The organism is Rahnella inusitata, from assembly GCF_003263515.1.
GTDB lineage: Bacteria > Pseudomonadota > Gammaproteobacteria > Enterobacterales > Enterobacteriaceae > Rahnella > Rahnella inusitata.
On the sequence record NZ_JYDE01000024.1, the window covers coordinates 57,417 to 115,087 of the forward strand.

General features: G+C 51.8%; 54 protein-coding genes and 2 pseudogenes (2 of these 56 cut by a window edge). 32 read left to right on the forward strand and 24 right to left on the reverse strand.

The window, feature by feature from the left end:
• From fliH to fliR, 11 genes are all read left to right on the forward strand, one after another.
• Positions 1 to 434, forward strand: partial view of a flagellar assembly protein FliH gene (fliH, locus tag TU92_RS15380; RefSeq protein WP_112168094.1) — the 3' portion only. Its footprint begins 322 nt before the window's first position; only the last 434 of its 756 coding nucleotides appear in the window; its start codon lies off the left edge, out of view; its stop codon occupies positions 432 to 434.
• The gene (gene fliI / locus TU92_RS15385; protein WP_112168095.1) at positions 434 to 1,798 is read left to right on the forward strand and encodes a flagellar protein export ATPase FliI; all 1,365 of its coding nucleotides are present in this window, start codon (positions 434 to 436) and stop codon (positions 1,796 to 1,798) included. Before fliH ends, fliI begins: the two co-directional genes overlap by 1 nt.
• A gap of 26 nt (positions 1,799 to 1,824) precedes the next feature.
• Complete coding sequence (fliJ, locus tag TU92_RS15390) at positions 1,825 to 2,271, forward strand: flagellar export protein FliJ (protein ID WP_112168096.1); 447 nt, start codon at positions 1,825 to 1,827, stop codon at positions 2,269 to 2,271.
• The gene (locus TU92_RS15395; RefSeq protein WP_112168097.1) at positions 2,268 to 3,626 is read left to right on the forward strand and encodes a flagellar hook-length control protein FliK; all 1,359 of its coding nucleotides are present in this window, start codon (positions 2,268 to 2,270) and stop codon (positions 3,624 to 3,626) included. Before fliJ ends, TU92_RS15395 begins: the two co-directional genes overlap by 4 nt.
• A 196-nt stretch (positions 3,627 to 3,822) precedes the next feature.
• Complete coding sequence (gene fliL, locus TU92_RS15400; protein WP_112168098.1) at positions 3,823 to 4,323, forward strand: flagellar basal body-associated protein FliL; 501 nt, start codon at positions 3,823 to 3,825, stop codon at positions 4,321 to 4,323.
• A 7-nt stretch (positions 4,324 to 4,330) separates the two neighbouring features.
• Positions 4,331 to 5,347: a flagellar motor switch protein FliM gene (gene fliM / locus TU92_RS15405; RefSeq protein WP_112168099.1), complete on the forward strand. Its 1,017-nt coding sequence runs from the start codon at positions 4,331 to 4,333 to the stop codon at positions 5,345 to 5,347.
• Entirely contained in the window at positions 5,340 to 5,756 is a 417-nt protein-coding gene (fliN, locus tag TU92_RS15410; RefSeq protein WP_112168100.1) for a flagellar motor switch protein FliN, read from the forward strand. Before fliM ends, fliN begins: the two co-directional genes overlap by 8 nt.
• Positions 5,756 to 6,187: a flagellar biosynthetic protein FliO gene (gene fliO, locus TU92_RS15415; RefSeq protein ID WP_112168101.1), complete on the forward strand. Its 432-nt coding sequence runs from the start codon at positions 5,756 to 5,758 to the stop codon at positions 6,185 to 6,187. Before fliN ends, fliO begins: the two co-directional genes overlap by 1 nt.
• Positions 6,184 to 6,936 (forward strand): flagellar type III secretion system pore protein FliP, encoded by a 753-nt coding sequence (gene fliP / locus TU92_RS15420; protein ID WP_112168102.1) that lies wholly within the window; start codon positions 6,184 to 6,186, stop codon positions 6,934 to 6,936. Before fliO ends, fliP begins: the two co-directional genes overlap by 4 nt.
• Before the next feature lie 161 nt (positions 6,937 to 7,097).
• A complete protein-coding gene (gene fliQ, locus TU92_RS15425) occupies positions 7,098 to 7,367 on the forward strand; it encodes a flagellar biosynthesis protein FliQ (protein ID WP_056769862.1) in 270 nt (89 codons plus the stop codon).
• 3 nt (positions 7,368 to 7,370) lie between these two features.
• Positions 7,371 to 8,159, forward strand: coding sequence for a flagellar biosynthetic protein FliR (fliR, locus tag TU92_RS15430; protein ID WP_112168103.1), 789 nt, complete (start codon positions 7,371 to 7,373; stop codon positions 8,157 to 8,159).
• A 145-nt stretch (positions 8,160 to 8,304) separates the two neighbouring features.
• Here the strand turns inward: fliR and rlmC are convergent, their stop codons facing one another.
• The 9 genes from rlmC to nfsA form a co-directional block, all read right to left on the reverse strand.
• Positions 8,305 to 9,447: a 23S rRNA (uracil(747)-C(5))-methyltransferase RlmC gene (rlmC, locus tag TU92_RS15435; RefSeq protein WP_112168104.1), complete on the reverse strand. Its 1,143-nt coding sequence runs from the start codon at positions 9,445 to 9,447 to the stop codon at positions 8,305 to 8,307.
• An 84-nt stretch (positions 9,448 to 9,531) separates the two neighbouring features.
• Complete coding sequence (locus TU92_RS15440) at positions 9,532 to 9,978, reverse strand: YbjO family protein (RefSeq protein WP_112168105.1); 447 nt, start codon at positions 9,976 to 9,978, stop codon at positions 9,532 to 9,534.
• A 52-nt stretch (positions 9,979 to 10,030) separates the two neighbouring features.
• Positions 10,031 to 10,876 carry a putrescine ABC transporter permease PotI gene (gene potI / locus TU92_RS15445; RefSeq protein WP_112168106.1) on the reverse strand — a complete coding sequence of 282 codons (846 nt, stop codon included), beginning with the start codon at positions 10,874 to 10,876 and terminating at the stop codon, positions 10,031 to 10,033.
• Positions 10,873 to 11,826, reverse strand: coding sequence for a putrescine ABC transporter permease PotH (potH, locus tag TU92_RS15450; RefSeq protein ID WP_112168107.1), 954 nt, complete (start codon positions 11,824 to 11,826; stop codon positions 10,873 to 10,875). Before potH ends, potI begins: the two co-directional genes overlap by 4 nt.
• 12 nt (positions 11,827 to 11,838) lie before the next feature.
• Positions 11,839 to 12,972, reverse strand: a complete 1,134-nt coding sequence (gene potG, locus TU92_RS15455; RefSeq protein ID WP_112168108.1) for a putrescine ABC transporter ATP-binding subunit PotG — start codon at positions 12,970 to 12,972, stop codon at positions 11,839 to 11,841.
• Between the two features lie 168 nt (positions 12,973 to 13,140).
• Positions 13,141 to 14,250 (reverse strand): spermidine/putrescine ABC transporter substrate-binding protein PotF, encoded by a 1,110-nt coding sequence (gene potF, locus TU92_RS15460; RefSeq protein WP_112168109.1) that lies wholly within the window; start codon positions 14,248 to 14,250, stop codon positions 13,141 to 13,143.
• A gap of 426 nt (positions 14,251 to 14,676) precedes the next feature.
• Positions 14,677 to 15,162, reverse strand: a complete 486-nt coding sequence (locus TU92_RS15465) for a YbjN domain-containing protein (protein WP_112168110.1) — start codon at positions 15,160 to 15,162, stop codon at positions 14,677 to 14,679.
• A gap of 144 nt (positions 15,163 to 15,306) precedes the next feature.
• Positions 15,307 to 16,209 carry a 30S ribosomal protein S6--L-glutamate ligase gene (rimK, locus tag TU92_RS15470; protein WP_112168111.1) on the reverse strand — a complete coding sequence of 301 codons (903 nt, stop codon included), beginning with the start codon at positions 16,207 to 16,209 and terminating at the stop codon, positions 15,307 to 15,309.
• An 18-nt stretch (positions 16,210 to 16,227) separates the two neighbouring features.
• Positions 16,228 to 16,950 carry an oxygen-insensitive NADPH nitroreductase gene (gene nfsA / locus TU92_RS15475; protein WP_112168112.1) on the reverse strand — a complete coding sequence of 241 codons (723 nt, stop codon included), beginning with the start codon at positions 16,948 to 16,950 and terminating at the stop codon, positions 16,228 to 16,230.
• 279 nt (positions 16,951 to 17,229) lie between these two features.
• On the opposite strand from nfsA, the gene TU92_RS15480 reads away from it, so the two are divergent.
• Entirely contained in the window at positions 17,230 to 17,496 is a 267-nt protein-coding gene (locus TU92_RS15480; RefSeq protein ID WP_056769821.1) for a GrxA family glutaredoxin, read from the forward strand.
• Positions 17,497 to 17,632: 136 nt separating this feature from the next.
• On the opposite strand, the gene ybjM is transcribed toward TU92_RS15480, so the two are convergent.
• Positions 17,633 to 18,007, reverse strand: coding sequence for an inner membrane protein YbjM (gene ybjM / locus TU92_RS15485; RefSeq protein WP_112168113.1), 375 nt, complete (start codon positions 18,005 to 18,007; stop codon positions 17,633 to 17,635).
• A 327-nt stretch (positions 18,008 to 18,334) separates the two neighbouring features.
• On the opposite strand from ybjM, the gene TU92_RS15490 reads away from it, so the two are divergent.
• From TU92_RS15490 to TU92_RS15500, 3 genes are all read left to right on the forward strand, one after another.
• The gene (locus TU92_RS15490) at positions 18,335 to 20,017 is read left to right on the forward strand and encodes an aspartate:alanine antiporter (protein WP_112168114.1); all 1,683 of its coding nucleotides are present in this window, start codon (positions 18,335 to 18,337) and stop codon (positions 20,015 to 20,017) included.
• Positions 20,018 to 20,356: 339 nt separating this feature from the next.
• Positions 20,357 to 21,391 (forward strand): hypothetical protein, encoded by a 1,035-nt coding sequence (locus TU92_RS15495; RefSeq protein WP_112168115.1) that lies wholly within the window; start codon positions 20,357 to 20,359, stop codon positions 21,389 to 21,391.
• 165 nt (positions 21,392 to 21,556) lie between these two features.
• Positions 21,557 to 21,742, forward strand: coding sequence for a hypothetical protein (locus TU92_RS15500; RefSeq protein WP_112168116.1), 186 nt, complete (start codon positions 21,557 to 21,559; stop codon positions 21,740 to 21,742).
• Between the two features lie 1,054 nt (positions 21,743 to 22,796).
• Here TU92_RS15500 and TU92_RS15515 read toward each other — a convergent pair.
• The 3 genes and pseudogenes from TU92_RS15515 to TU92_RS15525 form a co-directional block, all read right to left on the reverse strand.
• A pseudogene (locus tag TU92_RS15515) lies at positions 22,797 to 24,038 on the reverse strand (hypothetical protein); the annotation flags it as partial.
• A pseudogene (locus TU92_RS15520) lies at positions 24,037 to 24,348 on the reverse strand (phage regulatory CII family protein); the annotation flags it as partial. The pseudogenes TU92_RS15520 and TU92_RS15515, both read right to left, overlap by 2 nt.
• Positions 24,349 to 24,380: 32 nt before the next feature.
• Positions 24,381 to 24,602: a regulator gene (locus TU92_RS15525; protein WP_112168118.1), complete on the reverse strand. Its 222-nt coding sequence runs from the start codon at positions 24,600 to 24,602 to the stop codon at positions 24,381 to 24,383.
• A 127-nt stretch (positions 24,603 to 24,729) separates the two neighbouring features.
• Here TU92_RS15525 and TU92_RS15530 point away from each other — a divergent pair, with 127 nt between their 5' ends.
• From TU92_RS15530 to TU92_RS15545, 4 genes are all read left to right on the forward strand, one after another.
• Positions 24,730 to 25,293 (forward strand): phage repressor protein CI, encoded by a 564-nt coding sequence (locus tag TU92_RS15530; RefSeq protein WP_112168119.1) that lies wholly within the window; start codon positions 24,730 to 24,732, stop codon positions 25,291 to 25,293.
• 31 nt (positions 25,294 to 25,324) lie between these two features.
• Entirely contained in the window at positions 25,325 to 26,254 is a 930-nt protein-coding gene (locus TU92_RS15535) for a hypothetical protein (protein WP_112168120.1), read from the forward strand.
• Positions 26,251 to 27,591 carry a KAP family P-loop NTPase fold protein gene (locus TU92_RS15540; RefSeq protein WP_112168121.1) on the forward strand — a complete coding sequence of 447 codons (1,341 nt, stop codon included), beginning with the start codon at positions 26,251 to 26,253 and terminating at the stop codon, positions 27,589 to 27,591. The genes TU92_RS15535 and TU92_RS15540 overlap by 4 nt, the downstream gene beginning before the upstream one ends.
• An 87-nt stretch (positions 27,592 to 27,678) precedes the next feature.
• Positions 27,679 to 28,713 (forward strand): phage integrase, encoded by a 1,035-nt coding sequence (locus TU92_RS15545; RefSeq protein ID WP_112168122.1) that lies wholly within the window; start codon positions 27,679 to 27,681, stop codon positions 28,711 to 28,713.
• Positions 28,714 to 28,844: 131 nt separating this feature from the next.
• Here TU92_RS15545 and TU92_RS15550 read toward each other — a convergent pair whose 3' ends face one another.
• The 4 genes from TU92_RS15550 to TU92_RS15565 all read right to left on the reverse strand — a co-directional run bounded on the left by TU92_RS15550 (position 28,845) and on the right by TU92_RS15565 (position 31,875).
• Entirely contained in the window at positions 28,845 to 29,204 is a 360-nt protein-coding gene (locus TU92_RS15550; protein ID WP_112168123.1) for a bleomycin resistance protein, read from the reverse strand.
• Positions 29,205 to 29,369: 165 nt separating this feature from the next.
• Positions 29,370 to 30,479 (reverse strand): porin OmpC, encoded by a 1,110-nt coding sequence (gene ompC, locus TU92_RS15555; RefSeq protein WP_112168124.1) that lies wholly within the window; start codon positions 30,477 to 30,479, stop codon positions 29,370 to 29,372.
• Positions 30,480 to 31,079: 600 nt separating this feature from the next.
• Positions 31,080 to 31,367, reverse strand: a complete 288-nt coding sequence (locus TU92_RS15560) for a hypothetical protein (RefSeq protein ID WP_112168125.1) — start codon at positions 31,365 to 31,367, stop codon at positions 31,080 to 31,082.
• On the reverse strand, positions 31,360 to 31,875 hold the full coding sequence (locus TU92_RS15565; protein ID WP_112168126.1) for a GNAT family N-acetyltransferase: 516 nt from the start codon (positions 31,873 to 31,875) through the stop codon (positions 31,360 to 31,362). Before TU92_RS15565 ends, TU92_RS15560 begins: the two co-directional genes overlap by 8 nt.
• A gap of 87 nt (positions 31,876 to 31,962) precedes the next feature.
• On the opposite strand from TU92_RS15565, the gene TU92_RS15570 reads away from it, so the two are divergent.
• Together TU92_RS15570 and ybjG are read left to right on the forward strand one after the other, a co-directional pair.
• Positions 31,963 to 32,697 carry a class I SAM-dependent methyltransferase gene (locus TU92_RS15570; protein WP_112168127.1) on the forward strand — a complete coding sequence of 245 codons (735 nt, stop codon included), beginning with the start codon at positions 31,963 to 31,965 and terminating at the stop codon, positions 32,695 to 32,697.
• Positions 32,698 to 32,987: 290 nt separating this feature from the next.
• Positions 32,988 to 33,593 carry an undecaprenyl-diphosphate phosphatase gene (ybjG, locus tag TU92_RS15575; protein WP_112168128.1) on the forward strand — a complete coding sequence of 202 codons (606 nt, stop codon included), beginning with the start codon at positions 32,988 to 32,990 and terminating at the stop codon, positions 33,591 to 33,593.
• A gap of 73 nt (positions 33,594 to 33,666) precedes the next feature.
• Here the strand turns inward: ybjG and TU92_RS15580 are convergent, their stop codons facing one another.
• Positions 33,667 to 34,878, reverse strand: a complete 1,212-nt coding sequence (locus tag TU92_RS15580) for a serine hydrolase (RefSeq protein ID WP_112168129.1) — start codon at positions 34,876 to 34,878, stop codon at positions 33,667 to 33,669.
• A gap of 305 nt (positions 34,879 to 35,183) precedes the next feature.
• A complete protein-coding gene (locus TU92_RS15585) occupies positions 35,184 to 36,107 on the reverse strand; it encodes a LysR family transcriptional regulator (RefSeq protein ID WP_112168130.1) in 924 nt (307 codons plus the stop codon).
• Between the two features lie 156 nt (positions 36,108 to 36,263).
• Here TU92_RS15585 and TU92_RS15590 point away from each other — a divergent pair, with 156 nt between their 5' ends.
• The 3 genes from TU92_RS15590 to TU92_RS15600 all read left to right on the forward strand — a co-directional run bounded on the left by TU92_RS15590 (position 36,264) and on the right by TU92_RS15600 (position 39,745).
• Positions 36,264 to 37,697: a M20 family metallopeptidase gene (locus TU92_RS15590; protein WP_112168131.1), complete on the forward strand. Its 1,434-nt coding sequence runs from the start codon at positions 36,264 to 36,266 to the stop codon at positions 37,695 to 37,697.
• Positions 37,694 to 38,977, forward strand: coding sequence for an MFS transporter (locus TU92_RS15595; RefSeq protein WP_112168132.1), 1,284 nt, complete (start codon positions 37,694 to 37,696; stop codon positions 38,975 to 38,977). Before TU92_RS15590 ends, TU92_RS15595 begins: the two co-directional genes overlap by 4 nt.
• Before the next feature lie 147 nt (positions 38,978 to 39,124).
• Positions 39,125 to 39,745 carry a glutathione S-transferase family protein gene (locus TU92_RS15600; protein ID WP_112168133.1) on the forward strand — a complete coding sequence of 207 codons (621 nt, stop codon included), beginning with the start codon at positions 39,125 to 39,127 and terminating at the stop codon, positions 39,743 to 39,745.
• An 87-nt stretch (positions 39,746 to 39,832) separates the two neighbouring features.
• On the opposite strand, the gene TU92_RS15605 is transcribed toward TU92_RS15600, so the two are convergent.
• Positions 39,833 to 40,984 carry a PQQ-dependent sugar dehydrogenase gene (locus tag TU92_RS15605; RefSeq protein WP_112168134.1) on the reverse strand — a complete coding sequence of 384 codons (1,152 nt, stop codon included), beginning with the start codon at positions 40,982 to 40,984 and terminating at the stop codon, positions 39,833 to 39,835.
• A 297-nt stretch (positions 40,985 to 41,281) separates the two neighbouring features.
• Here TU92_RS15605 and TU92_RS15610 point away from each other — a divergent pair, with 297 nt between their 5' ends.
• The 4 genes from TU92_RS15610 to TU92_RS15625 all read left to right on the forward strand — a co-directional run bounded on the left by TU92_RS15610 (position 41,282) and on the right by TU92_RS15625 (position 48,114).
• Positions 41,282 to 42,355: a sugar ABC transporter substrate-binding protein gene (locus tag TU92_RS15610; protein WP_112168135.1), complete on the forward strand. Its 1,074-nt coding sequence runs from the start codon at positions 41,282 to 41,284 to the stop codon at positions 42,353 to 42,355.
• A gap of 181 nt (positions 42,356 to 42,536) precedes the next feature.
• Positions 42,537 to 43,904: a glycoside-pentoside-hexuronide family transporter gene (locus TU92_RS15615; protein ID WP_112168136.1), complete on the forward strand. Its 1,368-nt coding sequence runs from the start codon at positions 42,537 to 42,539 to the stop codon at positions 43,902 to 43,904.
• Positions 43,905 to 44,007: 103 nt separating this feature from the next.
• Positions 44,008 to 46,332 (forward strand): alpha-xylosidase, encoded by a 2,325-nt coding sequence (gene yicI, locus TU92_RS15620; protein WP_112168137.1) that lies wholly within the window; start codon positions 44,008 to 44,010, stop codon positions 46,330 to 46,332.
• 357 nt (positions 46,333 to 46,689) lie between these two features.
• Entirely contained in the window at positions 46,690 to 48,114 is a 1,425-nt protein-coding gene (locus TU92_RS15625; protein WP_112168138.1) for a CBM96 family carbohydrate-binding protein, read from the forward strand.
• Positions 48,115 to 48,170: 56 nt separating this feature from the next.
• Here the strand turns inward: TU92_RS15625 and xylR are convergent, their stop codons facing one another.
• The 4 genes from xylR to xylF all read right to left on the reverse strand — a co-directional run bounded on the left by xylR (position 48,171) and on the right by xylF (position 53,332).
• The gene (xylR, locus tag TU92_RS15630) at positions 48,171 to 49,358 is read right to left on the reverse strand and encodes a D-xylose utilization transcriptional activator XylR (RefSeq protein ID WP_112168139.1); all 1,188 of its coding nucleotides are present in this window, start codon (positions 49,356 to 49,358) and stop codon (positions 48,171 to 48,173) included.
• 181 nt (positions 49,359 to 49,539) lie between these two features.
• Positions 49,540 to 50,739, reverse strand: coding sequence for a xylose ABC transporter permease XylH (gene xylH / locus TU92_RS15635; RefSeq protein WP_112168140.1), 1,200 nt, complete (start codon positions 50,737 to 50,739; stop codon positions 49,540 to 49,542).
• Positions 50,732 to 52,273, reverse strand: a complete 1,542-nt coding sequence (locus TU92_RS15640; RefSeq protein WP_112168141.1) for a xylose ABC transporter ATP-binding protein — start codon at positions 52,271 to 52,273, stop codon at positions 50,732 to 50,734. The genes xylH and TU92_RS15640 overlap by 8 nt, the downstream gene beginning before the upstream one ends.
• A gap of 66 nt (positions 52,274 to 52,339) precedes the next feature.
• On the reverse strand, positions 52,340 to 53,332 hold the full coding sequence (gene xylF / locus TU92_RS15645; RefSeq protein WP_112168142.1) for a D-xylose ABC transporter substrate-binding protein: 993 nt from the start codon (positions 53,330 to 53,332) through the stop codon (positions 52,340 to 52,342).
• Between the two features lie 380 nt (positions 53,333 to 53,712).
• On the opposite strand from xylF, the gene xylA reads away from it, so the two are divergent.
• The 4 genes from xylA to TU92_RS15665 form a co-directional block, all read left to right on the forward strand.
• A complete protein-coding gene (gene xylA, locus TU92_RS15650; protein ID WP_112168143.1) occupies positions 53,713 to 55,032 on the forward strand; it encodes a xylose isomerase in 1,320 nt (439 codons plus the stop codon).
• Positions 55,033 to 55,135: 103 nt separating this feature from the next.
• Entirely contained in the window at positions 55,136 to 56,587 is a 1,452-nt protein-coding gene (xylB, locus tag TU92_RS15655) for a xylulokinase (protein WP_112168144.1), read from the forward strand.
• A 350-nt stretch (positions 56,588 to 56,937) separates the two neighbouring features.
• Positions 56,938 to 57,342 (forward strand): CidA/LrgA family protein, encoded by a 405-nt coding sequence (locus tag TU92_RS15660; protein ID WP_112168145.1) that lies wholly within the window; start codon positions 56,938 to 56,940, stop codon positions 57,340 to 57,342.
• A protein-coding gene (locus tag TU92_RS15665) for a CidB/LrgB family autolysis modulator (RefSeq protein WP_112168146.1) crosses the window boundary here: on the forward strand, positions 57,335 to 57,671 show its start. 359 nt of this gene lie beyond the right edge of the window; 337 of the gene's 696 nt are visible here — the first part of the coding sequence; its start codon is at positions 57,335 to 57,337; the stop codon falls past the right edge of the window. Before TU92_RS15660 ends, TU92_RS15665 begins: the two co-directional genes overlap by 8 nt.

The following is a 57,671-nucleotide window of genomic DNA, read 5'->3' on the forward strand; positions in this document are numbered from 1 at the left end:
TGGAAGGCCAGCAACAGCAGGCCGTGCTCACTGAACACTGGCAGGTGCTGGTAGCCGATTTCCAGCAAACGCTGGATGCGCTCGATAGCGTTATCGCCTCACGCCTGATGCAAATGGCGCTGACGGCGGCCAAACAGATTTTGGGTCAGGCACCGATTTGTGACGGTTCCGCCCTGCTCAACCAGATCCAACAGCTCATTCAGCAGGAGCCGATGTTTAAAGGCAAACCGCAACTGCGCGTCAATCCGGCTGATTTTGAGCGTGTTGAAACGCAAATGGGTGCGAGCCTGAGCATGCACGGCTGGCGTTTGCTGGCCGATAACCAAATCCACAGCGGCGGCTGTAAAGTCAGTGCGGAAGACGGCGATATGGATGCGTCCATCGCCACGCGCTGGCATGAACTGTGCCGTCTCGCGGCACCGGGAGATCTCTGATGACCGCCCGCCTGAGCCGCCTGCTGAAAACGCTCGACGATGCCGAAAAGCGCATGGGCCGTACGCCCTCGGTGCGCCGCTATGGCCGACTGACCCGCGCTACGGGGCTCATCCTCGAAGCTACCGGTTTGCAGATGCCGCTCGGCGCGACCTGTCTGATCGAACGTCATGACGGCCCGACCGTGCAGGAAGTGGAAAGCGAAGTGGTTGGCTTCAACGGCCAGAGCCTGTTCCTCATGCCGCTTGAAGAAGTCGAAGGTATTTTGCCGGGTGCTCGCGTGTATGCGCGGATCTCGCCCGACGGCCACACCGCGGGCAAACAACTTCCGCTCGGCCCGCAATTGCTGGGCCGCGTGCTCGATGGCAGTGCCAAACCGCTTGACGGTCTGCCGCCGCCGGATACCGGTTATCGCGCTGCGCTGATCACCCCGCCGTTTAACCCGCTGCAACGAACGCCTATCACCGATGTGCTGGACGTTGGCGTGCGCGCCATTAACTCCCTGCTCACCGTCGGTCGCGGCCAGCGTATGGGGCTGTTCGCCGGTTCCGGCGTCGGTAAATCCGTTCTGCTCGGCATGATGGCGCGCTATACCAAGGCCGATGTGATCGTGGTCGGGCTTATCGGTGAGCGTGGCCGTGAAGTAAAAGATTTTATCGAGAACATTTTAGGTGACGAAGGCCGCGCACGTTCGGTGGTTATCGCCGCACCGGCGGATGTTTCGCCCCTGTTACGCCTGCAGGGTGCCGCCTACGCCACCCGTATCGCCGAAGATTTTCGCGATCGCGGTCAGCATGTTCTGCTGATCATGGATTCCCTGACCCGCTACGCCATGGCCCAGCGTGAAATCGCCCTCGCCATTGGTGAACCTCCGGCGACCAAAGGCTATCCGCCTTCCGTCTTCGCCAAACTGCCTGCGCTGGTCGAACGCGCGGGGAACGGCATCAGCGGCGGCGGTTCTATCACTGCATTTTATACCGTGCTGACCGAGGGTGATGATCAGCAGGATCCGATTGCCGACTCCGCCCGCGCCATTCTCGATGGTCACGTGGTGTTGTCACGCCGTCTGGCGGAATCCGGCCACTATCCGGCCATTGATATTGAAGCGTCGATCAGCCGTGCAATGACGTCTCTGATTGACGATGCACAGTACGCCCGCGTGCGTAATTTCAAACAACTGTTGTCCAGCTACCAGCGTAACCGTGATTTGGTCAGCGTCGGGGCGTACGCGGCAGGCAGCGATCCGATGCTCGATCGCGCCATCCGGTTGTACCCGCAGATGGAGAACTTTCTCCAGCAGGACATCATGGAACGCAGTACCTATGAAGACGCCTGTCTGGAACTGAACATGTTGTTCCCAGGCTAAATTTTTAACCGATAAAGGTAAATCAGATGGAAAACTCATCACCATTGATCACCCTTTGTTCTCTGGCGCAAAAAGCGCTGGATCAGGCGACCAATCATTTAGGGCAAATCAGGCAGTCGCATACTCAGGCTGAAGAGCAGCTCACCATGCTGCTCAACTATCAGCGCGAGTATCGTGACAAACTCAATAACACCATGACCGGCGGGATTGCGGCGAATACCTGGCAAAACTACCAGCAGTTTATCGGCACGCTGGAAGTGGCCATTGATCAGCACCGCAGACAGTTGCAGCAGTGGGACCAGCGGCTGAATGCTGCCGTAAACCAGTGGCAGGATAAGCAACAGCGGCTGAACGCCTATCAGACCCTGCAAACCCGGGCCAGTGAACAGCAGCGTTCGCATGAGAACAAAATGGATCAAAAGCAGAATGATGAATTTGCCCAACGCAGCGCTTACAGGAAAAAAATGCTATGAATCTGAATATATTGCCTGCGGCCGTTACCACGGCAAAAACCACCGTCTCTGCTGCGTCCGGCAGTGCGGCCTCTTCTTCTGCCACGGCCTCTGATGGCACCTCCGCCGGGGGTACCTCCACGACGGGTGTGACGACAGATTTTGCCACTCAGTTGCAGGCGCAGCTCGGCGAAAAGCTCGACCCTAAACTTGCCAGCCAGCTCTCGCAGCTCGGCCAGAAGATCAGCGCTAAAGGCCAGACGGTGGATAAAGCCACGCTCACTCAGGCGGTGACCACCGGTGAAGAAGATGGCAGCCTGACCCTTGATGACAATGATCTGAGCAAAATGATTGCGGCGATCCAGCTGTTGCCCAACGGCAGCCTGAAAGGCACGGATCCCTCGTCGGTGAAAACCGCTGCGCTGACGGATAAAGATAAAGACAGCAAAGCAGATGACGCGACCAACCTGCCAGTGCAGGCGCTGTTCGCCCAGCTGGCGGCGCAACAGCAACCGGCTCAGCAGGTGCAGACCGCGACCGCAGCGCTCACGCAAACGGCAACGTCCGGTGACGCCACCGATGCCGATAAAAAGAGCGCGTTGCTCGCCGGGCTGACCTCCGCATCGTCCTTACTGACCGATGACGGCAAAACAGCCGTGACTGACAGCGCCGCAGCGACCCCTGCTGCGACGCATACTGCCAGCAAGAGCTCTTCCGCGGCGACCCCGGATTTCAGCAGCGCGCTGGCCTCCATGACGGCCGCGACCGGTAATGCAGCGCTAACGCCGCAAACCGAAAGTCGCACAACCGATGGCATCCAAAATCTGGTGAATAACGCCGCCGTGGCCGTCTCTTCGGCGCCGGTGTCCACCACGCCGACCACCACCAGCGTGGTCACCAGCCCGAGCACGCCATTGCTTAACGCCCAGCTGGGTACGCCGGAATGGCAGCAGCAGCTCGGTCAGCAAGTGATGATGTTCAATCGTCAGGGGTTACAGAGCGCCGAACTGCGTCTGCATCCGCAGGATCTGGGCTCCATTCAGGTCAGCATGAAGATCGAAAACAATCAGGCGCAGCTGCACTTTGTTTCCGGCCACAGCGCAGTGCGTTCTGCCATTGAAGCCGCGATGCCGGATCTGAAAACGGCGCTGGCGGATAACGGCATCAGCCTCGGCCAGAGCAGCGTCGGCAGCGACAGCTCGCAATGGCAACAGGCGCAGCAGCAAAATTCACAATCCGGTTCTCAGCAGGGGAACGCCTCCAGCTGGGCGGCCTTTAATGCGGGCGGTGTGAACTCAGCGGCGGACGCTTTACCGGTTCCAGCCTCCCTCGCGCAACGTATCAGCGGTAACAACAGCGTCGATATCTTTGCGTAATTGTTCGCAAAATTGTTTCAGGTAATTACTGACGGTCAGTGTTCACTTAATTCAAACGGCAGAGCTGACCTTATTTTTCCCGCCTATTCTGACTATTGAACAACAGGATAAGCGGGATAATCATTCTCAGAATTGACTCAGCAGGTTGAGCCTTCCTCAGCTGACCTGCTCATACTTACAGGAAATCGCCTCATCCATGTCTGACTCTGCTCTCTCGGCCTCGCGCAAAAAAAAGCGACCGCTTTTGATGATTCTGCTTTTACTGGTGGCCATTGGTGCTTGTGGTGCGGCGGGTTACGCCTGGTGGATGTTGCACAAACAGCAGTCGGCTCCGGGTTCACAGACTGCCGAAGTGAAGAAAAACGAACCGCCGGTGCCGCCTATTTTCCTGGCACTGGATACCTTCACCGTCAACCTGCAAACGCCGGATAACGATCCTGACCGTGTGCTTTACATCGGCCTGACCCTGCGTCTGCCGGATGAAAAGAACCGCGCGGTTCTTAATGAGTACCTGCCCGAAGTGCGCAGCCGCTTGCTGTTGCTACTTTCTCGTCAGAAAACGTCGGATTTAGTCAGTGAAACCGGCAAGCAACAACTGGTGCAGGAAATCAAACAAGTTCTGGACGTGCCCCTGGTCAAAGGTCAGCCCCCACAGGTGATCAACGACGTGCTTTTCACTGCTTTCATACTGCGATAATCAAATTATGGGCGACAGCATTCTTTCACAGGCCGAGATCGACGCACTGCTCAACGGTGACAGCGGCGACAGCGCGCCTGAAACCACCAACGCCAAAAATCAGGCGGCCGATGACGGCGTAAAACCTTTTGACCCGACGACGCAACGCCGTGTTGTGCGTGAACGTCTGCAGGCGCTGGAAATTATTAACGAGCGTTTTGCCCGTCATTTCCGTATGGGGTTATTTAACCTGTTGCGCCGCAGCCCGGACATCACCGTCGGGCCGATCAAAATTCAGCCTTATCACGATTTTGCCCGCAACCTGCCTGTGCCGACCAACCTCAACCTGATCCACCTTAAGCCTCTGCGCGGCACGGCACTGTTTGTGTTCGCGCCAAGCCTGGTGTTTATCGCGGTGGATAACCTGTTCGGCGGCGATGGTCGTTTTCCGACCAAGGTGGAAGGGCGTGAATTCACCCACACCGAGCAGCGCGTGATTAAACGCATGCTGACGCTGGCGCTTGACGCCTATGAAGATGCCTGGAGCGGCGTCTACAAACTGAGCGTCGAATACGTGCGTGCAGAATTACAGATCAAATTCACCAACATCACCTCTTCCCCGAACGATATCGTGATCACGACGCCGTTCCATGTGGAAATCGGTGCCCTGAGCGGTGATTTCAACATCTGTATTCCGTTCAGCATGATTGAACCTATTCGTGAGTTGCTGACCAATCCACCGGTTGAAAACTCCCGTCATGAAGAAAGCCAGTGGCGCGAAAATCTGGTCACGCAGGTTCAGCAATCCGAGCTGGAACTGGTGGCGAATTTCGTCGAAATCCCGCTGCGTTTGTCCCAGATCCTGAAACTGCAACCGGGCGACGTGCTGCCGATTGAAAAACCGGATCGCCTGATCGCCCACGTCGACGGCGTGCCGGTGCTGACCAGCAAATACGGCACCTTAAACGAACAATACGCTCTGCGCGTTGAACATTTGATCAACCCAATTTTAAATTCTCTAGATGAGGAACAGCCCCATGAGTGACACCAATAAACCGTCTGACGCGGGATCGGAAAACGTTGACGATTTATGGGCTGATGCGTTTAACGAACAACAATCTGCGGGCAGCGCCAAAGCGTCAACCGAGGGTGTTTTCGCCGCGCTGGGCGCCCAGGAAGGAGCCGGTGGTTTGCAGGATATCGACATGATCCTCGACATTCCGGTGAAACTGACCGTGGAATTAGGCCGCACCAAGATGACCATCAAAGAGTTGCTGCGTCTGTCGCAGGGTTCCGTGGTCTCCCTTGACGGCCTGGCCGGTGAGCCGCTGGATATTTTGATCAACGGTTACCTGATTGCTCAGGGTGAAGTCGTGGTCGTGGCCGATAAATACGGCGTGCGCATCACCGATATCATCACGCCGTCAGAACGTATGCGTCGTCTGAGCCGCTGATGAACCAGAACGCCGCGACGGATTCTCCGTACATTTCCGGCCCGGCAAACCATGCCACAACGCAGGCCTCAGCGCCGGTGGTTCCCGCCAGTTCCGTGCTGACTCAGGTCAGTTCGGTGCTCGGCGGCATTCTGCTGCTGATCCTGTTTATCGGTTGGGTGGCTAAACGCACCGGTCTGGCGCCACAGGCAAAAAATAACAAGCTGCTGAAAATCACGTCCAGCTGTCAGGTCGGGCGCAGTGAAAAAGTGGTGATTGTGGAAGTGGACAATACCTGGCTGGTTCTGGGTGTGACCGCCCACAGCATCACGCCGCTGCACACCCTCAGCGCGCCGCCGGTGGACACCCCTGCGGTGAGTGCCGCAGAACTGCCCGCCGATTTTCGTCAGCTGATGCAAAAAATGTTAAAACGTCCGGGAAAGCAGGCATGACCTTTTTGAAATCCCCCTTGATCACCCGCCTGTGTCTGCCGCTGTTATTGTTCATCAGCCCGTCAGCCTTCGCGCAATTACCGGGCATCATCAGCCAGCAAATGGCCAACGGCGCACAGAACTGGTCTTTGCCGATTCAGACGCTGGTGTTCATCACTACGCTGACGCTGCTCCCTGCGATGCTGCTGATGTGTACCAGCTTTACCCGCATTATTATCGTTCTGGGTTTGCTGCGAAATGCGCTGGGTACGCCGTCCGCACCGCCAAATCAGGTGCTGCTCGGCCTGGGACTGTTTCTGACCTTCTTCGTCATGGCACCGGTCTTCGACAAAATCTATACCGACGCCTATCAGCCGTTTACCGAAAACAAAATCAGCATGCAGGATGCGATGGACAAAGGTGCTCAGCCGCTGCGTGAATTCATGCTGCGCCAGACCCGTGAAACCGATCTCGCACTCTACGCCCGTCTCGCCAACCTGCCGCCGCTGGCCGGTCCCGAAGCGGTGCCGATGCGGATCCTGTTACCCGCTTACGTCACCAGCGAACTGAAAACGGCTTTCCAGATCGGCTTCACCGTATTTATCCCGTTCATGATTATCGATTTGGTGGTCGCCAGCGTCCTGATGGCGCTGGGGATGATGATGGTGCCACCCGCGACCATCTCACTGCCCTTCAAACTGATGTTATTCGTGCTGGTTGATGGCTGGCAGCTGCTGCTCGGATCGCTGGCGCAGAGTTTCTACAGTTAGCGGCGCCTCTTCGGATGAGAGCTATTTTGCGCCTCCCCCTGCGAAGGGGGAAGTTGGGAGGGGGTATAGCAGGCGGCATCTGAGTTGCCTTTAATACCCCACCCCAACCCTCCCCTTCGCAGGGGAGGGAGCTGAACAACGTCTTTTATGAGATAAAAGAAATGACTCCTGAATCAGTTATGGCGATAGGCAATGAAGCGATGAAAGTCGCGCTGGCTGTCGCTGCCCCGCTGCTGCTGGCGGCGCTGGTGACCGGTCTTATCGTCAGCCTGCTGCAGGCTGCGACGCAAATCAACGAACAAACCCTCTCCTTCATCCCGAAGATTCTGGCGGTGGTTGCCACTATCGTTATCGCCGGTCCGTGGATGCTCAACCTGCTGCTTGATTATATGCGCACGCTGTTTTCCAGCCTGCCCTACATCATCGGTTAACGCATGGTTTCCTTCGACAGCACCCAGTTAGCCGGTTGGCTGAGTATGTATTTCTGGCCGATGCTGCGCATTCTGGCGCTGATCAGTACTGCGCCTATCACCAGTGAAAAGCAGGTGCCCAAAAAGGTGAAAATTGGCCTCGCGGCGATGATCACCTTTCTGATTGCACCCGCACTGCCGGTGGTCGATACACCGATTTTCTCCACACCCGCGCTGTGGCTGACCATGCAACAAATTATGATAGGCACTGCGCTCGGCCTGACCATGCAGCTGGCGTTCGCCGCAATCCGCATGGCCGGTGAAATCATGGGGCTGCAAATGGGTATTTCCTTTGCGACCTTTTACGACCCCAGCAACCGCCTGAACTCACCGCTGCTCGCCCAGTTTCTCAATCTGCTGGCAGTGCTGCTGTTTTTGAGTTTCAACGGCCATCTGTGGCTGATTTCTCTGCTTGCCGACAGTTTCCATACCCTGCCGATTAGCCCGAATCCGATGAATGCAGAAGGTTTTATGGCGGTCGCCCAGGCGGGCAGCATCGTGTTCAGCGGCGGCCTGATGCTGGCGCTGCCGATTGTCACCCTGCTGCTGACGCTGAACATGGCGCTCGGCATCCTCAACCGCGTCGCGCCGCAGCTTTCTGTTTTCGTGATAGGCTTCCCGCTGACGCTCAGTATCGGCATTCTCTCCATCGGTATGATGATGCCCCTGCTCGCCCCTTTCAGCGAACATCTGTTCAGCGAAGTCTTCGATAAACTGGTCCTGGTGATGAATCAGTTGGCGACCGGGCGTTAATAATCCTCAGGCTAACGTCTTAAATAAAACACGACGTGCTGACTATTATTACTTTTGGCCTTCAATTAGACATTACTTACAGTTTGGTCATGCTTATTCATTCACGTAGCTTACGGGAATAATAAGAAAAGGGGGTCTGGTACGGTTATTTATCGGCTGACTCGCGAATGAGTAATGCCATCACTTCATAATGTGCGGTATGCGGAAACATGTCGAACAACTGAACGCGTTCGATGCGGTAATCCGGCAGCAAGGCCAGATCGGCTGCCATAGTTTTCGCATTGCAGCTGGAATAGAGTACCGTCGCAGGCGCCATCTGGCTCAGGTAATCGCCCAGCGTTTTTCCAATGCCGCGACGTGGCGGATTAACCAGGACCAGGTCCGGCACTTCTCCTTTGCCGGTGGCAAAACCGGTGGAGTCCAGCGCCTGAAATTCAACGTTTCGCAGCCCCAGCCGCGCGGCGGATTCTTTTGCACACGAGATGGCTTCGGCACTGATTTCGATCCCGGTCAGCGTCATGTCGGGTGTCGCGCAGTGCAGACCAAAACCACCGACGCCGCAGAACAGATCCCACATACTGCCGATGTTACCGCACTCACGCACCCAATCGCGCGCCGTGGCGTACAGTTTTTCCGCCACCTGCGCATTGGTCTGGAAGAAGCTTTGCGGGCGAATAAACAGCGGCACATGGTTGAATTCCTCTTCCAGACGCTGAACGTCAGTCAAAGGAATTTCCGTATCCCCTTCGAGGATCGCCATATGCACCGGCTGAAGATTGGCGGAAACAACCTTCAACTGCGGCAGCTGCTGTTGCAGCCACGGCAACGCCGCGCGCAGTTGCGTCAGTTTGGTCTCTGAACGCAGGACAAACCGCAGCATCATGCCGCCGTCCTTCTGGCTTTCGGTCAGCAACAGGAATTTCAATTCGCCGCGTTTACGCGCGACGTTATAGGGCGTCAGACCGGCGCGGGCGATAAAGGTTTTGAGTACGGCAAAGACCGCCGGAAAGCTGGCCGGATACAGCGGGCAATCGCACAAATCCACCGGCGTGCCGTCGCGATGTAACATGCCGAGCAGCGGACGCTCCACGCTGCCACTGACCACCATTTTGGCTTTATTGCGAAATGCGCGCTCTTCGCCCGTTACCGGTTCGCACCACTCCCCTACCGTCATTCCGCTCAGCAAATCGTGCAGGTCTTGCTGTTTATCGGCCAGCTGGCGGGAGTAAGGTTTGTCGAGCCACTGGCAGGAGCGACAGGTTCCGGCGGTGTAGAGAGCGCAATGCATGAAAAGGTTCCGGTGTTCAAAGCAGGAAAAAACTGGCGCGCAGTGTACCACCACGCGGCAGGAAAGGCTCATCAGCAGTACAGGCTATTTATAGCGCGCAAAGAACCGCTGACTGCTGGCGGGCACAAACAACAACAGCAGCACCAGAATATCTGGGATTTTTTGCATCAGCAGCGCATACAGGAATTCGCCCTGTGTTTCGACGTTAAAGCGAAAGATGCGCGGTCCGAACCAGTCGAATGACGCGAGCAGCATGTAGCTGACAACAATCGCCTGACAGCCGATGAACGCCCAGCGTCCCCAGCGGCGTGCGCGCATCATCGCGTATGCCGCCCGGCATTCCACCAGAATGATCAGCATACTGGCGAGCATGATGATGCAGTTCAGCCAGGATTCAGCGCTGACCTCGATAAAACTCATCAGGCCGGAAAAACCCATCGCATCAAACAGTAAGATGAATTCCAGCAGGCGCGTCGCCACAATCGCCGACGCGCCAATCATTACAGGAACGGGGATAAATGCTAATTTCATACTTCCTTGTTATCTCCTTGTTCCTGGTTTTAATGTTAAGTCAATGAGGACACTATCCTCGCGCAGCGCGTTGTATCTCTTTAATCCGTTGTTTCTCAGCCCGTGACATAAACCACCACGCAATCATGCCGATAATGCCCACCACCAGCAGGATCAGCGTCGCCAGTGCGTTGATTTCCGGATTGACGCCCATGCGCACACTGGCAAAGACCAGCATCGGCAAGGTGGTCGCACCCGGTCCGGCGACGAAGCTGGCGATCACCAGATCGTCAAGCGACAGCGTAAACGCCAGCAGCCAGCCGGAAATCAGAGCAGGCAGAATCATCGGCAGCGTGATGATGAAGAACACCTTCAGCGGCGCTGCCCCTAAATCCATCGCCGCCTCTTCGATAGAGCGATCCAGCTCGCGTAATCGCGCCGACACCACCACGGCGACGTAGGCGCTACAAAACGTCACGTGCGCCAGCCAGATGGTAAACATGCCACGCTCCGCAGGCCAGCCAAAGGCGTGCCCCATCGCCACAAACAGCAGTAACAGCGCCAGCCCGGTAATGACATCAGGCATGACCAGCGGCGCGGTGAGCATAAAAGCAAACCCGGTCGAGCCGCGAAAACGTCTGAAACGCACCATCACGACGGCCGCCAGCGTGCCGACAATCACCGCCATTGTCGCCGCGGCGGTGGCAATCGTCAGGCTCATGCCGACCGCGCTTATCATCGCGGAATCATGGAAAAGCTGAGTATACCAGCGGGTAGACCAGCCCGCCCAGACCGTAACGAGCTTGGAGCTGTTGAACGAGTAAATAACCAGCATCAGCATCGGCGCATACAAAAACGTAAAGCCGATGATCAGAATAAGAATTCGCCACGGCGAACGGACAACCGGTAACTTATTCATTCTTTATCTCCCAGCTCTTTGTTTTGGTATTTGTGGAACCACAGAATTGGCATGATGAGCAGCAACAGCATGATCACCGCCACCGCAGAGGCCACCGGCCAGTCGCGGTTATTGAAGAATTCCTGCCACAAAATACGCCCAATCATAATGCTGTCCGGTCCGCCCAGCAGTTCCGGGATCACGTATTCCCCCACCGCCGGAATAAACACCAGCATCGAACCGGCGATAATTCCGCCTTTGGTCAGCGGCATAATCACCTTGAAGAAGGTTTTCAGTGGCCGCGCACCGAGATCCAGCGACGCCTCTACCAGCGAGTAATCCATGCGGGTCAGCGCGGTGTAAATCGGCAGCACCATAAACGGCAAATACGAATACACAATGCCAATATAGACCGCCAGATTGGTATGCAGGATAACCAGCGGCTGATCGATAACGTGCAGCCACAGCAGTACGTTGTTAAGCACGCCGTTGTCTTTCAGAATGCCCATCCATGCATAGACGCGGATCAAAAACGACGTCCACGACGGCAGAATCACCAGCAACAACAGAATATTCCGCGTCGACACTTTACTGTGCGCCACCGCCCACGCAAGCGGATAACCGATTACCAGACACAGCGCCGTTGAGACAGCCGCCACCTGAATCGATTGCAGATAGGCTTCGATGTACAGCGGATCGTCGGTCAGTGAGATGTAATTGCCGATGTTCAGTGCGATATCCAGCATGCCGTCTGAGAAAGTGACCAGATCGGTATACGGCGGAATGGCGCGCGCCATCTCGGCAAAACTGATTTTGAAAACAATCAGGAACGGCAGTAAAAACAGCAGCAGGAACCACACCAGCGGCAGCAGGATAACCAGCTTGCGGCCATGACGTTGTTGCAGACGGCCAATGAAAGCTTTGAATCCACCCGGAGGTTTACTGACCGGTTGTTCAGAAATGACAGACATATTCAGCGCCCCTTAAACAGTCAGCACGACGCAGCTGTCGGCTTCCCAGCACAGGCGCACTTCGTCGCCCCAGGTTGGCATGCCTTTGCGGAAACGATGGCCGTTTTGCAGCTGTGCTGTGATCATCTGACCGCTGTGCAATCTGACGTGGTAGATAGACAGGTCGCCCAGATACGCGATGTTCACCACTTCACCGACCGCAAAGTTGCTGCCGTCTTCCGGCACGTCTTCGCACAGCATGATTTTTTCCGGGCGCAGCGCCACAAATACCGGTACGCCGTCCACCACTGACGCGTCGGCATCGACTTTCAGCGGATGGATTAAGCCCGGCGAGGTCAGGATCAGCGCATCGTCCAGACGCTCTTTCAAAACGCCTTCGAATATGTTCACTGAGCCGATAAACTCTGCGCTGAAGCGGCTGGTCGGATGCTCATAAATTTCTTCCGGTTCGCCAATTTGCACGAACTTACCGCGGTTCATGATGGCGATGCGCCCCGCCATGGTCATGGCTTCTTCCTGATCGTGCGTCACCATCACGCAAGTCGCGCCAACGCGCTCAAGAATATCCACCACTTCCAGCTGCATCCGGTCGCGCAGTTTTTTATCCAGCGCCCCCATAGGTTCATCAAGCAGCAATAATTTCGGACGTTTCGCCAGGCTGCGGGCCAACGCCACGCGCTGACGCTGACCGCCGGAGAGCTGATGTGGCTTACGTTTAGCGAATTCCTGCATGTGCACCAGCGTCAGCATTTCCGCCACGCGACTTTTGATTTCCGCTGAGGGTAATTTGTCCTGCTTGAGCCCGAACGCAATGTTCTGTTCCACCGTCATGTGCGGGAACAGCGCGTAGGACTGGAACATCATGTTGATCGGTCGCTGATACGGCGGTACCTGCGAGAGATCAACGCCATCAAGAACAATCTGCCCTTGCGTCGGCTGCTCGAAACCTGCCAGCATGCGCAGCAGCGTCGATTTACCACAGCCGGACGCGCCGAGCAGTGCGAAAATCTCGCCTTTGTAGATGGTCAGGCTGACGTCATCCACGGCGGCCTGGCCGTCAAAAGACTTGGTTAAATTACGGATCTCCAGCAAAGGCGTAAAACCTTTCTGGGACTTAGGCTGCGGGCGGGGAATAGCGTCGTTCACTCAGAGAAATCTCCGGTATCAAAATAAAGCAGGTTCAAATAAGCATAACAGTCAGGGGGAAAAGTGCCTGATCCGTATGCCCAAACGTCATCCCGGACAAAACGTCAGCGGCCCCGCCGTGATTCTGCGGAGCCGCTGAGAAGTCTTCCTGACCTTTTTTAAACGGTACTATTTACCTGTCTTAACTTTGGTCCATGATCTTGTGATGACACGGTCAATCTTCGGATCCTGAACTTTCAGGCTGAACAGTTTGGCCTGCACATCCGCTGGCGGATAAATGCCCGGATTGTTACGCACCTCTTCATTGACCAGTGGCGTAGCGGCTTTGTTGCCGCTGGCGTAGTAAACGGTGTTACTGACCTGCGCGATGACTTTCGGCTCCATCAGGTAGTTGAGGAACTGATAGGCTTCGTCGAGGTTTTTGGCATCTTTCGGGATAGCAAACACGTCGAAGAACGCCAGCGCGCCTTCTTTCGGAATGCTGTAAGCCACATTCACGCCGTTTTTGGCTTCTTTCGCGCGGTTAGACGCCTGCATGACATCGCCAGCCCAGCCGATCGCCACACAAATATCGCCGTTCGCCAGATCATTAATGTACTGGGAAGAGTGGAAATAACGGATGTTCGGACGCAGTTTCAGCAACAGATCGTTCGCCGCCCCGGTGTAATCAGAGGCTTTGGTGCTGTTCGGATCAAGATGAAGATAGTTGAGTACGGTCGCGTAGATTTCCGCCGGTGCGTCTAAGAACGACACGCCGCAGCTTTTCAGCTTCTCTAAGTTTTCAGGCTTGAGAACCAGATCCCAGCTATCGACCGGCGCATCTTTACCGAGCACCGCTTTCACTTTATCGACGTTGTAGCCGATACCGGTGGTCGCCCACAGATAAGGAATGGCGTATTTGTTGCCCGGATCGTGTTGCGCGACCATTTTCAGCAGGTCGGGATCGAGGTTTTTGTAGTTAGGCAGTTTGCTTTTATCCAGCGGCTGGAACACACCCGCCGAGAGCTGGCGCTCAAGGAAACTGGCCGAGGGCACCACAAGATCAAAGCCAGTGCTGCCGGCCATGAGTTTGCCTTCCAGCACTTCGTTGGAATCAAACACGTCGTAAACCACTTTGATGCCGGTTTCCTTCTGGAAATCAGGCACGGTGTTTGGCGCGATATAATCGGACCAGTTATAGATATGCAGCGTTTTCTCTTCCGCAGACGCTGTGACGGACGCGGCCATAACCAGACCGGCGACAACACCCGATAACCACTTTTTACGCAGGGTGAACATCCGTTACTACCTCCAAGACAGGGGAATATATCAATGAATTTGTATCACTGGGATGGATACAAAACCCTTCACTACCAGGCCAACCGAATCCTATAAAATATGCATAGGCATTCAATGTTGACGAATACGCTGCCTGCGAATTAACCGTTTGGTTTTACGACGTAATCACGCGTGATGCAGAGTCAGAAGCATAGCGCCTGCAACCCCCGTGTACCAGCCTCCTGAGACAAAACCGGCGTTTATCGATTATTTATGCAAATTTGCTGTAGTCCGTCTGGCATTTTGGCCATTAACAAAGTGAAATATAGTGCAACATTGGGTAAACGGCAGCATAACTTATCGTGAAAGCGAATAAAGGCAGCGGAGCCGTGGTTGATACGGCTCGCAGGGAAGGATCTTCAGAGGAGAGAGAAAGAGTAAAACGAATCAGTGAAGAAAAGGCAGATTGACCGATGCCGCAGGTGCGCCGTCTTCTTCGTCATCACCGATAAACAGCAAGTCATTAGCATGGGCTTCGAGAATGATCATCGACATCTGTTCTTCTGCCTGTTGCAGGAAGAAAGAGAACTGCTCATGCGTAACGCCCACCGCGATGGTCAGCGACTGGCAAACAATCAGCTTCGGCAGATTGTCATCCTGAATATCCACGAAGGCTTTAATGGTCAGGGAGCTGGCATTGATCGAGCTTAAATCGGCTACCAGCGGGATAAGCGCCGTCGGTTTCACTTCGGCCAGCGCCGAGAATAAAATTACGTTGTCCACAATGTCGAGCTTGGCATCAAAAATGCCATCGAAATTCTGCATATGCGGCAGATGGAGAGCCTGACAGGAATCACACTCGAAAAAAGAAATGCCCAGCTGATCAAGCCAGCGCCGTAGCAGCGCCAAATCAGGGACGATGAGCGAATCCATAGAATGCCTCACGAGTTCAACAACGAAAATAACCCCTACTCGCTACGCACACGGCGTTACGAAGGGGCGATAGCTTACGGAATTATACCGGCCAGCGCTACGATCAATACCGGGTTCGTCAACATTAGGCCGATCAATTGAGATTTAGCCGCCGGATTTTAAGCGAAAACCCGGTTTCGCACGTTGCTCGATGTAGTCGATCATCATCCCGGCGATGTCCAGCCCGGTGGTGGTTTCGATGCCTTCCAGCCCCGGCGAGGCGTTGACCTCCATCACCAGTGGCCCGCGATGCGCCCGCAGAATATCCACCCCGGCAATGTCCAGCCCGAGCGTCTGCGCAGCTTTGACGGCAATCTCTTTTTCCTCCGGCGTGATGTTTACCTTCGCCGCCGTTCCGCCGCGATGAAGATTGGAACGGAAGTCCCCCGGTTTAGCCTGCCGCTCGATCGCCGCGACCACGCGTTTGCCAATCACCAGACAGCGGATGTCCCGCCCCTGAGCCTCGCGGATATATTCCTGCACCAGAATGTGCGCATTCAGCCCGCGAAACGCATCAATTACGCTTTCCGCCGCCTGACGGGTTTCCGCCAGCACCACGCCAATGCCCTGCGTGCCTTCCACAAGTTTCACCACCAGCGGTGCGCCACCGACCAGCGCAATGAGATCTGACGTATCGTCGGGCGCATTGGCAAATCCGGTGATCGGTAAATCAATCCCCTCCCGCGCCAGAATCTGCATCGAGCGTAATTTGTCGCGCGCACGGGTGATCGCCACCGATTCGTTGAGCGGAAAGCTGCCCAGCATTTCAAACTGACGCAGCACTGCGGTGCCGTAAAAGGTGATAGCCGACCCGATGCGCGGGATCACCGCATGATAAATATCCAGCTGACGCCCGCGATAATGCACGCTCGGCGCGGCCGGATTGATGTTCATATAGCATGACAACGGATCGATAATGTCGATCTCATGCCCCCGGCTCTGTGCCGCTTCCTTCAGGCGCTTGCACGAATACAAAGACCCGTCACGGGAAAGAATTGCAATCTTCATCCGACACTCCGTCGCCGATTAGCGCGTTGCCCAGCCTTGTTTATGCAATGCGTCCAGCATAAACGGACGCTGTTCCTTTTTAAGCGTACGAACGATCAAATCACTCCAGGTATCGCGGCGGGCGTTGCTGTCGCGCTGAAGATAATATTCGCTCAGTTCTTCGTCATACTGCGCCAGCACGGCTTTATCCACCGGCTGATAACTGTTTTCATGCACCAGTAAAGACTGCGGCATGCGTGGCTTCACCTGATGATCCTGCGCAGGCGTGCCGATGCAGAAACCAAACAACGGCATGACAAATTTTGGCAATTTCAGCAGCGCCACAACGTCTTCGACCTGGTTGCGGATCCCGCCGATAAATACGCCACCGAGCCCCAGAGATTCCGCCGCTGTCATGGCGTTCTGCGCCATCAGTGCAGTATCAACGCAGCCCAGCAACAGTTGTTCTGCAAGACCCAGTTCCGCTTCAGGATTAATCTGCTGATTACGGTTGAAATCGGCGCAGAAAACCCAAAATTCAGCGGCGCTGGCCACGTATTTTTGACCGCCGGTGTAGCCGACCAGTTTTTCGCGCAGTGCAGGACTGGTGATGCGGATAATTGAAGAGCATTGCAAAAAGCTGGACGTCGATGCGCCCTGAGCGGCGGCAATAATCGCCTCGCGCTGTTCGTCAGACACAGGCTTATCGGTAAAAGCACGAATGGAGCGGTGTGAACGCAGGAGATCGATAGTCGGTGTCATGAAGAGTCCTTGGACTAAAAGTGTAAACATCAGCGCTCAATGATTGATGCACTGAGCACAGTTTGCAAGGTTTCGGGATCTAAATGCTGTAACAATGTGCAGTCCCTAAAAATACCAGCAGGTTCATTTGGATAGGTCAAAGGTATCGGACTGACAGGTAATTCCTGCTTTTTTTTATGGTTTGCAACAGGCATAGTAGCGACATCAAAAAGGTGATGCAGTTAACAAAACGAATCATTTCCTTTTCATTCATTTTTTAAAACAAACAAAGGAGTCTCCATGTTTGCAGTAATTTTCGGGCGCCCTGGCTGTCCTTATTGTGTACGTGCAAAAGAGTTGGCTGAAAAACTGACTGAAGAACGTGATGATTTCAACTTCCGCTACATCGACATCCATGCAGAAGGCATCACCAAAGCCGACCTGGAAAAAACTGTCGGTAAACCGGTTGAAACGGTTCCACAAATTTTCCTCGATCAGCAACACATTGGCGGCTTCACTGATTTCGAAGCTTACGCGAAAGAACATCTGGCACTGTTCAGCAACTAATTGTTCTGCAATTAATCGTTCTGTAACGCTTGTCAGTCACTGAGCCGGTAATTCACTGGTTTAGTCAAAAAAAAGAAGATACACACAGCAAAAAGGCGCTCACTGAGCGCCTTTTCTTTTAGCCAGAATCCAGTATTTATCTCGGTTGCCTGAACTGCTGGTACACCGTAATCAGCAGCTGGACCAGCATCGCGCCGAGCACACACCAGAATATCGCGCTGGTGGCGTAGGCGATTTCCTGCACCAGCGGACGTAAGCGAGGGAAAAACACCCAGCGAAGTAAAAAGCAAACGGGTATCGACGTCAGCCCGCCGATAAAAGAAGAAAATATCGGCGACTCCCTGGCAATCAGTGCCGTCACAATGCCGGGCAACAGGAAGAGCAGCAGACCGTATTCAGGTCCGGGCGCGGTGGTTCTGACAACGATCCAACTATTTTTTAATGAAATAAAAATCACGATAAAAAATATACAGCAAAGTACAGGGGCTCTGACCGTGCGCCAAAGTGCCATTTTACTTCCTCCCTAAAGTTGGCGAGTTTTCACAGGCTGTGTTCAATGCCTCTGATGCGTTCTGTTACCTGAATGAGCCTTCTGACTCCTTTCCCTGACGTGCCACGCAATCCCGCGTAACACAAATTAAGTGTTTACATCATTTTATCCGGGCTTTTCTCTGGCTGTAGAGACGTTCTGTGACTAAAATGACGCCCGAAACCTGCTTTTCCCCGTCGTCTGCACTGCGCAACCACGGTAAGAACGGGTTAGGATTTTTCTCTTTCTGAATTTATCCTTTACATTCTCCCATATCAAGAATTTGTTGGTAAACAATAAGTTATCCTTGTGAATATAAACGTCGCTAGTTTGTTAAACGGGAATTACATCCTGTTATTATTTGTAGTTTTGGCGCTCGGTCTGTGCCTTGGAAAAGTGCGTCTGGGCTCTGTCCAGCTCGGAAATTCTATCGGCGTATTAGTGGTTTCCCTGCTTTTAGGCCAGCAACATTTCAGTATTAACACCGAAGCGCTAAATCTCGGCTTTATGCTGTTTATTTTCTGCGTCGGCGTTGAAGCCGGACCCAACTTTTTTTCGATTTTCTTCCGCGACGGCAAAAACTACTTCATGCTGGCGCTGGTGATGGTCGGCACCGCCATGTTGCTGGCACTCGGACTTGGGCGGTTCTTCGGCTGGGACATCGGCCTCACCGCCGGTATGCTCGCCGGTTCCATGACCTCCACGCCGGTGCTGGTGGGCGCGGGAGATACGCTGCGTAACACCATGGGCGGCAACAAACTCCTCGGTCCTGAGCTCGATAACCTGAGCCTCGGCTACGCCCTGACCTATCTCATCGGGCTGGTCAGCCTGATCTTTGGCGCGCGCTACCTGCCAAAACTGCAACACCAGGATTTACCAACCAGTGCCCAGCAAATCGCCCGCGAACGCGGTCTGGATACCGACAGCAAACGCAAAGTCTATCTGCCGGTTATCCGCGCCTACCGCGTTGGCCAGGAGCTGGTGGCATGGGCTGACGGCAAAAACCTTCGCGAACTGGGGATCTACCGCCAGACCGGATGCTATATCGAACGTATCCGCCGTAACGGGATTTTAGCGACGCCGGACGGTGACGCGGTGTTACAGGTAGGCGATGAGATTTCGCTGGTCGGCTATCCGGATGCACATTCGCGTCTTGATCCTAGTTTCCGCAACGGCAAAGAAGTCTTTGACCGCGACCTGCTCGATATGCGCATCGTGACCGAAGAAGTGGTGGTGAAAAACAATCATGCGGTCGGTAAACGTCTGAGCCAGCTAAACCTCACCGATCAGGGTTGCTTCCTTAACCGCGTTATCCGCAGTCAGATAGAAATGCCGATCGACGACAGCATTGTGCTCAATAAAGGCGATGTATTGCAGGTCAGCGGTGATGCACGTCGTGTAAAAAGTGTGGCAGACCGCATCGGGTTTATCTCCGTACACAGTCAGGTCACCGACCTGCTGGCCTTCTGTGCCTTCTTTATCGTCGGCCTGATGATTGGCCTCATCACCTTCCAGTTTAAAAACTTCAGCTTCGGCATTGGTAATGCCGCCGGTCTGCTGTTCGCCGGTATCATGCTCGGCTTCCTGCGTGCCAACCACCCTACTTTCGGTTATATCCCGCAAGGTGCGCTAAACATGGTGAAAGAGTTTGGCCTGATGGTCTTTATGGCGGGTGTCGGCCTGAGTGCCGGTGCGGGGATCAATAACGGACTGGGCGCCATCGGCGGACAGATGCTGATCTCGGGGCTTATCGTCAGCCTGGTGCCGGTTATCATCTGCTTCATCTTTGGAGCTTACGTCCTGCGGATGAACCGGGCCTTGCTGTTTGGCGCGATCATGGGAGCGCGAACCTGTGCGCCCGCGATGGAGATCATAAGTGATACCGCGCGAAGCAACATTCCGGCACTCGGTTACGCCGGAACCTACGCTATCGCTAACGTATTACTGACGCTGGCCGGGACATTGATCGTGATCATCTGGCCGGGAGCATGACGTAACTCATTGAAGTGTAATGTGGGAAAATAAAATCAATAATTTTTTTATATTTTTGCCACATGAAACGAACTTTTACAGAGGGCAGCAGTCTTAATTAATGCCACTGCTTTTCTTTGAAGTCCCCAAATTTGGAGAGCCCGTGAATCCCGCCTTTTTAGGTTCAAGATTCCCGGGTTTTTTCTTTTCTGGATTTAAAATCATTTAAAATCAATATGCTAACCAACCATCTTGCGCTCATTGGCGACAAAGTGGCGACAGTGATATTTTTAACTTTCTTTCCTTACATTTATTAAGGTAGTTTTGTAAGACTTGCGACGCTTAGATAAGGATTTTGTAATGAGCACCTCCCCAGTACAAACCATTGACGCCCAAAAATTATACGAAAATGCGTTAATATCTATACAACTCGGCATTGAAGATTTTGAAGAGTCAGAACGTGCAAGTGGAAATAAAGCGCGAACACTATCATCTGTGAGAAATCTATTTGCCGGAATGCTACTTTTGTTCAAATACAAAATTGCAGCATCTGTAAATGATCCAGCGGATGCTTACGCGATAATCTTTAATCATCCAACTATCGTTCCTGAGTCTGATGGGAATGGCGGTATTAAATGGGTTCCGGATGGAAAATTTAAGAAAACAACTATCGATATTCTAGGTATTGAACAGCGTTTTAAAGGGTTTGGTATAAACGTTGATTGGTCTGTCATCAAACAATTGCAAGACTGCAGAAATCATCTTGAGCATTTACATCCTAAGCATACATATGGTGAGGTTAGTGGGTTTGTTGCTGAACTTTTCCCAGTTCTCAGTGATTTTATCAGTAATGAGCTTGGGCTAGTTCCGTCAGACGTTTTAGGTAGTGCTTGGGACACAATGCTTGCCCACAAGGACTTCTATAATGCCAAACTGGATGAGTGCGCAGATAGTTGGGAATTAGCATCAGTGCCATCAGGAGCAGAATTCTACCTTAGTGATTGTCGTTGTAAAATGTGCAGTTCTGAGCTGTTGATGGCTGCTCAAGAGGACTTAGATTTAAATATTTCGGTAGAACACAATGAAGACCAATTTAGATACCGCTGTGTAAACTGCGGTTATGCAGACCTAATTGCTCCTGAGTTATTGCACGCTATCTATGTTACAAACTATCAAGATTCACGTGATGGCAGTGAACCAACTCTCGAACATTGCTATCAATGCAATCATGATACCTTCCTGATTCTTGAACAGAAGTGTGCGTGGTGTGATGCCGAACTCGAATATAATGCATGTGAAATGTGCGGACAGGCTTTAACCCAAGAAGAACAAATCAATGGTGGCTTGTGTAGTGCTGATGAGTATTCACGGGAAAAATTCATGCGCGAAGATTGAGAAAATTTTTCAGTTTTAGGAAAACTATGGTTTCGTTCTAAGTTCATTTTCTTGTTTGTCTCCACATAGGGGTCACAGTCTGGGCCCTTAACTTATTGTTAGTAAATGGCATTTGATGTAATCTTCTATTCGCTTAAGTCCAATTCATAACGAGAGGAAATACATATGACGCAGCAAGCTATTGATTATTCAGTATATCGTGAGATTAAAACTTTTGTTGGCATCCGTAATGACTCCGAAATAAATAAGCTTCTTGAGACCAACCGTTGGAATATAATTGCTATTAGCAATGGTGTTGATGAGATGAACTATCCTATTACCAGTACTGTTTTGGGTAAAACGGCTTGCTGACCAATAGTCATTTCATTGAATTATTATTAGCAACCTATCAATACAAATCGCCGGTTATAGACTCATGTAAATTATACAAAATTTACTAAATAATTCAGTTGATGAAGCCATATTAAACGATGTGGCTTTTTTATAGCTTTTGATTACTCATAACAAAATCAATTATAAATTACTTAGTCAGAATGGCTGTATTGATACCAGATTCAACAACTGTCATTCAGAAGTGCTTGTAGTAATGTCCTATCGCGCAATCATACGCTTCCCGCTCTGATTGCGGCGGAATGAATGCATGAGACACCCACCTTTTACCATCGTGATAAGCAACACCCCATTTCCTACCCACCGGCCAGATCGCATACACCGGATTACCCTGCTGACCGAAAACATGTTCTCTGCTCAGTCTTTCGCCCTTGGACATGAAATAAATCATCGCGCTGCAAATTTTCATCGACCGCATAAAACCCCCTTTTGCTGCTTTTGCTCTGACGTCTGAAAAATAACTATACTGTATATAATTACAGCACATCAATTTCACAAATTTCAGTTTTACAAAATGTCCGCAAATCTCTTACAGGCTGCGCCCCGTCTGGCCTCCCTCCATTTCTACAGCTCACAGATTTGATCTTCTTAACGATCCACCCATCAGACAAAAAGCAGGAATAAACCTTTAATTTCAGTTAGCTGTAATTTTTCCCTGATCCTCTGGAGATCCAGAAAACTGTAATTTACTGAAATTCTTTTCAATCTTTTCAGTTTGGGAATGACGGCGGCACCCCAGACACGGCGCGGGCTGGCGGTGTGGTTTGTAGATTTTCAAAACTGAAAAAAATTACTGACGCAAAAAGCGCAGGCGGGTGCGGTGTAGTGCAATTTCCGTGACGTCTTGCTTTGTTCCGTGGCCGCACGCAGCCCCCTGCTTTATCTGGCTGCGTGATCGTTTTAAAAGGTTTCACGGTGTGGGTGGAGGCATTGCGCGGCGCTGCGTGCGATTGAGGCGGGTTGTCTGCGGGCAATAAAAAACCCGCACTCGGCGGGTTTGATTTGGCGGATTCTGTTAACCAATGACGGGATCGTATTTCGTCTTAAGCGTAGTGGCACTGGTTCCCGTCGCTTTGATGGCCGTTGCATTCTGCGGCGCGCCGGTGTTGCTGTGCGTGTGGGCGGCGGTAAGCTCTGCCAACTGTTTCACCACGTCCAGCGTGTTTATCATCAGCTGGCAAACGTTAATCGCCTGACTCCCGATCCACACCACCGGCGCAATCACTTCCTGACGTGTCTCGGCCACGCTGCGGCGCAGCTGTCCGACCTTTTCAATCAGCTGGCCAACAACGGTTGTTTCCGCGTTGCCCTGGACGCTGGCCACGTAATTGGCCTGCGTGGCCAGACTGTAATCACCTTGGGCAATCTGCTGGATAGCACCGGCCAGCAAGGTGGCTTTGCCAAGCACCATGGTTTTATCCGTGGCCTGAACCGTGGTTTCTCTGGCCACCAGCGTGCGGGTTTCATCATCCGCAGTTATAACGCGGCTCATGGACGTTTCGCGGATCACCTGGTCTGTCTGGCGTTCCCAGTCTCCCGCCACCGTCACACGCTGCGATACACCATCGCGCTGTTGTTGCAGCTGTTCGCCATACTTTACTGCAGGCAGGCTGTTGCCCTGGGCAAGTGTCTGACGAACAAACGGCTTATCCGGGCGGCCGCCGTTAAACCCGACTTCTACCAGCGTGCCGGGTGGTGGAAACTGGAACATGCCTGACTCTCCGCCCGCCATCGGCAGCGGTAGCGGCACGGCCGGATAAAGCGGTGTGTCTTTTGCCGGATTGCCATCTGCGTCTAACAGCTGCAAGTCCACGGCATAACGTGGCCTGAACGGATCGGCAATATTCCCGTTGCTGACGTCTTCGCTGGGCGCTTCCACCCTGGCGAACTGCGGCAGGTGCAAGCCGCTGGCCAGCTCTGGATAACTGCTTTCAACCTGACGCTGAAACGGGGTTTTCTGCAATGCCTGACCTGTGGCCTTATTGCGTGGTGTCCAGGTGATTTCCATATCGTCGTTGTGCAATCTGACCTTAGTCAAACGCTGACCGTTCACCTCTACACCGGGTCGCAAAGACTGGATCAGCGGCACTGTCATACTATTGCCACCGGCAACGCTCTGGTTAAATTCGGCGGGGATTTCCACTGGCTTACCGGCAAACAGGGCATCTGCGGCCGCACCAACAAAAACGCCGCCGTCGGGCAGCTGATACCAAACGTAATCGGTAATGCTAAACGCCTTTCCCAGATTGGCTAACACCGATTGCAGCCGTGGCACTTAGGGCGTGCATGGGTAAATTGTCAGGTTTCGCTTCATTCACCGGCACTGCCGGCAAGCATTTAAGCTGTGCCAACAAACCATCTAACACCGTCGAATCATCGGTTATGTCAGTCAGCCTAATCAGCTCTTGCAGAGTTAAACGGTGTGGCTGGTCTGGATTCAGCTTATTGCGTAACACCTGAGCTGAAATCCCCATAGCCGCTGCAACCGCTGTGAGGTTGTGAGCCAGAGAAAACCGGCGGTAGGCAGTATCCAGATGCGGATGTATTGAAGTTTGATAATCAAACATGGTTGTCACCTCAATCATATTGCAATATCGAACTAAGCAACTGAAAGGTCACAATTTGATAACGCATCTACGGTTAAAGCCGCAATATTGATCATCACTTTTTCGCGCTTCATATCTTTACGGAGGCGGTGACGTGGTAATCGACCATCTGCAAGCATGTCGTTGATCGTATCCTCAGCTAAGCCAGTGAGTTCGCTATAGCGTTCGATTGTGACGTGGGGCGTGATCAGAGTGATTGAAATGTTAGGTTTCATGGGGCAACATTCCTTTATTAGCAGTGGTTAAAAGTTGTAAGTGGTGATGGTTCACATTTTGAAATCATGGGAACTATAAGATCACTAAATGAAATCGTCAACATAAATGTTCACATGGTGAAATCGAATGGATTTAGATAAAGGTGGGCGAGGTGCAATTGAGCGTATGGTTGAAGCCTATGGATTTACTACACGGCAAGCTTTATGCGACAAACTTGGAGTATCTAAAAGCACCTTGGCTACACGTTACATGAGAGATTCGTTCCCCTCAGATTGGGTAATTCAGTGCGCCTTGGAAACTGGGGTAGCTTTGAAATGGCTAACTTTGGGTTCTGGACCGGTTTATGAGAATGCTCGAACAGACGTAATTGAAGTGCCCCGCAAAAAGATTATGGACGGTCAACTAGTTGATGCTAGTTATATAATGTTCGACAAAGTATTTGCACCTGATACATCAGGAAAATTAGAGATAATAACTAGTGATAGTTTTTCATACTTTATTGATAACGATGTTAAAGACATTGAAGATGGATTATGGGTTCTTAATATTGAAGGGAAGGTAAGTATTCGTGAAATTATTCGCATCCCTGTACAAAGAATAAGAATTATGGGAGCGAACTCATTCGAATGTTCTTTGGAGGATATCGAATTCGTTAGTAAAGTTGTCGGTGTATTTGAAAAACTTAATTAGTACGTTTGATTATTTTATAAAAGGATATTATATGAAAATCTCAGGAAAGTCTTTAAGAAGCATTGATAAGTTAGTATCTCTAGCTGCTGGTTTAAAAGAGGTTATTTTAGGCGTTAATCTCAGCAATATTGATAAGGAAACCCTACATAAAATAGGGTTTACTGAAAAAATATTAGAAGGTGATTCTATACTACCAACGCCAGTTGGAAAAACAACAACCTTTAATGCTAGAGGAAAGGAAATAAAACGACCAGATTTACCTAAAGAGACTTACCACGTAACCTACAACAGCACTACTTATGACTGGCATAAACAACCTCATTACGGCACTAAAACTCGTACAGCCTTAAGGATAGCGAGAGAGTATATTCCCGCTCCGTCAATTTTTTTAACACTCGCCAATATAAATGGACAATTATATATAATATCACCGGTTATATTCATTGATGATAAAAATAAAGAATATAACTTGCATGTTATTAACGTTTTACTGGAATGCTTTGGTGAGTTCGAATTACTTGATAATTCACAAAAGCCATTACATACCACTAAGTTCAGGAAAATTCAGTGGGATATTTTACCTAGAGGCGTATACCCATGGTCTAAAGTTGCCGAAATGATACTTTCAGGCACGGCAAATTTAGATAAAGATGAGGCCGAAATAATAAAATATCGTCTATCTATTATGAATTCCTATCAACCTGATTTTATAGGAGTTGGTCACGGCGGTTTCAACGGTTATTTTGTTTTTGGTTTTGAAAACAAAAACACTTACATCCTCGAGAGTATTTATCTAGATAATGCCACATACATTTTCCATGAACAATGGGAACCATTATCGAAATTAACAAAAAATGAAATAATAAATAGTGATATTGAACATATACGAATAATACATGATAAAAAATGGAAGCAAGCAGTAGGTATTGCGATCACAAGATCTAAAAGGGGACAAGCATGATTAACGCAAGTTCAGATGTTACATTCGAAATCAGAGATGAATATAAAAGAAAAGAGATAGCTATTAAAATAAATGAGCTTCTTGACTCAGACGTTGATATTTCACCATTGGTAATTGACGGGGGGTGGGGAACAGGTAAAACAGAATTTTGTTTAAAGCTAACAAATATGTTAAATGAAAATACCGAAAATCCACGAGCAGTTTATATAGATGCCTTTAAAGAAGACCATACTGATGCACCTCTCTTAACAATACTTGCTGCTATCATTGCTTTACTACCTAAAAATGAAGCTAAAAATCTCATTGCAAAAGCTTTGCCCGCCTTAAAATTTGGCTTAAAGACTGGACTAAAAGCTACAGCTGGGTGGCTGCTTAAGCAAAATGCTGATGAATTATCCAGTGAATTTGCAGATGCAATTAGCGATACAAATGACGCAATTATTGATAAAACCGTCGAATCAATGTTGCATGAGCATATCGATGCTGAAAAAAACATACAAACACTTAAATCCGCGTTAAAAGAAATAACACAGTCTCAGCCGCTTATAATAATCATTGATGAGCTTGATAGATGTAAGCCCAGTTTCTCAGTCTCAATCATTGAAAATATTAAACATGTTTTTGATGTTGAGAATGTCAATTTTATTTTAGTTACAAACACAGCTCAGTTATATGCTTCAATTAATCATATGTATGGCTCCGCAGTCAACTCAAGACAATATTTAGATAAATTTATAAAATTCTCTATCACATTGCCCACTTTTTACAAACCACATGGCACGACTCCAACTAACGCATCGCTAAGGCACTGGAAAAATATTTCTCAAGATGATGAAACTCTTTTACGAGCGAACTCAGGCTCAGAGAAAATGATAACCTCTCTTATTAATCATGGCGAATTATCATTAAGAGAGGTAGAGACTTTTGCTCGTCACATTAAAATATTTCAAATATTGACTCAAAATTCAATCGATTCTAATAGTAATACTGACTATAACTACCTTGAGATTTTTGGGATATTTTTATATTGCTTTGATAAAAAGTCTGCTAAATCAATTCTAAATCGATCAATAAACTTGGATGCGATAGGTGACACGTTAAATATTAAAGAATTTAACTATATTAGGAATCGTGACCAATCAACAATCCAAATTCTACTTTATGGATTAATAAGAGACAGCGATTACCCATCTTTTCGATTCCCTAGGCCAGATGATGAGCAAAAAGTAAAATGGGATTATTATCTAACCGGCTCCTATCAAACTATCAACTATGACGATAAAGGGTTTTCCTCTATCGTCGCGGCGGCAATTAGTAATATCATGCTTTCCTCATAATTTTTGAATGTTTTTATTTCGCGAAACCTACATTGACCACTGTTGTTTTGTACAGTTAAATATCCCCTTCTTAGGAGGGGATCAAGAATGACAGTCCGTAAACTTACAACCGGCCATTGGATATGTGAATGCTACCCTGCTGGCCGTTCTGGCCGCAGGGTTCGTAAACAGTTCGCTACTAAAGGTGACGCATTAGCCTTCGAACGCCACACTATGGACGAAGCTAACAATAAGCCTTGGCTGGGTGAGAAAGCTGACCGACGGAGTTTGGGGGATATCGCAAAACTTTGGTACAACCTACATGGTCAGGCGCTTTCTGCCGGCTCACTCATCTATAAGAAAATTTGTCTTATGGTGGCGGCTCTAGGTAATCCTCCCGCTACTACTTTTACAGCAAAGGATTTCGCTCACTATCGTGATAAACGAATGAATGGAGAAATCTATTATTCTGAACGTTGGCGACAAGGGGCGGCACCTGTGACAGTGAACCTTGAGCAAAGTTATCTGAACAGCATGTTCAATGAACTGATTCGTTTAGGAGAATGGAAACAACCGAATCCCCTCGAAACTCTGCGAAAGTTTGCAACAGCAGAAAAAGAAATGGCCTGGCTAGATCACGAACAGATCAACACTCTGCTCGCTGCATGTAGTAGAGGAAAACCAGATTTGCCTCTTGTGGTTAAAATCTGTTTAAGCACTGGGGCAAGGTGGCGAGAAGCAGAAAAACTCACCCGAAGTCAAATCACTCCTTATAAAATTACCTTCGTCAAAACCAAGGGTAAGAAGAATCGTAGCGTTCCAATAAGCAAAGAGCTCTATGAAGAAATCATTGCTCAAGACACAAATCCACTTTTTAGCGAATGTTACTTTCAATTCATGGCAGCCATCAACTCCACCGACATCGAATTACCACGTGGTCAGCTTACACATGTTCTTAGGCATACCTTTGCTGCACATTTTATGACTTCAGGTGGCAACATCTTAGTTTTACAAAGAATCCTTGGCCATTCTGATATACAGATGACTATGAGACATGCGCACTTTGCTCCGGAGCACCTCGAAACAGCCCTGCATTTCAACCCGTTGGCCAAAATGAAAAGTGGCGATAGAAGAAGGCAATAGTCCTAATTCATCACCCGTCGTCACTCAATCAACATCATGAAATATCTGTAATTTATTGATTTTAAAAGACCCGGTGAGATTCCCGGGTTTTTTATTATCTGAATTTTGTCGTCACCTTGCTGCAACGCCCCTCAGTTCTCAATCACCCTTACCAGCGTTCCATCAATATCAATCATTACGCCCATTTTCATGCCCCATGACTGGGTTTCGGGCAGATGGACACAGGGACGCGTATGCGGATCTTCACCGATTCCGGCGGCCTTGAAGTCCGCGAACATCGCATCGGCATCATCGACGCGCAGGCAACAACTGAACCAGCTGGTCGCCGGATCGAGGTCGGGATGCAGGAAAAATTCCAGAATGATGCCGCCGCGAACCATGATCAGCCAGCTGTCGTCGACGTAGGTTTTAGTGAAACCGAAGCTGCCGTAAAAGCGCTGGGTTTCTTCAAAATTGCGGGAAGGAAGATTGGGTGTGGCGTGATCGGTCATGACGAGCCTCGGCGAATTTCAGGTTTATCAAAGGATAAGCCATGATGCATGAGGTCGCAGGAAAATTAAATGTGTAACGCTAAACAAAAAACCCTTCCCAAACGGGAAGGGAATTAGACACAGCAGGCTAACAGGCCCGAATAAATGTGGGCAATAAACGGTTTATCAGAACTGATAAACCAAACCTACCGCGACAATATCGTCGGTAGCAATACCGGCATCACGGGTCAGACGGGTGTCGTCCATCAGGTTAATTTTGTAATCGACGTAGGTCAGCATGTTTTTGTTGAAGAAGTAAGACGCGCCGACATCAACATACTTGGTCAGGTTTTGTTTACCATAACCTTCAACGCTTCTTGCGTGTGACTGCACGTAGGCAACCGACGGACGCAGACCGAAGTCAAACTGGTATTGTGCAACGGCTTCAAAGTTCTGCGCTTTATCTGCATACCCGTAAGCCTTGCTGCCCGCTGAACCGAAGCGATTGGCGTTGTAGCTCTGGGTGTACATCGCTGCCAGATAAACATTGTTGGCATCGTATTTCAGGCCGCCGCTGTAAGCAGTGGCTTTGTCGCCGTTACCCAGAATCGCTGAATTGTTGCGACCGTTCTGTTCGTTGGTGCGGTCAGATGCCATCATCGCAGCGGCAGCACTGAAGCCTTCGCCAAGATCATATGACAGGGACATGCCGTAGCCGTCGCCGTTTTGAGCCAGCACGTCGCGACCGTTGTTGGTTTCAGTGGCGCTGCCATTTTTACCCTGATACTGCACCGCAACATCCAGACCATCGACCATGCCGAAGAAGTTCTGGTTACGGTAAGTCAGGACGCCGTTGGCACGCTGGAACATGAAGTTGTCTGCGCCGTAAGTATCACCGCCGAACTCAGGCAGAACGTCGGTCCATGCTGCGACGTCGTACATCACGCCGTAATTACGGCCGTAATCCAGTGAACCGAACTCAGCAAATTTCAGACCGGCGAAGCCCACACGGGTGAAGTTATTCGCATCATCGCTTTCCGCTTTATTCAGCGCAGCCTGATATTCCCACTGGCCGTAACCGGTCAGTTCGTTGCTGATTTGAGTTTCGCCGCGCAGACCGAAACGCATATACGACTGGTCACCGTCGGAACCATTGTCATTAGAAAAATAGTGCAGGCCGTCAATTTTACCGTAGAGGTCAAGTTTGTTGCCGTCTTTATTATAAATTTCAGCAGCGCCTGCGGTGCCTGCCATCATCAGTGCCGGGATTACCAGAGAAAGTACGCGCAATTTCATCATCAATATCCTTGATCAATTTATAAATTGTATTATTTGCCGTCAGGCAAGTTTTATTACTCCTTACTGCGAAGCTTTATATCTTCTTCAGAACCGGAGCAGATGGACGTCAAAATAAACGAGGATAAGTTCCGTTGCAACCAGTAATTATTTGAAATAGTTTTCGTTTAAGAATGATTTAGAAAAATAACGCCGAGCAACAATACTATTAACATCTACTGGCTGATCCACCAATATTTCGCCTGAAAAAACCTTAAGATGTAAATACAATACACATGAATTTCAATACATTATATGTAACGCACCCACTGATTTTTATAATTTCAGTTTAGGTACATCTTATTAAAAAGTGACTATTATTACGCAATTCATCCCCTGTCTTACCCTGTTTTTTTGTCATGCGGCATTTCGGGATTGTAAGGTTTTGTATAGCTTACGTTGTTTCTTAACGTTATTATTGCGTTTAACATAGTCATATTTTACCGATGTGAATAATCTGATCCGGGGAAATAGTTCTTATTGTTGCCCTCCGGTATTTTTTTCTGACAATAAAAAACCACCCGGACGGTGGTTTTTTATACTTCGTGCACGGTGGCAATATTACAAGATGCGTTCGAGTCGCTGATCTTTACCGCCTAAACGTCCGTCAGTCTGATTCCATTCCTTTTCGTACGCCTTATAAGCAAACACAAAGGCCTGATGGCCGTCTTCAAAATTCTGATCAGGGCGTTTGTGCCAGCCGGAATAGGCGTCATAACGCAAAATCTCATATACGCCATCTGCCGGACGAATAAGGTAGGTATAATGCTCACAATACTCCGGCGCGTAAGGAATATCCTCGCCCTCTTCCAGAGTGATGAACAGACCGCCGAGGCGTAATTTAATCATCGATATCCTTTTTCATGATCCACAATTTGGTGGTTTGCGTTTCGGTTACATAGGCACTTTCAATCACCTGATGCATGCCCTGACGCTGATAAAACCCTATGGCGGGCAGATTACTTTGCAACACGTCCAGCCACAAGACTGGCTGCTGACGTTCTCTGGCTGCGGCTTCCACGGCGGCAAACACCCGTGATCCGGCACCGCGCGCGCGACTTTGCGGCGTGAAATAGAGTTTGCAAAGTTTCGCCCCCTGGCCTTTTGCAATTCCCAGCGGTTGATCAAAATGAAGTTTAGCAAACCCGATGGCATTGCCGTGTTCCAGCGCGATAATCCAGCGGTAACGGGCATCCTGCAAACTGCTCTGCATTTCTTCATCGCCAAAATCATGCGCCAGAAAGGCTTCCAGTTCGTCGCTATTGTGCCACAAATCGCCAAAATAGTGACGATAGGTCTCCCTGCCCAGCTGTTGTAACGTGATCAAATCTTCAATTACCGCCTGCCGAATCTCCACCCTGTTGCTCTCCCTTTCTGATTTTATTTACACTGTTTCGGCCAAAATGAATTGGCAATTAAGATTATTTTTATAGGAGTCATTCTTATGACGCAAAACATTTACGACGATCAGGCTTTTTTTGAGGGTTACGCCCAGCTGGGCCGCTCGCAGTTCGGTCTTGCTGGTGCGCCCGAATGGCCGTCACTGAAAGCGATGCTGAATAATGTCGAAGGTGGCCGTGTGGTCGATCTCGGTTGCGGTTACGGCTGGTTCTGCCGCGAGGCGCGGGAACTGGGCGCTGAAGACGTGCTGGGTCTGGACGTGTCGGAGAAAATGCTGGCGAAGGCGCGATCAATGACCTCGGATCCGGGGATCCGCTATGTGCGGCAAGATCTCGAAAGCCTGACGCTACCCAAAAATGCTTTTGAACTGGCCTACAGTTCCCTCACGCTGCATTACATCGTGGCGCTGCCTGCGCTGCTCGACACGGTTTATCGTGCGTTATCGCCCGGTGGATCTTTTGTTTTCTCGGCTGAACACCCGATCTATACCGCGCCGTCGAATCCCGGCTGGCATATTGATGAGCGCGGGCAGAAAAGCTGGCCGGTTGATGGCTATCAGCGCGAAGGCAAACGCATCACAAACTGGTTTGCAGAAGGTGTCATCAAACAGCACCGCACGCTGGGCACCTATATCAGTTTGCTGATTAATGCAGGTTTCGTTATCCGCGAGCTGAACGAATGGGGACCTTCCGCTGAGCAGATCGCCGCCGTTCCTGCGCTGGCCGAAGAAGCCGAACGCCCGATGCTGTTCCTGATGTCCGTTCAAAAACCTCGCTAATACCCTTCCTCACGACCACGTCCGACACGTTTTCTTTCACTTTTTTGTCAGGCATTTTTGCCGGGAGGCTCGTCCTCCCGCCTGCTTAAGGTTTTGTTAAGCTCCCCCCGTATAAAATCAGTCACATCGGGAAACTATACAGCGCATCAATGAATTCGATATTCAGACGATCCCCTCTGTACGTTAACGGCAGCATAAACTAACGTGGAACTCACTTTTAGATGTGTTGTCAGTCTGTTACTGGAACATTTTTAAGGCTCTTTTAGCCTTTTGTTGATGAGGGTACGTTTATGGAGCAGTTGAACCATCTGCTTTTTTTATGGATTAACGCAACGCCGGCTTCGCCGGAGGCACTGATTAAGCTGGCGATATTTTTGGCGGATGATCTGATAATGATCGTCCCGGTGTTGATTATCGGACTGTGGCTGTGGGGCCATCGCGAGCACATCGGTCAGCAACGCGAGCTGGTCAGCAAAACCGCCATAGCGCTGTTGTTCGCGATGGCCACCGCCAAAGCCCTGTCGGAACTTTTCCCGCATGCACGCCCTTTTGTCGAAGGCTTCGGTTATAACTTCCTGCATCATTCACCTGATGACTCCTTCCCGAGCGATCACGGCACGGCGATCTTCACCTTCGCGCTGTCGTTCCTGTTCTGGCACCGTTTGTGGTCAGGGGCATTGCTGATGGTCACCGCGCTCGGCATCGCCTGGTCGCGGGTCTATCTTGGCGTGCACTGGCCGCTGGATATGCTGGGAGGATTACTGGTCGGGATGCTCGGCTGCCTGTTCTCACAGCTGGTATGGAACCTGTTCGGCGAGCAGATTAACGCGCTGATGTGTAAGGTTTACCGCTTCGGATTTGCCTTCCCTATTCGCAAAGGTTGGGTACGCGGCTAATTAAGAAATACACATTGTGGATATAAAAAAGCGAGGCTCTGTGAGCCTCGCTTTTTATTTGCTGCAACGTCAGTTATTTGCCAAATACGCTGCCAAACAGTCCGCTGATTTTCATCATCACAAAGTCCCAGATGCGGCTGAAGAAGCCCCCTTCTTTCACTTCCTGCAAAGCGACCAGCGGGCGTTGTTCGATAACTTTGCCGTCCAGACTGAAATCAACCGTACCGACCACCTGATTTTTCGCCAGCGGGGCTTCGAGCTGCGGCGTGGTCAGGTTGAAGCTGGCTTTCAGATTTTTCAGCTGGCCTTTCGGCATGGTCAGCGAAGCATTTTCCGCGACACCCAGCGGCACCATTTTCTCATCGCCAAACCAGACCCGCTGGCTGGTAAAGGCATCACCGGCTTTGATTGGCGTCAGCGTCTCGTAGAAGCGGAAACCCCAGGTCAGCAGGCTCTCGCTTTCATTAAAACGAATACGGTCACTCGGCGCGCCCATCACTACCGCAATCAGACGCATACCGGTGGAGTCACTGGCAGAAGACACTAAATTGTAGCCCGCGCCAGAGGTGTAGCCGGTTTTGATGCCGTCAACGTTGAGATTGCTGCTCCACAGCAGGCGGTTACGGTTAATTTGCTTGATGTGGTTGAAAGTAAATTCTTTCTCTTTATGCAGCGCATATTCTTCCGGCGTATCGCGGATCAGCGCCTGCGACAGCAGTGCCATGTCGGTGGCCGAGGTGTATTGCCCGTCAGCATCCAGCCCGTGTACCGTTTTGAAATGGGTGTTTTGCAGCTTCAGCTGCTCCGCGTAACGGTTCATCAGATTGACGAAAGAATCCTGGCTTCCCGCCACGAAATCCGCCAGCGCGATGCTCGCATCGTTACCTGACTGGATAACAATGCCTTTATTGAGTTCGGAAACCGGCACGCGGTCGCCCGGCTTGAGGAACATCAGGGAAGATCCGCGCAGCACCGGATTGCCGGTCGCCCAGGCATCGTTGCCTACGGAAACCAGATCGTCGGATTTGATTTTGCCGGATTTGATAGCCTGACCGACCACGTAGCTGACCATGATTTTACTCAGGCTGGCCGGGTCGAGGCGCGTATCAGGGTTTGATTCAGCGATGATTTTTCCGCTGTTGTAATCCATCAGCACCCAGGATTTTGCGTTCACCTGAGGTGCCACCGGGGCGTTGTCGGCCTGAGCGGCAGGAAGGGAAAGCAACATTACTCCGCCGCCCAGCGCGTAAATAAAAGTCCGTTTGAATTGGGAAGAAATAGTCATAGGTATCAGCGCTTTTGTCCGGGTTACTGAAATTTATCTTATCTTTCAATCAGATTGTGCAAGTCTGCAGGTGTAAAAACTACTGCTTTCCGGGTTGGGAATAAACCTAAATAGTGTAAAGATCTTAAGAATAGGTGAATTTTCTGATGCTTGCGCGAAACGCCCTGGTGAAAAAATCCGCGCTGACGCCTGCTTCATCATATTGATAAACACCCATCCAACTCCAGAATACATAAGAAATATCTATAACAATAAGCGCCTTACCCCCAACGCGACCTCAACGATTTTGCGCAAAGTTTCGCACATCAGACCGCAAAATCACGGATAAAGGCCTCACTCTCGCGGCTGACCTCATCGCGGATAAAATCGATAAATTCACTCAGCGCCACCGAACGCCTTTTGCCCGCCGGCGTCTGCAACTGTAACGTCCGCTGGCTGAGCTGCTCGATGTTAACCGATTTTACCCGCAGGTCGTCGCGCCGTGCTTTATACAGAATCGAGAAATGGCTGCACGCCACAATCGCCCCCGGCGTTTGCACCATAAAATCATACAACGTCGAGAATCGGTTACAGCTGACAGCAGGCTCGAGGAAGATGCCGCTCATCCGGCAGGATAAATCGAACAGCTGGCGGATAGTGCTGCCCTGCTCATTCATTGCCAGCGGATAAGGATGCAGATCGGTGAGCTGTAAATCGCCCTCAGCCAGCGGATGATCCTGTCGCATGACCATGCGCACCGGTGCCGGAAAGGACGCCATGACATCAACGCCGCGTTCGGCGACCAGACTGAACTGCAATGCCAGTTCCACTTCGCCGCTGTGGATCATCTCTGACACTTCCGCCGCCGTGCCAACGTTGAGATAAAACATCACGCCGGGATTGATCAGCCGGAAACGCGAGAACAACTGCGGCAGCAGATCAAACGCCAGTCCGTCAGTGCAGGCCATACGGATCACCGTCCGCCGGACTGCATTCAGCCCCTGAATCTCGGCAATCGCGTGTTCCATGTCCATCATGCTTTTTCGCACGTGGTTTTCCAGAATCTGTCCGGCATCGTTGAGCACCATGCCACGTGCATGACGCTCAAACAGCGGCGCGCCTATACGTTCTTCCAGCCGCTGGATCTGACGACTGATGGCGGAAACCGCGACAAAAAGTTGCTTACTGGCCGCGCTCAGCGAACCGGAATTGGCCACCGCGAGGAAATAACGAATTTCAGTACTTTGCATGGCGGACGTGCCTCATAAGTGTGCAGACGAGCATTACATTAAAAGCAACGCTAAGTTGCAATTATTATTATTGTGGCAACGCTTACGCAGCGCTTAGAGTGAAACTGCTAAAAAAACCAACAATAAGATGACAAACACAACATAAGCAGGTTCCTCATGACAGCGGATAATATCGTTGAACAGGCATTAGCCTGGTTCGATCAGGGTGAATATCAGCGCATTCTGGCGCGCCGTGTCGCTATTGCTACCGAAAGCCAGAGTATTTCACGCGACGCCGAACTGGCGCGCTACCTCGATGAAGAGATAAAACCGGCGTTGTCGGCGATGGGCTTTCGTCTGCTCAGCGTCGATAATCCTCACGCCGCGAACCGTCCCTTCCTGATTGCGATTCGCATTGAAGACAGCGCGCTGCCGACGGTGCTCAGTTACGGCCACGGCGACGTGGTGTTCGGTGACGATGAGAACTGGCGCAGCGATCTTTCCCCCTGGACGTTGAAAGAAGAAGGCGACCGCTGGTACGGACGCGGCAGCGCGGACAACAAAGGCCAGCACAGCATCAACCTCGCGGCGCTGGAGCAAATCTTCAAAGCACGCAACGGGCGTCTGGGCTTTAACTGCAAACTGCTGTTCGAAATGGGCGAAGAGATCAGCTCTCCCGGTCTGGCCGATTTGTGCCGCACCTATAAAGAAGAACTGAGCGCGGATATTTTCCTCGCCTCCGACGGCCCGCGCCTGAGTGCCGTTCGCCCGACGCTGTTTCTCGGCTCACGCGGTGCGGTGAATTTTCGCCTGACAGTCAACGCCCGCGACAACGCGTATCACTCAGGAAACTGGGGCGGCCTGCTCACCAATCCCGGCACGCAGCTGGCGAACGCGCTGGCCTGTCTGGTGAATCAGCACGGTCAGTTGCAGGTCACGGCGCTCAAACCGCCTGCGGTCAGCGAGGCGATTCGTGAAATCCTCAGCGACGTCGAGGTCGGCGGTGGTGAAAACGATCCACAGATAGACCAACACTGGGGCGAAGCCGGTCTGACGCCGACCGAGCGACTCTACACGTGGAATCAGCTGGAAGTCCTGTCATTCCTGACCGGCAATCCGCAGCGCCCGATGAACGCCATTCCCGGCCACGCCACAGCGGTGTGCCAGCTGCGTTTTGTGGTGGGCACCGACTGGCAAAATCTGGCGAAGCATGTGCGCGCGCATCTTGATGCCCGTGGCTTCCCGCAGGTAGAGGTGGAATTCATGCGCGGTTCTCCGGCAACCCGCTTTGACCCGACCGATCCGCTGGTCGGCTGGGCGCTGGGCATCATGCAGCAAACCACCGGCAAAAAACCGGCGCTGCTGCCGAACCTCGGTGGCTCACTGCCCAATGACGTCTTCGCCGACATTCTTGGCCTGCCGACGCTGTGGGTGCCGCATTCATATCCGGCCTGCGGCCAGCACGGCGTCAATGAACATATGCTGATTTCGGTAGCCCGCGAAGGGCTGGCTGTCATGACCCATCTGTTATGGGATCTCGGCGAACAGGGTTCCGCCCTGCTCGGTCAACATCACGCACATCAAAGCGCGCAAGCCGGAGTGGTTCAATGAGCCAGATAACTGCATCTTCAACACCGGTCAACAGCACGGCTGAAAAGCCTAACCTGATGAAAACGCTGTTCGCTACCTGTATCGGTAACGCGCTGGAATGGTTTGATATCGCGATCTACGGCTTCTTTGCCAGCTATATCGCCCACGCCTATTTCCCGACCTCTGACCCGACCGTTTCGCTGTTACTCACCTTCGGCAGCTTTGGCGTTTCCTTCCTGATCCGTCCGCTGGGCGCGATTGTGCTGGGAGCCTATGCCGATAAACACGGGCGCAAGGCCTCGCTGCTGATGTCCATTAGCCTGATGATGCTCGGCGGCCTGATCATTGTGATCACCCCGTCTTATGGCACCATCGGCATGGCGGCGCCGCTGCTTATCCTCGCGGCGCGCCTGATTCAGGGCTTCTCGGCGGGCGGTGAATTCGGCAGTTCTACGGCATTTCTGGTGGAACATTTTCCGGAGCGCAAAGCCTTTATCGCCAGCTGGCAGTTCGCCACGCAGGGCGCGAGTACGTTGCTGGCCTCGGCGTTTGGTCTTGGGTTATCGGCTCTGCTGACGGAAACACAGCTTCAGGACTGGGGATGGCGCATTCCGTTTATCTTTGGCCTGCTGATTGGCCCGGTGGGGTTATATATTCGCCGCCATATTAAAGAGTCCGAAAGCTTCCGCACCGCTGAAAAAACGGCGTCACCGCTGAAAGAAATTGTGCGGGCGCAGAAAGGTCTGTTCTTTATCGCCATCGGCCTGATGGTAGTGTCGACCGCCATTAACTACATGCTGAACTACGTGCCGACATATGCCACCAAAACGCTGCATCTTCCGGCTTCGGCGGGCTTTACCGCCACGTTGTCTGCCGGGATTATCCTGACGGTAGTGACGCCGCTGATGGGGTTATGGGCGGAAAAAGTGGGCCGTCTGCCGCTGATGTGGGGCTCGCTGCTGCTGATGCTGGTCTCCATCTATCCGGCATTCTGGCTGATGCTCGAATACACCTCGGCGCTGTCATTGCTGCTGCTTATCAGCTGGCTGGCGTTGCTGAAATCGGTATATTTCTCCGCCGTGCCGTCGATGATGGCGGACCTGTTCCCGATAACCACCCGCGCCAGCGGCATGGCCATCAGTTACAACGTAGCGGTTACCGTATTTGGGGGTTTCGCACCGTTCATCTGTACGCTGCTGATTTCCGCCACCGGCAGCAGTCTGGCACCGGGCTATTACCTGATGGTCGTCGCGCTGCTCAGCGTCTGGTCATTGTTTAAAGCGCAGAAACTTCAGCGTTAACCCACATGACATCACGCTCAGTGACTGCAACACGCCGTCGCTGAGCGTTTCTTTTTTCGCTTCGCTTAATTTTCTCTCTGGCTTATAGTCTTAAGCAGTCATCATCACAACAATCAGTCTTTCTCTATTTAAAACAAGGGGTTCTGAATGATCACCGTGTGGGGCCGTGAAAACTCGACTAACGTCAAAAAAGTACTGTGGATGCTCGATGAACTGAGTCTGGTGTATGAAGTCATCAACGCGGGCGGCGCGTATGGCAAAAACAAAGACCCGATTTATCTTTCACTGAATCCAAACGGGCTGGTGCCTTGCCTGCAGGAAGATGATTTTGTCCTGTGGGAATCGAACGCCATTTTGCGTTATCTCGCCGAACGTTCGGGTAATGAGCAGTTCTGGCCAGCCAGCGCGCAGCAGCGTGCCAGTGCTGATAAATGGCTGGACTGGGCGAGTAATTCGCTGGTCACGCCGTATCGTCAGGTCTATCAGACGCTGGTGCGCATTCCAGAACCCGAGCGCGATATGGCGCTGGTGGCCAGCGGAATGGAAACGTTTGAGAAGTATTGGGCGATTGCTGATGCGGTGCTGGCGAAGCAGAAATGGCTATCCGGAGACGAGTTCGGGCTCGGTGATATTCCGCTGGGGATTTACGCCTACTCCTGGTACTCGCTGGATATCAAACGTCAGTCGCACCCGAATATTGAGCGCTGGTATCAGCAACTGACGCAACGTCCTGCGTTCCAGAAACGAGTGATGATCCCGCTGAGTTAAGGCGTGTTCTCGAAATCAAGGCCGGTGAAACAGGTTTTGACACTTTCACATCTATTTCTGGCGGGTCTTATGACCCGCCTTTTTCATTTATTGCTGCGGCGAAACCTTCAGCAGTTTGCCGTCTTTCTCATCGGTCAGCACATACACAAAACCGTCCGGTCCGGTCTGCACTTCCCGAATGCGTTCTTTGCGATCGGTCAACAGACGCTCTTCACCGGTCACTTTATCGCCGTCCACTGTCAGGCGGATTAACGATTCGCCCGCCAGCGCGCCGATAAACAGCGAATGCTTCCATTGCGGGAAACGGTCGGCGTTGTAAAACGCCATCCCGCTCAGCGCCGGTGATACTTCCCAGTAATAAATCGGATCTACGGCTCCGGCAAGCGTTGTACCTTTGGCTTCGGGGATCGGCTGCCCGGAATAATTAATGCCAAACGTCGCCAGTGGCCAGCCGTAATTTTTGCCCGGCTGCGGCAGATTCACTTCATCGCCACCGCGCGGGCCGTGCTCAGCTTCCCACAGGGCGCCGGTCCACGGATTGATCGCCAGACTTTGTGGATTGCGGTTGCCGTAAGTCCAGACCTCCGGTTTAGCACTCTTATCCTTCACAAACGGATTGTCCTGCGGCACGCCCCCCTCCGGCGTCAGGCGTAAAATCTTGCCCTGCAACTGGTTAAGATGCTGTGCGTTGATGCGCTGATTATTATCACCGGTGGACATGAAAATATTGCCCTTAGCATCAAAAGCAATGCGCCCGCCGAGATTGATACCGCTGCTCAGCGCCGGTTGCTGAACGAAGATAACGTGGAAATCTTCAAGTGACTGGTTATCCGCCGAAAGCGTTCCATAACCCAGCGCGGCATGAGGTTCGCCCTTCTCACCTGGCTGGGCGAAAGTCAGATACACGCGGCGGTTTTTGGAAAAGTCGGGGGATAAGCGCACATCCCACAATCCCGCCTGCCCGGCGACCCACACGCGCGGCACGCCTTTGAGCGGCTGCGACAATCCACCGTCAGGCTGCCACAGACGCAGCTGACCGCTGCGCTCGGTGATCAGTGCGCCGCCATTATCCGGCAGAAACGCCAGCGACCATGGGTTTTCCAGCCCGGTGGCAAGTTCGGTGACATCCGCACGCGCTGACGTTGGGGATATAGGTGCTTTCGGTGCCGCATAAACGTTACTGGCCAGCAGAGCCAGTGCGAAAACGGGCAGTAAGGTGTCGCGGAAAGGATAAGTCATAGGGCTTCCTCCGGTGGCATCTTTTCAAGTGTGTGCTTTTAGTCTAGGCCATGTGACTGATTTTGCTCACACAGCGGCGCTGATCTATAACTAACAGGAATAACGCCGTACTGAAATATAATAACAACAAAGCATTCCCTCCTTCTTAACATACCGGTAGACTGCTCCGACAGAATAGCCGTCTGGACAGACAGACTTCTGTACATCCTCACTCTTGAATGCCTTATTGCATACCGAAATGACACCAGATGTTTTCCCTGCCGCAAGCAGACATCGCACCGACGGAGTTGTTAAATAATGAAAAAAATATCCGCATCCCTGCTGGCACTCAGCCTGTTCTCCGCCCTTCCGGCGTTTGCTGCTGATACCACGCCAGCGCCTGTTCCGGCGGCGATTGCTCAACACAACGGTCCGATACGCATCGCCATTGTGCGTAACCTTGGCTCGGACGATAACACTACCCAGTTTCTTGCCGGTGCGATCAAACAGGGTCGCGCCCTCGGCTTTAAAGTTGATACATTTCTGAGCAACGGCGACGACGCGAAATTCCAGGATTTCGTTAATCAGGCCATCAGTCAGAAATACGACGGCATCATTCTCTCGCAGGGTCGCGGCCCGTACTCTGAAGCGCTGGTTAAACGTATCGCCGCGGCGGGCATCGCGGTGTCAGCATTTGATACCGAAGTACCGGAAAATATTCCGGGCGTGACCGTCACCCGTCAGGACGACGCGTCACTGGCAAAAGCGTCCGTCGGGCAGCTCGTCAAAGATTTCAACGGCAAAGCCAATATCGTCAAGCTGTGGGTGGCCGGATTCCCGCCGATGGAACGTCGCCAGAAAACCTACGAAGCCATCCTTAAAGAGAATCCTGGCATTCATCAGCTCGAATCTATCGGTGCGGTCTCTTCTGACGTGCAGGGCGATACCGCCAACAAAGTTGGCGCGATCTTAGCGAAATATCCGAAGGGCCAGATCGACGCTATCTGGGGTGCATGGGATGCCTTCAGTCAGGGCGCATATAAAGCGCTGAAAGAGAATGGCCGTACTGAAATCAAACTCTACAGCATTGACGTCTCGAATCAGGATTTGCAGTTGATGCGCGAAAAAGGCAGCCCGTGGCAGATGACCGCAGCGGTGGATACGCAGCTGATCGGTGCGGTGAACCTGCGCATTGTGGCGCTGAAAATTGCCGGTGAGAAAACCCCTGCGACCTATGAGTTCCCGGCGCAGACCATCCCGCAGTCCCTGCTGCTCAGCCAGCCAGATGGCATCAACGTGACCGGTTTGAGCAAAATTATTCCAGGCTGGGGAAAATCTGAAGATTTCACCGCACCGTGGTTTGCCACGCTGGAAGCGAAGTACAAAAAGTAATTTTCTGAACCTCCCGGAAACGGGAGGTTTTTTCATCGTTTTTTGCGCTCAACTTTCACCCTTTTGCCCACTGCGATCACAGAAATAAAGAAACATAAATTCAGAAGCAAAAATCTCAATAGCCCTTCCCGCCGCCAACCTATAAAAAAGTACTCTCCCTTTTCATACGGACAATGAAGCAATGAGTACAGAAATCCTTTCAGTCAAGGAAAAGATTGGTTATGGATTAGGCGATGCCGCCAGTCATATCATTTTTGATAATGTCATGTTGTACATGATGTTTTTCTACACCGATATTTTTGGCATCCCCGCCGGTTACGTGGGCACGATGTTCCTGCTGGCGCGCGCACTGGATGCTATCTCTGACCCGTGCATGGGATTACTCGCTGACCGGACCCGGACCCGCTGGGGTAAATTCCGTCCTTACGTGCTGTTTGGCGCCATTCCGTTCGGCATTGTCTGCGTGTTCACCTACACCACGCCGGAACTGAGCATGACCGGCAAAATGATTTACGCCGCCATTACCTATACGCTGCTGACCCTGATGTACACCGTGGTCAACATCCCGTACTGCGCTCTCGGCGGCGTGATCACTAACAATCCGGAACAGCGCATCTCCCTGCAATCCTACCGCTTCGTGCTGGCCACCGCGGGCGGCATGCTGAGTACCGTGCTGATGATGCCGCTGGTGAACTTCATCGGGAAGGGCAATCAGGCGCTTGGCTATCAGGGCGGAATCGCCGTGCTGGCGATTGTCGCGGCGGTGATGCTGGCGATTTGCTTTGCCACCACCAAAGAACGAATCGATCCGGGCAAACCTACCGGCACCATGCGTGAAGACTTGCGTGATATCTGGCATAACGACCAGTGGCGCATCGTCGGTCTGCTGACCATTCTCAATATTATGGCTGTCGCCGTTCGCGGCGGCGCGATGATGTATTACGTCACCTATATTCTGGGCAATCCGGTGCTTTTCGCCTGGTTCCTCGGCGTGTACTCCGTTGGCAACCTGTTCGGCAGTGCGCTGGCAAAACCGCTGACCGACTGGAAATGCAAAGTCAGCGTCTTCTGGTGGACCAACGCCATTCTGGCCGCCCTCAGCCTGTGCATGTTCTTCCTGCCGGTGAATGGCAGCGTACTGATGTTCATCTTTATCTTCGTTATCGGCGTTCTGCATCAACTCGTCACGCCAATCCAATGGGTGATGATGTCCGACACCGTCGATTACGGCGAATGGAATGATGGTAAACGCCTGACCGGCATCAGCTTCGCGGGCACCCTGTTCGTCCTGAAACTGGGTTTGGCTCTGGCCGGCGCAATGATCGGCTGGATGCTGGCCGGTTCCGGTTACCAGTCAGGTGCCGCCACGCAAAACGCCGCCACCATGACCAGTATCGTCGCGCTGTTCACGCTGGTTCCGGCGGTCTGCTACCTGCTGAGCGCCATTATCTGTAAACGCTTTTACATCCTGCGCACCCCGCTGTTGCGCCGCATCATTGACGAAGTCGCGCAAGGCATCCGCCGCAATCAGCAAGAATTTATGAAATGATTTTGGTCTTTTGAATTTATGAAACTGGCCCTGCATCATTTGTACTGAACCCTGGCGATAACGCAGAGTCAGTGCAAAGGATGCAGGGCAAAAGGAGATATACATGAAAATCAGTGATGGTAACTGGTTGATCCAGGACGGCCTGACGCTCACTCACCCGCTACAGGTGTTTGAAGTGCAAAGATCAGGAAACGAGATGGTGATTTACGCCGCGCCGAAAGACGCATCGGAACGCGCCAGTCAGCTTGATTCGCCGCTGTTTACGCTGCGTTTCTTCTCGCCGCAAAGTGGCGTGATTGGTGTACGCATTACGCACTTCGACGGTGAAACGGACAAAGGTCCGCACTATCCGCTGATCCAGTCTGATACCCATGAACTGCACTTTGAAGACAACGACGACTTTGCTGCATTACACAGCGGCGATTTGTCGGTGCGCGTCACCAAAGGCAACAACTGGACGCTGGATTTCCTGCGCAATGGCCGCCGCATTACCGGCAGCGTGGCGAAATCTAACGGTTACGTGCAGGACGGTAACAGCCAGAAAACCTACATGATGGAGCGGCTGGATCTGGGCGTCGGCGAAACCGTGTATGGTCTCGGCGAACGTTTTACCGCGCTGGTCAAAAATGGCCAGACCGTCGAAACCTGGAACCGCGATGGCGGCACCAGCACCGAACAATCTTATAAAAATATCCCGTTCTACCTGACTAACCGTGGCTACGGCGTGCTGGTGAATCATCCGGAATGTGTATCTTTTGAGGTCGGCTCTGAAAAAGTCTCCAAAGTTCAGTTCAGCGTGGAAGGCGAATACCTCGAGTATTTCGTCATTGATGGCCCGACGCCGAAAAAAGTCCTCGACCGTTACACCCGTCTGACCGGCCGCCCTGCGCTGCCGCCCGCCTGGTCATTCGGGCTGTGGCTGACCACGTCGTTCACCACTAATTATGACGAAGCCACGGTCAACAGCTTTATCGACGGCATGGCCGAACGCCAGCTGCCGCTGCACGTTTTCCACTTCGACTGCTTCTGGATGAAAGCCTTCCAGTGGTGCGATTTCGAATGGGACCCGGCCACCTTCCCGGATCCAAAAGGTATGTTGCAACGTCTGAAAGCGCGCGGCCTGAAAATCTGCGTATGGATTAACCCGTACATCGGCCAGAAATCACCGCTGTTCCACGAAGGTAAAGAGAAAGGCTACCTGCTCAAACGCCCTGATGGCCGCGTCTGGCAGTGGGACAAATGGCAGGCGGGTATGGGTATCGTCGATTTCACCAATCCGGAGGCCAGCGCGTGGTATGCCGGACACCTGAAACGTCTGGTGGATATGGGCGTCGATTGCTTTAAAACCGACTTCGGCGAGCGTATTCCGACTGACGTGGTCTGGCACGACGGATGCGACCCACAGAAAATGCACAACCACTATGCATTCGTGTACAACAAACTGGTGTATGAAACGTTGCAGGATAAACTCGGCGCGTCCGAAGCCGTTCTGTTTGCGCGTTCCGCCTCGGTGGGCGCTCAGCAATTCCCGGTGCACTGGGGCGGCGACTGTTACGCTACCTACGAATCTATGGCGGAAAGCCTGCGCGGGGGCTTGTCCATCGGCCTGTCTGGTTTTGGATTCTGGAGCCACGACATCGGCGGTTTCGAAAACACTGCACCGGCACATATTTATAAACGCTGGTGCGCTTTCGGGCTGCTCTCAAGCCATAGCCGCCTGCATGGCAGCAAATCCTATCGTGTGCCCTGGGTTTACGACGATGAAGCCTGCGACGTGGTACGTCAGTTCACACAGCTTAAATGCCGCCTGATGCCGTACCTCTATCCTGCGTCGGCGCAGGCCGCCAGCCACGGTACGCCAGTGATGCGCGCCATGATGCTCGAGTTCCCGGAAGATCCGGCTTGTGACTATCTGGATCGTCAGTACATGCTCGGTGATGACGTGCTGGTTGCTCCGGTATTCAGCGAAGAAGGGAATGTCGATTTCTATCTGCCGCAGGGCCGCTGGACGCATCTGCTCAACAACGAGGTGGCGGAAGGTTCCCGCTGGCACCGTCAGCAACATGGCTTCGACAGCCTGCCGCTGTATGTGCGTCCGAACACCCTGCTGGCACTGGGCTGCAACGATCAGAAACCGGATTACGATTACAGCGAACGTCCGCAGTTCCATCTGTTTGAGCTGGAAGACGGTGCTATTGCCGAAAGTCAGATTACCGATCTGCAAGGCAATGTGGTCTTTACCCTGAATGTTCATCGCAGCGGTGACACCTTAACGCTGACCACCGAAGGAAAAGCAACGGACTGGGCGTTGTGCCTGCGTAACATTCACAGCGTGAAGAATTGCTCACTGGCAACTGCCTCAAAGAACGAGCAAGGTACGATCATTACGCCGGAAAACGGTCACAATCAGTACACCATCACATTATAAAATTCAGGTTTTTACTAATAATCTTACCCTGCCCCGGCGTTATCCAGCGCCGGGGCTTTTTTATTTTCCTAAACTCCGCGCTGTTTCCCGCCTTTTCTCACCATAAAATAACTCACAAATTTAAATTAGATGAATGTGAGTGTCTCTCAGAATATTTATCAAATAATAATCAATGCCCATAAAGAATATTAAACAAGCTCACCGGATATGAAATTAACCTTGCTGTCCTGTACACCACCACAGGACGATGAAACATTTCATTAACGGGATGGCAACTTAATATTGAATGGTGATGAGATTTTATTTCACACATACATTCGCAGTCTTTCCCATAAGATTATCTGAAGGATATTCAGCATGAAATATACCTTGTGTGCTTTAGCCCTGTTAACAGGATCATTCGCACTGATACCTCATGCCGCAATGGCGGCTGATGCGCAAATAAACGTTGACTGTAATTTCAGTCATATGAAACCTGACGACGCTATTCTAATGCCCGGAATGCCGGGGATGGCGATGTCTCATGATTTTGTCGGTAACCGTTCTGCTGATGCCTATTCAACGGCGGAAAGCCTGAAACTCCATCCGAAAACCACCTGCGATAACGCCGCCGACAGCACTGCCTACTGGGTGCCTACCATGATGCTGCCCGATGGCACCATCGTGAACCCGACGTATATCAAAAACTACTATCAGGCCGATAACGTATTGCAGTATCCCATCACCCCTTATCCCTACGGTTTACAGTTACTGGCGGGCGACCATAGAGGGACAACGGCGAATCCTCACGTCACTTTCCTGTGCGCTAACGGGACTGGTTATACCAATACCGCCGACCAGATCTGCGGCCTGCGTGCAGCAGGCGACGCCGTTCAGTTCAATATCGGCGTGATGTTCCCCGACTGCTGGGATGGTGTAAATCTGGCCGCTAAAGGGACGAAGAATGCGGTTTACAGCAACAGCAACGGCCAGTGTCCGGCAGATCATCCGGTTAAACTGGCGAAGGTGAATATGAATATTGCCTATGTGCTGACAAACATTACCTCGCTCGATGTCAGCAAAATTAAACTTTCCCTGGACCCGAAAACGATTGATGGAAAGCTGACGACACTTTGGGGGAGCATTTATACCGCTCACGGTGATTTCATGAATGGCTGGTCGGATGACGCCACTAAATTCATGGCTGACCGCTGTATGAATTACTCAATGGATTGCGGTACTAACATCCCTTACAGCTATTCAGATGTCGAAGCCGATACCTATGTCAGCGACCAGACTGACAGCAATAAAAACTTTGGTGATGCAAAAACGTTACTGGTGCAAGATAACTGGAACACACCGGGTCGCGACCAAAATAAACAGACACTGGCATTAATGAAATTTAAAATACCCGCGCTTCCTGCCAATATGGATGACTATCCGGATGTCGATTTCAAATATAAAATCCGTGTCTTCGACGGTAATATCTCTGACACTGCTGCAGTTACAATTTACTTCTATCCAACGGATCCCGGTGCATGGGATGAAAATACGGTCACCTGGAATAACAAACCGGCATTTAAATACACCGCCGATGGCAGTATGTATATGGATAACGTCCAGCAATTCCGTTATGTCGATGTCGATAAAGCGGTTCGTGCTGCCATTGCCGCCGGTAAAACGGAAGTCGCTTATTATGTTGGCGGCGAACGTAATGGCCGTACCCTCTCCATCAATTCCAAAGAAAGCGGAAAAAACCCGACACTGATGCTGATTGGTTATAAGGAGGTCGTCGAACCTTAACCGGTTTGCCCTGCTCAATTCTGAGCAGGGCATTTCTTCAACACTGACGGCGCACCTTAACTCTCCTGATAGACCCCTTCACCGTGAATACTGCGATACTCTTTTGGCGTCATTTCATAGCCTTTTCTGAATACCGAGTAGAAATATTGCAGTGACGGATAACCACACATTTGTGAGATCTCATTTATCGAAATCGACGTCGCCGCCAGCAGATTACGGGCACGGTCGAGTTTTTCTTCGTGGATCACACCGTGAATGGTTTGTCCGGTTTCATCCTTAAAACGCTTCTCGAGATTAGAACGCGACATGCCAATGGCATCCAGCACCTGTTCCACCTTGATACCTTTACATGCGTGGTAGCGGATGTAATGCATCGCCTGGATCACTGCCGGGTCCCGCAACGAGCGGAAATCGGTAGACCGGCGCTCCACCACTTTCACCGGCGGCACTAAAATACGCTGCAAGGGCAAATCGCGCTGATCGAGCAACTGATGCAGCAACTTCGCCGCGCGATAGCCCATCTGACGCGTCCCCTGCACCACCGAAGATAACGCCACGCGCGACAAATAGCGGGTGAGCTCCTCATTATCAATCCCGATCACGCTGAGTTTTTCGGGTACAGGAATATTGAGATGTTCGCAGACCTGTAACAAGTGACGGGCGCGGGCGTCGGTCACCGCAATAATCCCCGTTTGCTGCGGCAGGGTTTGTACCCAATCGGCCAGACGGTTTTGAGCGTGCTGCCAGTTCTCCGGCGCGGTTTCCATCCCCTGATACACCACGCCCTGATACTGCTCGGAAGCCACCAGCGTTCTGAACGCGTGCTCACGCTCCTGCGCCCAGCGTTTTCCGCCGGTGTCGGGTAAACCGTAAAAAGCGAAACGGTTAATGCCCTTTTCTTTCAGATGCATAAAGGCCGCTTCCACAAGCGCAACGTTGTCGGTGGCGATGTAGTGAACCGGCGGATAATCTTCTTCACGATGATAGGAACCCCCGACGCCGACAATGGGCACTTTGAGATCTTTAAGCAGGGTTTCGATTTCACGATCGTCAAAATCAGCGATAACGCCGTCGCCCAGCCAGTCCTTAATGTTATCTATGCGACAGCGAAAATCCTCTTCAATGAAGATATCCCAGTCACTTTGTGAGGCCTGCAAATACTCACCCACGCCTTCCACCACCTGACGGTCGTAGACTTTATTAGCGTTAAAGAGCAGCGTAATCCTGTAGCGTTTTTCAAACATGCCTGTTTCTCACCGATGATCCCATTAACGAAAGCCTTGTTCCTCCACACGGAAGAACAAGGCTCATTGCGTTGCTCAATATCACAACCACCCAAGATCTGCAGATTCGGCGTTGTAATTCTGTGAGGTATCACAGGTTTCCCGGTGGCAACGCCTGCAAAACCTGCCTATCACGACGCTTTTATGCGCGACGTTTGGTGGCTGAATCCATCCATACAGCCAGCAATAAAATCGCGCCCTTGACGATGTACTGCCAGAATGTCGGCACGTCGAGCATACTCATGCCGTTATCGAGGGAGGCCATGATAAAAGCGCCCATCACTGCCCCAGCGACACTGCCGACGCCGCCCGCCAGGCTGGTGCCACCAATGACGCAGGCTGCGATGGCATCAAGCTCCGCAATATTACCGGCCGATGGCGAACCTGCGCCCAGACGAGAGCTGAGGATAAGCCCGGCAATCGCCACCATCAGACCATTGATGGCAAACACCGCCAGCTTACTGCGTTCGACGTTAACACCCGACAGGCGCGCCGCTTCAATGTTGCCGCCAATCGCGTAAATACGACGACCAAACGACGTGCGCGACGCCATAAACATCCCGCCCAACATCAGCGCAACCAGAATCAGCACCGGCGTCGGGACGCCACGGTAATCGTTGAGCAGATAAATCGCCCCCAGCGCTACAATAGCGGTCAGCGCCTGACGAGTGACGTCCGTTTGCGCGGCGGCTACCGGCAGCCCGAGCGCGCTGCGCTGTTTACGTCTGCGCCATTGCCAGCCGATAAATGCCGCCAGCGCCACCGCACCGATACCAAATCCAAAAGAATCCGGCAGATAACTCTGGCCAATTAACGACATCGCCGGAGAAGTCGGTGATACCGTGGTGCCGCTGGTGATCCCGATGAGGATCCCGCGAAAAGCCAGCATCCCCGCCAGTGTCACGATAAATGACGGTACTTTGCGATACGCCACCCACCAGCCGTTCCACGCGCCGAGCAGTAATCCCAGTACCAGCGTGACCGCGATAGTCAGCGGCAGCGGCCAGCCAAGCCAGACATCAAAAATTGCCGCCACGCCGCCCAGCAATCCCATCATCGAGCCTACGGACAAATCGATTTCCGCCGAAATGATCACGAACACCATCCCCACGGCCAGAATGCCGGTGATCGCCGTCTGGCGCAGCAGGTTAGAAATATTACGTGCGCTGATGTACGCGCCCTCGGTCGTCAGGCTGAAGAAAACGATAATTACCGCAATCGCCGCCAGCATAACGAAGACCTGAAGGTTAATGTTTTTCAACTTTTGCAGAGAAAATGCGGCAAGCGGTTTGCCTGCATTTGCAGAGTCAGGGGTGGTTTCTGGCTGGGTAAATTTAGACATATGATTCACTCCTCAATGCGGCTTCCATGACCTGTTCCTGGCTCAAATTGTTGTTCTCCAGACAGGCTTTAACCTGCCCGAGATGCATAACTACCACACGGTCGCTGAGCCCCAACACCTCGGGTAACTCGGAGGAAATGACAATGACAGCCATTCCCTGCGCAGCCAGCTGGCCAATCAGTTTGTAGATTTCATGCTTCGCGCCGACGTCAATTCCGCGCGTAGGTTCATCGAGGATCAGGATTTTCGGCTTAAGTAACAGGCAACGCGCCAGAATAGCCTTTTGCTGATTACCGCCGCTCAGACGACCAATCGCCAGTTCAGAGGAAGACGTTTTAATTTTCAGCTGTTTCACTGATTCGCTAATGGTGTATTGCTCCTGCGCCTCACGCAGAATACCGCCGCTGCTAAACTGACTAAGTGCGGCCAGCGTAATATTGCTGCCCACCGCCATGACTGGCACGATGCCGTCACGCTTGCGGTCTTCCGGCACCATCGCCAGCCCGCGCCGCATGGCATCCCGGCAGTCGGTTATCTGCACTTTGTTGCCTTGCAGCCAGATATCACCCGACCACTTTCCCGGATAGACGCCGAACAGGCATTCCATCATTTCCGTTCGTCCCGCACCTACCAGCCCGGCCACGCCAAGCACCTCGCCCTGGCGCAGGGTAAAACCGGCGTTATCCACCCGTCTGATATGTCGGTTCACCGGATGCCATGCGGTCAGGTTCTCGACGCGCAAAATCTCATCGCCAATCTGCCGGTCGCGGGGCGGGAACAGTTCAGTTAATTCGCGCCCGACCATCATCGAAATGATCTCCTTCTCGGACGTGCCTGCCGCATTGCAGGTGGCGATGTGTCTTCCATCGCGGATGACGCAAAGTTTGTCAGAAATGGCTTTTACTTCAGTCAGCTTGTGGGAAATATAAATACAGGCGATATCGTGGTGGCGCAGGTCGCGGATAATATCGAGCAGAACGGCGGTTTCGCTTTCGGTCAGCGAAGCGGTGGGTTCATCGAGCACCAGAAGTCGCACCTGCTTATTGAGCGCTTTGGCAATCTCCACCAGCTGACGCTGCCCGAGGCCTAAATCGCCAACCGGGGTATGCGGGTCAATATCCAGTTTCACCTGCGCCAGCATACGCTGGCAGCGCAGATACATTTTGTCGGTATCGAGCAGGCCGTAACTGCCCCATTCGTTGCCGAGAAACATGTTTTCCAGCACGCTCAGTTGTTTCACCAGCGCCAGTTCCTGATGAATAATCGCAATGCCCTTTTGTTCGGTGTCGCGGATCCCTTTAGCGCTGAGTCTTTCACCAGAGAAATAAATCTCGCCCTCAAAGGTGCCCTGCGGATAAATACCGCATAACACTTTCATTAAGGTGGATTTCCCCGAGCCATTCTCACCGCACAGCGACAAAACCTCTCCGGCGGCCAGCGTCAGGCTAATATTATCGACCGCTTTCACCGCGCCGAATTTCTTGGTGATATTACGCATTTCCAGCAGCGCTGATTTTTCAAATTGTTCTGGCATATTATGCATCCTGATAAAAACAACACATCATTGCGACATGTTGTTTTCATAGAAAATATTGAAAAATTAAAGATCCGCTTTTTTATGGAAGCCGTCGGCAATAACCGTGCTTTCAATATTCTTTTTATCGACAGATATTGGGGTTAATAAATAGGAAGGCACTTCTTTTTTACCGTTATTTAAAGTGGCATTAGATTTAGGCGTTTCGCCCTTACCAAGCTGCACAGCAATTTCTGCTGCATCATTGGCAAGTTTTGTGATCGGCTTATACACCGTCATCGTTTGTGTACCCGCTTCGATACGTTTGATGGCCGCCAGATCGGCATCCTGCCCGGAGATGGCCACCTTACCCGCCAGACCCTGTGCGGATAACGCCTGAACTGCGCCCCCTGCTGTAGCGTCATTGGAGGCCACCACAGCATCAATTTTGTTGTTATTCGCGGTCAGCGCATTTTCCATAATTTTCAGCGCATTTTCCGGCAACCAGCCGTCGGCCCACTGATCGCCAACCACTTTGATTTTCCCGTCTTTGATCAGCGGATTTAAGACCTTCATCTGCCCGGCGCGGAACAGCTTGGCATTGTTATCTACCGGCGACCCACCCATCAGGAAGTAATTGCCCTGCGGGACACGTTCTACCAGGCTTTGCGCTTGTAGTTCACCGACTTTCTCATTATCAAAAGAGATGTAGAAATCAATATCGGCGTTGTTGATCATGCGATCATAGGCCAACACTTTGATGCCTTCACGCTTGGCTTCTGCGATAACGTTGCTCAGCACTTCGCCGTTGTAGGGAATAATCACCAACACATCGACGCCGCGGTTGATCATATTTTCGATCTGCGCCATCTGGGTTTCTTCATTGCCGTTGGCTGATTGCACGAAAACATCCGCACCCAAGGTTTTCGCTTTAGCCACAAAGATATCGCGGTCTTTTTGCCACCGTTCTAAACGTAAGTCATCAATCGCCATACCTATTTTGATTTCTTTCGCCACACCTGCCTGGCTGAACAATATCAACGCAGCGCAGGCAGAAAGAATCATTTTATTCATTTTCATTTTTCAGACCTTTTATAAGAATAAGAAGAGGCAGATACAGAGAACCGTACAGAAATGACACAGGGATTGTTGTCGCTGGATAATTAATCGGCAATTGCAGATTTTAATCACCTCGTTATGATTTTTTGTTTATTTCCGGAAATATGATGGGGATCATGGTTTGATTGTAATTCAACAGGAGTTAGTAATTTTATTATCGAGGCATCACGAAAAATGAAAAGAAAAGCAAGATGAACTGGGTTAATTTTGCGATCTACTGCACATTTAATAATTCTATTAAATTGAGTGTGAAATAACGTAATTGTTAGAACAACGGACAACTCCGAAGATAGGGCCTCAGCCTCCCAGTCCCGCTGGGCCCGTTTTCAAGGAGTTTTTCAATGCACGCATATTTCGACAAGCTGGATGCAGTTCGCTATGAAGGTGCTAACAGCACTAACCCGCTGGCATTTCGTCACTACAATCCTGAAGAAGTGATCCTCGGCAAAACCATGGCTGAGCATCTGCGTTTCGCCGCCTGTTACTGGCACACTTTCTGCTGGAACGGCAACGACATGTTTGGCCCTGGCGCATTTGTTCGCCCATGGCAGCAGCCGGGTAACGAACTGGAACTGGCAAAACTCAAAGCCGACGTGGCTTTCGAATTCTTCAAAAAACTGAGCGTGCCTTATTATTGCTTCCATGATGTTGATGTGTCACCGGAAGGCGCGTCACTGAAAGAATACGTCAACAATCTGGCCGTGATGACCGATGTCCTGGCACAAAAGCAGGAAGCGACCGGCGTTAAACTCCTGTGGGGCACGGCGAACTGCTTCTCAAATCCACGCTTTGGTGCAGGCGCAGCAACCAACCCAAATCCTGAAATTTACAGCTGGGCGGCAACGCAAGTGGTGAGTGCGATGAACGCCACCAAGAAATTGGGCGGCGAGAACTACGTCCTGTGGGGCGGTCGCGAAGGCTACGAGACGCTGTTGAACACCGACCTGCGTCAGGAACGCGAACAACTGGGTCGCTTCATGCAAATGGTGGTCGAGCATAAACACAAAATCGGTTTCCAGGGCACCTTGCTGATCGAACCAAAACCACAAGAGCCTACCAAACATCAGTATGATTATGACGTGGCGACGGTATACGGATTCCTCAAACAATTCGGGCTGGAAAAAGAGATCAAAGTGAACATCGAGGCGAACCATGCCACGCTTGCCGGTCACTCATTCCATCATGAAATCGCCAACGCCATTGCATTGGGCATCTTCGGTTCTGTCGATGCCAACCGTGGCGACCCGCAGTGTGGCTGGGATACCGACCAGTTCCCGAACAGCGTGGAAGAAAATGCGCTGGTGATGTACGAAATTATCAAAGCGGGTGGTTTCACCACCGGCGGTCTTAACTTTGACTCCAAAGTACGTCGCCAGAGCACCGACAAATATGACCTGTTCTACGGCCATATCGGTGGCATGGATACCATGGCACTGGCGCTGAAAGTTGCAGCCCGCATGATTGAAAGCCGCGAACTGGATAAACACGTCGCCCAGCGATACGCAGGCTGGAACACGGAGCTTGGTCAGCAGATCCTGCAGGGTAAAATGTCTCTGGAATCTCTGAGCGCACAGGCGCAGCAAAATGAGATCAACCCTCAGCACCAGAGCGGTCAGCAGGAACGTTTAGAAAATCTGGTTAACCGCTATCTGTTTGGTTAAACCCTCGTTGTGATTTGCGCCCTGTCCGCCTCTGGTTTACAGGGCGTTGTTTCTGTAAGACTTCAGGGACGGGTTTTCACCTTACTCAAAAAAGGAATCTGGTATGTATCTCGGTATAGATCTCGGCACCTCTGGCGTTAAAGCGATTTTACTCAGCGAAGAGGGTCAGGTGGTGGCCAGCCACAGTGAGGCGTTAACCCTTTCCCGCCCGCACCCTTTGTGGTCAGAGCAAAATCCCGCTGACTGGTGGAGCGCCACAGAGAAAGCCGTTTTAGCCCTTTCGCAGTTACACGCATTAAAAAAAGTGAAAGCGGTGGGAATTACCGGTCAGATGCATGGCGCAACTGTACTGGATGCGCAACAAAACGTATTACGCCCGGCGATCCTCTGGAACGATGGCCGCAGTTTTAGCCAGTGCCAGCAGCTGGAGGCCGCGGTGCCGGATTCACGCGAGATCACCGGCAACCTGATGATGCCCGGTTTTACCGCCCCGAAACTGCAGTGGCTGCGTGAAAACGAGCCGGAACTGTTCGCCAAAATCGACAAGGTATTACTGCCAAAAGATTACCTGCGCTGGCTGATGACGGGCGTTTTCGCCAGCGATATGTCAGATGCTGCCGGCACTATGTGGCTGGATGTCGCTAAACGTGACTGGAGTGACAGCCTGCTCGCCGCAACTGGCCTGACCCGCCAGCACATGCCCGCGCTGTTTGAAGGCAATCAAATCACCGGTCAGCTGTTACCGGCACTGGCCTCCCGCTGGGGCATGGATTGTGTTCCGGTTATTGCAGGCGGTGGTGATAACGCCGCCGGTGCCGTGGGCGTCGGCCTCTACAAAACCGGCCAGGCGATGCTGTCGCTCGGCACATCGGGGGTGTACTTCGCGGTCAGTGACGGTTTCCTGAGTAATCCGCAGCAGGCAGTTCACAGTTTCTGCCATGCCTTGCCGGACACCTGGCATCTGATGTCTGTGATGCTCAGTGCCGCCTCCTGTCTCGATTGGGCTGCGAATCTCACCGGTACCGCATCCGTTGGCGAGTTGATCGGTCTGGCTGAGAATACGCCTCCGGCGGATTCACCGGTCTGCTTCCTGCCGTACCTGTCGGGCGAACGCACGCCGCACAATAACCCGAATGCCAAAGGTACCCTGTTCGGCCTGACACATCAGCACGGCCCTGCCGATATCGCCCGCGCGGTTCTCGAAGGCGTAGGTTTCGCCCTCGCCGACGGCATGGATGTATTACATGCCACCGGTCTGAAACCACACAGTATTACGCTGATCGGCGGCGGCGCGCGCAGCCCTTACTGGCGGCAAATGCTGGCGGATATCAGTGGTCTGACGCTGGAGTATCGCACTGGGGGTGACGTCGGACCCGCGCTGGGTGCCGCAAGGTTAGCGCAAATTGCGTTGAATCCGGGAAGCCCGCTGGAACAATTCCTTCCGGAGCTGGCGCTTGAACAAGTGCATCAGCCTGATGCGCAGAAACATAAAGTTTATGCAGAGCGGCGGAAGGTATTCCGGGAATTGTATAAGCGCCTTGAGGATTTGATGTAAGCCAGATCGAACTTAATGCATTCCCGGTGGCACCGAGGGACATCAGTTACCCGACCGGGAAAGTTTTTTTCTCATTGAGAGTGATCACTTAGCGCCCTGCACCGAAAACAACACGAAAGGCCAGTCGATCACTGCACGTGAAAAACCGAAACAATCCCGGTCAGTTTAAAACCGCTTTTCAGTGGTGCCCGCACACAAAAACCGTTTTGGAGTCCGGCCTGACTTCATTTTCCCCGCGCCAACTGCCCCCCTATGGAATACACTTCATTCCTAAATTTCATACTGAGTTATGTGGCACAGATCACATCTTAATTGTATGATGAATGCATCATTCAACTGGGTGAAACACCATGAGCAACGTAGTATCTCTGGCATTTCAATATATTCGGGCGTTTATTCTGATTTACCTGTGTTTATTCGCCGGTAACGCGATTTCCTCGCTTTTGCCCCTTACTATTCCCGGCAGCATCATCGGGATGCTGATTCTGTTTTGTCTGCTCTCGACGCAAATTCTGCCGTTTAAATGGGTGAAACCCGGCTGCAACGTGCTGATCCGCTACATGGCATTATTGTTTGTTCCGATTGGCGTCGGCGTCATGAATTACTACGAACAGCTGCGCACGCAATTCGGCCCGCTGGTGGTGTCTTGCCTGGTCAGTACTTTGATTGTGCTGCTGGTGGTGGCGTATTGCTCTCACTATATTCACGGGGATCGCGGCACTGTTAAGGCTAAAGCGGAGGATAAAAATGATTGATATTCTGTGGTCACTGCCGCTGACGCTGCTGGTCTTTTTCGCCACCCGTAAGCTGGCAATCCGGCTGAAAATGCCGCTGCTGAACCCGTTGCTGATGTCGATGGTGGTGATCATTCCCCTGCTGCTGGTGACCAATATCCCCTACGCGCGTTACTTTGCGGGCAGCAAAATTCTCAATGACTTGCTGCAACCCGCCGTTGTCGCGCTGGCGTTCCCGCTGTACGAGCAACTTCATCAGATCCGCGCGCGCTGGAAATCCATTATCAGCATCTGTTTTATCGGCAGCGTAGTGGCGATGGTCACCGGGACGGCGATTGCATTATGGATGG

Excerpts from the sequence above, each read along its gene's own strand:
- potI (WP_112168106.1), bottom strand. The coding sequence starts at position 10,876 with ATGAATAAGTTACCGGTTGTCCGTTCGCCGTGGCGAATTCTTATTCTG.
- TU92_RS15590 (WP_112168131.1), top strand. The coding sequence starts at position 36,264 with ATGACAGCGGATAATATCGTTGAACAGGCATTAGCCTGGTTCGATCAG.
- TU92_RS15660 (WP_112168145.1), top strand. The coding sequence starts at position 56,938 with ATGAGCAACGTAGTATCTCTGGCATTTCAATATATTCGGGCGTTTATT.
- TU92_RS15395 (WP_112168097.1), top strand. The coding sequence starts at position 2,268 with ATGAATCTGAATATATTGCCTGCGGCCGTTACCACGGCAAAAACCACC.
- ybjM (WP_112168113.1), bottom strand. The coding sequence starts at position 18,007 with ATGGCACTTTGGCGCACGGTCAGAGCCCCTGTACTTTGCTGTATATTT.
- TU92_RS15610 (WP_112168135.1), top strand. The coding sequence starts at position 41,282 with ATGAAAAAAATATCCGCATCCCTGCTGGCACTCAGCCTGTTCTCCGCC.
- potH (WP_112168107.1), bottom strand. The coding sequence starts at position 11,826 with ATGTCTGTCATTTCTGAACAACCGGTCAGTAAACCTCCGGGTGGATTC.
- TU92_RS15580 (WP_112168129.1), bottom strand. The coding sequence starts at position 34,878 with ATGACTATTTCTTCCCAATTCAAACGGACTTTTATTTACGCGCTGGGC.
- TU92_RS15615 (WP_112168136.1), top strand. The coding sequence starts at position 42,537 with ATGAGTACAGAAATCCTTTCAGTCAAGGAAAAGATTGGTTATGGATTA.
- TU92_RS15595 (WP_112168132.1), top strand. The coding sequence starts at position 37,694 with ATGAGCCAGATAACTGCATCTTCAACACCGGTCAACAGCACGGCTGAA.
- fliJ (WP_112168096.1), top strand. The coding sequence starts at position 1,825 with ATGGAAAACTCATCACCATTGATCACCCTTTGTTCTCTGGCGCAAAAA.
- TU92_RS15480 (WP_056769821.1), top strand. The coding sequence starts at position 17,230 with ATGTTTGCAGTAATTTTCGGGCGCCCTGGCTGTCCTTATTGTGTACGT.
- TU92_RS15570 (WP_112168127.1), top strand. The coding sequence starts at position 31,963 with ATGACGCAAAACATTTACGACGATCAGGCTTTTTTTGAGGGTTACGCC.
- xylF (WP_112168142.1), bottom strand. The coding sequence starts at position 53,332 with ATGAAAATGAATAAAATGATTCTTTCTGCCTGCGCTGCGTTGATATTG.
- fliP (WP_112168102.1), top strand. The coding sequence starts at position 6,184 with ATGACCTTTTTGAAATCCCCCTTGATCACCCGCCTGTGTCTGCCGCTG.
- TU92_RS15545 (WP_112168122.1), top strand. The coding sequence starts at position 27,679 with ATGACAGTCCGTAAACTTACAACCGGCCATTGGATATGTGAATGCTAC.
- TU92_RS15640 (WP_112168141.1), bottom strand. The coding sequence starts at position 52,273 with ATGCCAGAACAATTTGAAAAATCAGCGCTGCTGGAAATGCGTAATATC.
- xylA (WP_112168143.1), top strand. The coding sequence starts at position 53,713 with ATGCACGCATATTTCGACAAGCTGGATGCAGTTCGCTATGAAGGTGCT.
- rimK (WP_112168111.1), bottom strand. The coding sequence starts at position 16,209 with ATGAAGATTGCAATTCTTTCCCGTGACGGGTCTTTGTATTCGTGCAAG.
- xylH (WP_112168140.1), bottom strand. The coding sequence starts at position 50,739 with ATGTCTAAATTTACCCAGCCAGAAACCACCCCTGACTCTGCAAATGCA.
- fliM (WP_112168099.1), top strand. The coding sequence starts at position 4,331 with ATGGGCGACAGCATTCTTTCACAGGCCGAGATCGACGCACTGCTCAAC.
- TU92_RS15585 (WP_112168130.1), bottom strand. The coding sequence starts at position 36,107 with ATGCAAAGTACTGAAATTCGTTATTTCCTCGCGGTGGCCAATTCCGGT.
- TU92_RS15530 (WP_112168119.1), top strand. The coding sequence starts at position 24,730 with ATGGATTTAGATAAAGGTGGGCGAGGTGCAATTGAGCGTATGGTTGAA.
- fliR (WP_112168103.1), top strand. The coding sequence starts at position 7,371 with ATGGTTTCCTTCGACAGCACCCAGTTAGCCGGTTGGCTGAGTATGTAT.
- ybjG (WP_112168128.1), top strand. The coding sequence starts at position 32,988 with ATGGAGCAGTTGAACCATCTGCTTTTTTTATGGATTAACGCAACGCCG.
- ompC (WP_112168124.1), bottom strand. The coding sequence starts at position 30,479 with ATGAAATTGCGCGTACTTTCTCTGGTAATCCCGGCACTGATGATGGCA.
- fliO (WP_112168101.1), top strand. The coding sequence starts at position 5,756 with ATGAACCAGAACGCCGCGACGGATTCTCCGTACATTTCCGGCCCGGCA.
- fliI (WP_112168095.1), top strand. The coding sequence starts at position 434 with ATGACCGCCCGCCTGAGCCGCCTGCTGAAAACGCTCGACGATGCCGAA.
- xylR (WP_112168139.1), bottom strand. The coding sequence starts at position 49,358 with ATGTTTGAAAAACGCTACAGGATTACGCTGCTCTTTAACGCTAATAAA.
- fliL (WP_112168098.1), top strand. The coding sequence starts at position 3,823 with ATGTCTGACTCTGCTCTCTCGGCCTCGCGCAAAAAAAAGCGACCGCTT.
- TU92_RS15550 (WP_112168123.1), bottom strand. The coding sequence starts at position 29,204 with ATGACCGATCACGCCACACCCAATCTTCCTTCCCGCAATTTTGAAGAA.
- TU92_RS15600 (WP_112168133.1), top strand. The coding sequence starts at position 39,125 with ATGATCACCGTGTGGGGCCGTGAAAACTCGACTAACGTCAAAAAAGTA.
- TU92_RS15500 (WP_112168116.1), top strand. The coding sequence starts at position 21,557 with ATGACGCAGCAAGCTATTGATTATTCAGTATATCGTGAGATTAAAACT.
- TU92_RS15525 (WP_112168118.1), bottom strand. The coding sequence starts at position 24,602 with ATGAAACCTAACATTTCAATCACTCTGATCACGCCCCACGTCACAATC.
- TU92_RS15560 (WP_112168125.1), bottom strand. The coding sequence starts at position 31,367 with ATGATTAAATTACGCCTCGGCGGTCTGTTCATCACTCTGGAAGAGGGC.
- TU92_RS15440 (WP_112168105.1), bottom strand. The coding sequence starts at position 9,978 with ATGAAATTAGCATTTATCCCCGTTCCTGTAATGATTGGCGCGTCGGCG.
- TU92_RS15465 (WP_112168110.1), bottom strand. The coding sequence starts at position 15,162 with ATGGATTCGCTCATCGTCCCTGATTTGGCGCTGCTACGGCGCTGGCTT.
- fliN (WP_112168100.1), top strand. The coding sequence starts at position 5,340 with ATGAGTGACACCAATAAACCGTCTGACGCGGGATCGGAAAACGTTGAC.
- nfsA (WP_112168112.1), bottom strand. The coding sequence starts at position 16,950 with ATGACACCGACTATCGATCTCCTGCGTTCACACCGCTCCATTCGTGCT.
- xylB (WP_112168144.1), top strand. The coding sequence starts at position 55,136 with ATGTATCTCGGTATAGATCTCGGCACCTCTGGCGTTAAAGCGATTTTA.
- TU92_RS15495 (WP_112168115.1), top strand. The coding sequence starts at position 20,357 with ATGAGCACCTCCCCAGTACAAACCATTGACGCCCAAAAATTATACGAA.
- TU92_RS15605 (WP_112168134.1), bottom strand. The coding sequence starts at position 40,984 with ATGACTTATCCTTTCCGCGACACCTTACTGCCCGTTTTCGCACTGGCT.
- fliQ (WP_056769862.1), top strand. The coding sequence starts at position 7,098 with ATGACTCCTGAATCAGTTATGGCGATAGGCAATGAAGCGATGAAAGTC.
- TU92_RS15540 (WP_112168121.1), top strand. The coding sequence starts at position 26,251 with ATGATTAACGCAAGTTCAGATGTTACATTCGAAATCAGAGATGAATAT.
- TU92_RS15625 (WP_112168138.1), top strand. The coding sequence starts at position 46,690 with ATGAAATATACCTTGTGTGCTTTAGCCCTGTTAACAGGATCATTCGCA.
- TU92_RS15535 (WP_112168120.1), top strand. The coding sequence starts at position 25,325 with ATGAAAATCTCAGGAAAGTCTTTAAGAAGCATTGATAAGTTAGTATCT.
- potF (WP_112168109.1), bottom strand. The coding sequence starts at position 14,250 with ATGTTCACCCTGCGTAAAAAGTGGTTATCGGGTGTTGTCGCCGGTCTG.
- rlmC (WP_112168104.1), bottom strand. The coding sequence starts at position 9,447 with ATGCATTGCGCTCTCTACACCGCCGGAACCTGTCGCTCCTGCCAGTGG.
- yicI (WP_112168137.1), top strand. The coding sequence starts at position 44,008 with ATGAAAATCAGTGATGGTAACTGGTTGATCCAGGACGGCCTGACGCTC.